General features: G+C 44.0%; 52 protein-coding genes (2 of these 52 only partly in view). 18 read left to right on the plus strand and 34 right to left on the minus strand.

The genetic code is table 11. The features are described 5' to 3' along the window. Together QH73_RS02530 and QH73_RS02535 are read right to left on the minus strand one after the other, a co-directional pair. A protein-coding gene (locus QH73_RS02530; protein ID WP_039715100.1) for a CHAT domain-containing protein crosses the window boundary here: on the minus strand, nt 1-78 show its beginning. Its footprint begins 2,706 nt before the window's first position; the window shows 78 of its 2,784 coding nt (coding positions 1-78); it begins with the start codon at nt 76-78; its stop codon lies beyond the left edge, outside the window. A 238-nt stretch (nt 79-316) separates the two neighbouring features. Continuing rightward, nucleotides 317-3,832 carry a two-partner secretion domain-containing protein gene (locus tag QH73_RS02535; protein WP_132866509.1) on the minus strand — a complete coding sequence of 1,172 codons (3,516 nt, stop codon included), beginning with the start codon at nt 3,830-3,832 and terminating at the stop codon, nt 317-319. 262 nt (nt 3,833-4,094) lie between these two features. Here QH73_RS02535 and QH73_RS02540 point away from each other — a divergent pair, with 262 nt between their 5' ends. Further along, nucleotides 4,095-4,316, plus strand: a complete 222-nt coding sequence (locus tag QH73_RS02540) for a hypothetical protein (RefSeq protein WP_039715101.1) — start codon at nt 4,095-4,097, stop codon at nt 4,314-4,316. Between the two features lie 41 nt (nt 4,317-4,357). Here QH73_RS02540 and QH73_RS02545 read toward each other — a convergent pair whose 3' ends face one another. Further along, nucleotides 4,358-8,170: a two-partner secretion domain-containing protein gene (locus QH73_RS02545; RefSeq protein ID WP_165587607.1), complete on the minus strand. Its 3,813-nt coding sequence runs from the start codon at nt 8,168-8,170 to the stop codon at nt 4,358-4,360. A 396-nt stretch (nt 8,171-8,566) separates the two neighbouring features. Between QH73_RS02545 and QH73_RS02550 the strand changes: the two genes are divergently transcribed. Both QH73_RS02550 and QH73_RS02555 read left to right on the plus strand, forming a co-directional pair. Continuing rightward, a complete protein-coding gene (locus QH73_RS02550) occupies nt 8,567-9,469 on the plus strand; it encodes a DUF928 domain-containing protein (RefSeq protein WP_039715103.1) in 903 nt (300 codons plus the stop codon). Nucleotides 9,470-9,746: 277 nt separating this feature from the next. Next, entirely contained in the window at nt 9,747-11,879 is a 2,133-nt protein-coding gene (locus QH73_RS02555; protein ID WP_039715104.1) for a CHASE2 domain-containing protein, read from the plus strand. 231 nt (nt 11,880-12,110) lie between these two features. Here QH73_RS02555 and QH73_RS02560 read toward each other — a convergent pair whose 3' ends face one another. The 6 genes from QH73_RS02560 to pds form a co-directional block, all read right to left on the minus strand. Continuing rightward, nucleotides 12,111-12,320: a hypothetical protein gene (locus tag QH73_RS02560; protein WP_039715105.1), complete on the minus strand. Its 210-nt coding sequence runs from the start codon at nt 12,318-12,320 to the stop codon at nt 12,111-12,113. Between the two features lie 207 nt (nt 12,321-12,527). Next, nucleotides 12,528-15,521, minus strand: a complete 2,994-nt coding sequence (polA, locus tag QH73_RS02565) for a DNA polymerase I (protein WP_039715106.1) — start codon at nt 15,519-15,521, stop codon at nt 12,528-12,530. Between the two features lie 230 nt (nt 15,522-15,751). Continuing rightward, complete coding sequence (locus tag QH73_RS02570; protein ID WP_039715107.1) at nt 15,752-16,630, minus strand: alpha/beta fold hydrolase; 879 nt, start codon at nt 16,628-16,630, stop codon at nt 15,752-15,754. A gap of 292 nt (nt 16,631-16,922) precedes the next feature. Continuing rightward, complete coding sequence (malQ, locus tag QH73_RS02575; RefSeq protein WP_039715108.1) at nt 16,923-18,443, minus strand: 4-alpha-glucanotransferase; 1,521 nt, start codon at nt 18,441-18,443, stop codon at nt 16,923-16,925. 182 nt (nt 18,444-18,625) lie between these two features. Then, nucleotides 18,626-19,561 (minus strand): 15-cis-phytoene synthase CrtB, encoded by a 936-nt coding sequence (gene crtB / locus QH73_RS02580; protein ID WP_039715109.1) that lies wholly within the window; start codon nt 19,559-19,561, stop codon nt 18,626-18,628. Continuing rightward, entirely contained in the window at nt 19,545-20,987 is a 1,443-nt protein-coding gene (gene pds / locus QH73_RS02585; RefSeq protein ID WP_039715110.1) for a 15-cis-phytoene desaturase, read from the minus strand. Before pds ends, crtB begins: the two co-directional genes overlap by 17 nt. A 458-nt stretch (nt 20,988-21,445) precedes the next feature. Here pds and QH73_RS02590 point away from each other — a divergent pair, with 458 nt between their 5' ends. Both QH73_RS02590 and QH73_RS02595 read left to right on the plus strand, forming a co-directional pair. Beyond that, nucleotides 21,446-21,871, plus strand: a complete 426-nt coding sequence (locus QH73_RS02590; RefSeq protein ID WP_039715111.1) for a CAAD domain-containing protein — start codon at nt 21,446-21,448, stop codon at nt 21,869-21,871. Nucleotides 21,872-22,350: 479 nt separating this feature from the next. Next, nucleotides 22,351-23,076: a vWA domain-containing protein gene (locus QH73_RS02595; RefSeq protein WP_132866514.1), complete on the plus strand. Its 726-nt coding sequence runs from the start codon at nt 22,351-22,353 to the stop codon at nt 23,074-23,076. A gap of 51 nt (nt 23,077-23,127) precedes the next feature. Here QH73_RS02595 and QH73_RS02600 read toward each other — a convergent pair whose 3' ends face one another. Then, entirely contained in the window at nt 23,128-23,457 is a 330-nt protein-coding gene (locus QH73_RS02600) for a thioredoxin family protein (RefSeq protein ID WP_039715112.1), read from the minus strand. 193 nt (nt 23,458-23,650) lie between these two features. Continuing rightward, nucleotides 23,651-24,280 carry a MarC family protein gene (locus tag QH73_RS02605; RefSeq protein ID WP_039715113.1) on the minus strand — a complete coding sequence of 210 codons (630 nt, stop codon included), beginning with the start codon at nt 24,278-24,280 and terminating at the stop codon, nt 23,651-23,653. Between the two features lie 252 nt (nt 24,281-24,532). On the opposite strand from QH73_RS02605, the gene rnhA reads away from it, so the two are divergent. Then, nucleotides 24,533-25,453, plus strand: a complete 921-nt coding sequence (gene rnhA, locus QH73_RS02610) for a ribonuclease HI (protein WP_039715114.1) — start codon at nt 24,533-24,535, stop codon at nt 25,451-25,453. On the opposite strand, the gene cruG is transcribed toward rnhA, so the two are convergent. Together cruG and cruF are read right to left on the minus strand one after the other, a co-directional pair. Continuing rightward, on the minus strand, nt 25,416-26,669 hold the full coding sequence (gene cruG / locus QH73_RS02615) for a 2'-O-glycosyltransferase CruG (protein ID WP_039715115.1): 1,254 nt from the start codon (nt 26,667-26,669) through the stop codon (nt 25,416-25,418). The genes rnhA and cruG overlap by 38 nt on opposite strands. A gap of 73 nt (nt 26,670-26,742) precedes the next feature. After that, nucleotides 26,743-27,660, minus strand: coding sequence for a gamma-carotene 1'-hydroxylase CruF (gene cruF / locus QH73_RS02620; RefSeq protein WP_039715116.1), 918 nt, complete (start codon nt 27,658-27,660; stop codon nt 26,743-26,745). Between the two features lie 383 nt (nt 27,661-28,043). On the opposite strand from cruF, the gene QH73_RS02625 reads away from it, so the two are divergent. Beyond that, on the plus strand, nt 28,044-28,526 hold the full coding sequence (locus QH73_RS02625) for a hypothetical protein (RefSeq protein WP_039715117.1): 483 nt from the start codon (nt 28,044-28,046) through the stop codon (nt 28,524-28,526). A gap of 79 nt (nt 28,527-28,605) precedes the next feature. Here QH73_RS02625 and QH73_RS02630 read toward each other — a convergent pair whose 3' ends face one another. The 5 genes from QH73_RS02630 to QH73_RS02650 all read right to left on the minus strand — a co-directional run bounded on the left by QH73_RS02630 (nt 28,606) and on the right by QH73_RS02650 (nt 32,613). Beyond that, on the minus strand, nt 28,606-28,845 hold the full coding sequence (locus QH73_RS02630) for a type II toxin-antitoxin system HicA family toxin (RefSeq protein WP_132866516.1): 240 nt from the start codon (nt 28,843-28,845) through the stop codon (nt 28,606-28,608). Then, the gene (locus tag QH73_RS02635) at nt 28,845-29,069 is read right to left on the minus strand and encodes a type II toxin-antitoxin system HicB family antitoxin (RefSeq protein ID WP_015152601.1); all 225 of its coding nucleotides are present in this window, start codon (nt 29,067-29,069) and stop codon (nt 28,845-28,847) included. The genes QH73_RS02630 and QH73_RS02635 overlap by 1 nt, the downstream gene beginning before the upstream one ends. Nucleotides 29,070-29,090: 21 nt before the next feature. Next, complete coding sequence (locus QH73_RS02640) at nt 29,091-29,768, minus strand: class I SAM-dependent methyltransferase (RefSeq protein WP_039715118.1); 678 nt, start codon at nt 29,766-29,768, stop codon at nt 29,091-29,093. 48 nt (nt 29,769-29,816) lie between these two features. After that, nucleotides 29,817-30,509, minus strand: coding sequence for a dethiobiotin synthase (bioD, locus tag QH73_RS02645; RefSeq protein ID WP_039715119.1), 693 nt, complete (start codon nt 30,507-30,509; stop codon nt 29,817-29,819). 214 nt (nt 30,510-30,723) lie between these two features. Continuing rightward, on the minus strand, nt 30,724-32,613 hold the full coding sequence (locus QH73_RS02650) for a serine/threonine-protein kinase (RefSeq protein WP_039715120.1): 1,890 nt from the start codon (nt 32,611-32,613) through the stop codon (nt 30,724-30,726). A gap of 441 nt (nt 32,614-33,054) precedes the next feature. On the opposite strand from QH73_RS02650, the gene QH73_RS02655 reads away from it, so the two are divergent. From QH73_RS02655 to QH73_RS02665, 3 genes are all read left to right on the plus strand, one after another. Then, nucleotides 33,055-34,047 carry a ribose-phosphate pyrophosphokinase gene (locus tag QH73_RS02655; protein ID WP_309476435.1) on the plus strand — a complete coding sequence of 331 codons (993 nt, stop codon included), beginning with the start codon at nt 33,055-33,057 and terminating at the stop codon, nt 34,045-34,047. 410 nt (nt 34,048-34,457) lie between these two features. Next, nucleotides 34,458-34,601 carry a DUF6888 family protein gene (locus QH73_RS02660; protein WP_201277927.1) on the plus strand — a complete coding sequence of 48 codons (144 nt, stop codon included), beginning with the start codon at nt 34,458-34,460 and terminating at the stop codon, nt 34,599-34,601. Next, nucleotides 34,585-34,818, plus strand: a complete 234-nt coding sequence (locus tag QH73_RS02665; protein ID WP_039717345.1) for a DUF6887 family protein — start codon at nt 34,585-34,587, stop codon at nt 34,816-34,818. Before QH73_RS02660 ends, QH73_RS02665 begins: the two co-directional genes overlap by 17 nt. 10 nt (nt 34,819-34,828) lie before the next feature. Here QH73_RS02665 and QH73_RS02670 read toward each other — a convergent pair whose 3' ends face one another. The 3 genes from QH73_RS02670 to QH73_RS02680 all read right to left on the minus strand — a co-directional run bounded on the left by QH73_RS02670 (nt 34,829) and on the right by QH73_RS02680 (nt 36,864). Beyond that, nucleotides 34,829-35,260: an NUDIX hydrolase gene (locus QH73_RS02670; protein ID WP_039715122.1), complete on the minus strand. Its 432-nt coding sequence runs from the start codon at nt 35,258-35,260 to the stop codon at nt 34,829-34,831. 110 nt (nt 35,261-35,370) lie between these two features. Further along, on the minus strand, nt 35,371-35,829 hold the full coding sequence (locus tag QH73_RS02675) for a DUF3531 family protein (RefSeq protein ID WP_039715123.1): 459 nt from the start codon (nt 35,827-35,829) through the stop codon (nt 35,371-35,373). Between the two features lie 129 nt (nt 35,830-35,958). Then, nucleotides 35,959-36,864: a Sll0314/Alr1548 family TPR repeat-containing protein gene (locus QH73_RS02680; protein WP_039715124.1), complete on the minus strand. Its 906-nt coding sequence runs from the start codon at nt 36,862-36,864 to the stop codon at nt 35,959-35,961. Nucleotides 36,865-37,121: 257 nt separating this feature from the next. On the opposite strand from QH73_RS02680, the gene QH73_RS02685 reads away from it, so the two are divergent. Further along, on the plus strand, nt 37,122-37,781 hold the full coding sequence (locus QH73_RS02685; RefSeq protein ID WP_039715125.1) for an ABC transporter ATP-binding protein: 660 nt from the start codon (nt 37,122-37,124) through the stop codon (nt 37,779-37,781). 116 nt (nt 37,782-37,897) lie between these two features. Then, nucleotides 37,898-38,656, plus strand: coding sequence for a 16S rRNA (guanine(527)-N(7))-methyltransferase RsmG (rsmG, locus tag QH73_RS02690; RefSeq protein ID WP_039715126.1), 759 nt, complete (start codon nt 37,898-37,900; stop codon nt 38,654-38,656). A 121-nt stretch (nt 38,657-38,777) separates the two neighbouring features. On the opposite strand, the gene QH73_RS02695 is transcribed toward rsmG, so the two are convergent. The 7 genes from QH73_RS02695 to rpiA form a co-directional block, all read right to left on the minus strand. After that, nucleotides 38,778-41,183, minus strand: a complete 2,406-nt coding sequence (locus QH73_RS02695) for a hypothetical protein (protein WP_201277928.1) — start codon at nt 41,181-41,183, stop codon at nt 38,778-38,780. A 140-nt stretch (nt 41,184-41,323) separates the two neighbouring features. Continuing rightward, on the minus strand, nt 41,324-42,034 hold the full coding sequence (locus QH73_RS02700) for a class I SAM-dependent methyltransferase (protein WP_039715127.1): 711 nt from the start codon (nt 42,032-42,034) through the stop codon (nt 41,324-41,326). Nucleotides 42,035-42,038: 4 nt separating this feature from the next. Beyond that, the gene (locus QH73_RS02705) at nt 42,039-43,046 is read right to left on the minus strand and encodes a glycosyltransferase (RefSeq protein WP_052289974.1); all 1,008 of its coding nucleotides are present in this window, start codon (nt 43,044-43,046) and stop codon (nt 42,039-42,041) included. 93 nt (nt 43,047-43,139) lie between these two features. Further along, on the minus strand, nt 43,140-43,340 hold the full coding sequence (locus QH73_RS02710; protein ID WP_132866522.1) for a hypothetical protein: 201 nt from the start codon (nt 43,338-43,340) through the stop codon (nt 43,140-43,142). A 173-nt stretch (nt 43,341-43,513) separates the two neighbouring features. Then, nucleotides 43,514-44,242, minus strand: a complete 729-nt coding sequence (locus QH73_RS02715) for a superoxide dismutase (protein ID WP_039715128.1) — start codon at nt 44,240-44,242, stop codon at nt 43,514-43,516. 270 nt (nt 44,243-44,512) lie between these two features. Next, a complete protein-coding gene (locus QH73_RS02720) occupies nt 44,513-45,694 on the minus strand; it encodes an aldo/keto reductase (RefSeq protein WP_039715129.1) in 1,182 nt (393 codons plus the stop codon). A gap of 192 nt (nt 45,695-45,886) precedes the next feature. Further along, complete coding sequence (gene rpiA, locus QH73_RS02725; RefSeq protein ID WP_039715130.1) at nt 45,887-46,597, minus strand: ribose-5-phosphate isomerase RpiA; 711 nt, start codon at nt 46,595-46,597, stop codon at nt 45,887-45,889. A gap of 206 nt (nt 46,598-46,803) precedes the next feature. Here rpiA and QH73_RS02730 point away from each other — a divergent pair, with 206 nt between their 5' ends. Next, nucleotides 46,804-48,012 (plus strand): esterase-like activity of phytase family protein, encoded by a 1,209-nt coding sequence (locus QH73_RS02730; protein WP_052289975.1) that lies wholly within the window; start codon nt 46,804-46,806, stop codon nt 48,010-48,012. Nucleotides 48,013-48,061: 49 nt separating this feature from the next. Here QH73_RS02730 and QH73_RS02735 read toward each other — a convergent pair whose 3' ends face one another. The 6 genes from QH73_RS02735 to QH73_RS02760 form a co-directional block, all read right to left on the minus strand. Then, on the minus strand, nt 48,062-48,526 hold the full coding sequence (locus QH73_RS02735; RefSeq protein WP_039715131.1) for a type II toxin-antitoxin system VapC family toxin: 465 nt from the start codon (nt 48,524-48,526) through the stop codon (nt 48,062-48,064). Beyond that, nucleotides 48,527-48,787 carry a hypothetical protein gene (locus QH73_RS02740; RefSeq protein WP_039715132.1) on the minus strand — a complete coding sequence of 87 codons (261 nt, stop codon included), beginning with the start codon at nt 48,785-48,787 and terminating at the stop codon, nt 48,527-48,529. A 198-nt stretch (nt 48,788-48,985) separates the two neighbouring features. Continuing rightward, nucleotides 48,986-49,804: a formyl transferase gene (locus tag QH73_RS02745; protein ID WP_052289976.1), complete on the minus strand. Its 819-nt coding sequence runs from the start codon at nt 49,802-49,804 to the stop codon at nt 48,986-48,988. 439 nt (nt 49,805-50,243) lie between these two features. Next, nucleotides 50,244-50,825 carry a DUF6879 family protein gene (locus tag QH73_RS02750; RefSeq protein ID WP_052289977.1) on the minus strand — a complete coding sequence of 194 codons (582 nt, stop codon included), beginning with the start codon at nt 50,823-50,825 and terminating at the stop codon, nt 50,244-50,246. Then, nucleotides 50,818-51,057 (minus strand): hypothetical protein, encoded by a 240-nt coding sequence (locus tag QH73_RS02755; RefSeq protein WP_039715133.1) that lies wholly within the window; start codon nt 51,055-51,057, stop codon nt 50,818-50,820. The genes QH73_RS02750 and QH73_RS02755 overlap by 8 nt, the downstream gene beginning before the upstream one ends. A 543-nt stretch (nt 51,058-51,600) precedes the next feature. Then, nucleotides 51,601-51,993, minus strand: a complete 393-nt coding sequence (locus tag QH73_RS02760; RefSeq protein WP_039715134.1) for a hypothetical protein — start codon at nt 51,991-51,993, stop codon at nt 51,601-51,603. A 284-nt stretch (nt 51,994-52,277) separates the two neighbouring features. Between QH73_RS02760 and rppA the strand changes: the two genes are divergently transcribed. The 5 genes from rppA to QH73_RS02785 form a co-directional block, all read left to right on the plus strand. Beyond that, complete coding sequence (rppA, locus tag QH73_RS02765; protein ID WP_039715135.1) at nt 52,278-52,952, plus strand: two-component system response regulator RppA; 675 nt, start codon at nt 52,278-52,280, stop codon at nt 52,950-52,952. A gap of 182 nt (nt 52,953-53,134) precedes the next feature. After that, on the plus strand, nt 53,135-54,427 hold the full coding sequence (locus QH73_RS02770; protein ID WP_039715136.1) for a sensor histidine kinase: 1,293 nt from the start codon (nt 53,135-53,137) through the stop codon (nt 54,425-54,427). Between the two features lie 370 nt (nt 54,428-54,797). Beyond that, entirely contained in the window at nt 54,798-56,147 is a 1,350-nt protein-coding gene (locus tag QH73_RS02775) for an APC family permease (protein WP_052289978.1), read from the plus strand. Between the two features lie 99 nt (nt 56,148-56,246). Then, complete coding sequence (locus QH73_RS02780; RefSeq protein ID WP_039715138.1) at nt 56,247-56,903, plus strand: SAM-dependent methyltransferase; 657 nt, start codon at nt 56,247-56,249, stop codon at nt 56,901-56,903. 144 nt (nt 56,904-57,047) lie between these two features. Beyond that, nucleotides 57,048-57,671, plus strand: partial view of a M28 family metallopeptidase gene (locus tag QH73_RS02785; RefSeq protein WP_201277929.1) — the 5' portion only. The gene runs 537 nt beyond the window's last position; only the first 624 of its 1,161 coding nucleotides appear in the window; its start codon is at nt 57,048-57,050; its stop codon lies beyond the right edge, outside the window.

Consider the following 57,671-nt stretch of genomic DNA (forward strand, 5'->3'; position numbering starts at 1 on the left):
TTTTCTGTTGAAATAGATAGGCTCTAGTTGCGATCGAAAATGGGAAGAAACAGATTTTTTTCTATGCGAGTTTTTCATACCATTGATTTTTAAACGCGATAACGACGATCTGTAGGGGCGCACAGCTGTACGCCCCTAAAAATTGTGCGCCCCTACAGATATGTTTTGCATCCTTTTCCTACCGATCCTCACGGACGATTTCTATGTACAACTGGAGGACTAGGGGGAATCGTACCATTTACGGCTCAAAACCAGCATTAACTAGTCATGAATATTTAGCCGTAAATTTTCAATGACAAATTTTAGATTGTGAATTTCACGAACCTTGGCATGAGGTAGGTGAACTGTATCCGCGAGTGGTAGCTGAGGGTGCAGTCGTCAGGATCACCTTGCCATCGAGATCGAATTGCCAAGATGTGGCTTCCTGAATGGGTTCTACAGGAGTTGTTGCAGTCTGCGTTACCTCTGGGATACTTGACTCTACTGCGGCACGGTTTTGAGTTTCCGGCGTTTGCAGAGTTGCCCAATCGGTGAGGAGAGCATCAGGACTGAGTTTATCCCCTGGTGCGGGGGGTAACCCGCCACGTCCGGCGACGGTGAAGCGATTCTCTACTCCCGAAGGACACCCGGCTGCGACTAACGTGGAGGCATCGACCAATCCCGTAGGTAGTTCCACAATGTCTCGACTGGGATCGATATCAGCAGCGTTAAAGGTGACAGTACCGCTCAGAGAAGGATTAGTTTGAGAGATTGCGGTAATGTCGTTACTGGGTAGGCGGCTAGGATCTAACTGTGTCGGATCGTCAGTTCCCAACAAAGCCTGGAGTTCTTGACGCGAGAGTGGCGTGAAGCCAACGATACTATCGGCTGTAATATCGACCCTACCACCATTGCCACTGAATGCATTTGCAGTGATATCGTTATTGCCATCAGAGTTGGCAATGATGAGGGGAGTATTAATTGTGATATTACCCCCATTACCAGGTTGTCGGTTCGTCCCTGCTGTGGTTGATATTTGACTGTTATTACGCAGTCGTATTCCTTTGTTAGCTCGTAGTTGAATGTTACCGCCATCGCCTGAAGTGGTGATGGCAAAGATGTTACCTCGATCGAGGTTGAGCGATCGCACATCTACATCGATATTGCCTGCACTACCCTGTCCGACGAGGCTGCTGCTATTCAATTGAGCGCCATTAGTTAAAGAGAGCGATCGCCCCCGAAGGCGAATATCTCCACCTTGGCGATCGCCTCTTAACTCTGAAGTTCCTGAAATACTACTGAAAACGCTACTGGGAAGGTTATTGGTTCCTACACCATCCAAAACAATAGCATCGCGGGCATCAATCGTGACGTTGCCAGCGTTGCCTTGACCGAGGGAGCTAGCAGAGATTATCCCACCATTAGTCAAAGATATGGAGCCAGCTGCTACATTGACGTTACCACCATTGCCTACAGCTTGCGGTTGAACGGCGCTGAAAACCCCGCTACTAAATCCTCTATTACTCGTTCCATCAATGGAGAGGAGATCGCGGACATCGAGCGTGACGCTGCCAGCATCTCCTTGGCTAAAGGTGCTAGCAGAGATATTGGCTCCGTCTTTTAACGATAAAGAGCCTGTCGTGAGGCTGACATTGCCACCTTTGCCTACGCCTCCTTCCAAATTGCTGAAGATCCCGCCGCCAACCAGTGGACCTGTACCATCGAGATTAGTGTTATTTGCTACATTGACTGTAATGTTACCAGCGTCTCCTTCACCCCCAGAATTAGCATTGACTTGAGCGCCATCATTTATGGATAGCGATCCAGCACTCAAGTTAATGTCACCCCCCTTGCCTTTGCCAGTCGCTTCTACGGTGCTAAAAATGCCACTTCTGAAGTTGCGATCGATCTCACTAATGCCAACCAAATCGACAGCATCGCTCACATCGATCTCTACATTACCTGCATTGCCCTGCCCCGAGGTACTAGTCGTGAATTGAGCGCCATTAGTCAAAGAGAGCGATCGCGCTTTGAGCTTAATATCGCCACCTCTACGTCCGCTTTCCGGTTCGGATGTTCGATCCAACACGCTTAAGACTGAGCTAGGCAAACCATTAGAGCCTACTCCGTCAAATGAAACGCGATCGCCAGCCGTAATTGTAATATCACCTGCACTACCCCCACTAGTAGAAATGGCTTGCAATATCGAACCGCCGCTGGCAGAAATTCCCTCGGTGGTATTGACTTCTATATTGCCAGCATTACCTTTTTCCCTGGTTGAAGTCGCTATTTGCGTTCCATTTGTTAACGACAGCGATCGCCCATTGAGGCGAATATTTCCACCCAAGCGATCGCTTTGTATCTGTGGAATCTCGCCTAAAAAAGTAGAATTGCTCGGTATGTCTGATGGTAGAGCTAAAATGCTCGCTACTGCACCTCCATCAAAAGAAATGCGATCGCCAGCCGTAATTGTGACGTTACCAGCATTTCCCTGACTGTAGGAAGCAGCCTGCAACACTGAGCCGCCACTCACAGAAATACTTCCTGTGGTGTCAATTTGAATATTACCTGCATTACCTCTACCAAGAGTGGAAGTGGCGATTAGCGAACCGTTAGAGAGGGACAGCGAGCCTGCACGGAGGCGAATGTCTGCACCGTTGCCAATCCCCGATGGTGCTACAACACTCAATAATCCACCACTAACTCCGGTAATGGATACTCGATCTCGGGCTTGGATATCAACCCTACCAGCGTTACCTTGTCCGTTAGTGAGCGAACCAACTTGGGCATTACCGATAATATTTAAAGAACCTGTGGCGATCGAAATATTACCAGCATTTCCCGAACCGAATGTTGAGTTTTGGATACCGCTACTAGAAGTTGAGGAACTCGTGCCGTCCACGGTGACTGTATCTCTAGCATTAATTTCTATATTTCCTGCTTGAGAGTCAACTGTCCCTTGAAATATTCCAACCACCAAGCTACTTCTATCTGAAATACTGAAGTTTCGAGCATTGACGCTAATGCTACCACCATTGCTGGCAACCGTTCTCACATTGGCTGCGTTTGTGAGCGATATGTCTGATAGGGTTAAATCTGTAGGAAAGCTGAAGCGGAAACCACTGGGATCGGGATTAATTCCTACCACACCTGGAGCGGCGACTGCACCTAATTCTACACGTCCACCCGCAGCAGTTATGTCTCCGCCTTCTAAGCTGATATTCCCACCAATTAGCCCTATCGTTCTCCCAGGCTGTACCTGTAAACCGAAAGTACTAGCACGATTGACGATATTCCCTGGATTCGTGCCAAATTGCAAACCCAAGGGAACGCTGACGGTGAGTAGCGGCGCACCTGTATCTGGGGTAGCGCTAAACTGCGTTCCATCAGCAAAGTCGATACTGTTAGCTGTCGTGGCAATGAAGGAACCACCGACTATGAGTCTGGCGTTTTGACCGAAAATAATCCCGTTGGGATTGAGTAGGAATAAATTCGCCGTACCTCTTGCTGCTAAAATGCCGTCAATCTCAGATCTGGAGCTACCCGTAACTCTGGTGAGGATATTTTGAATATTTGCTCCGTTGTCAAATAAAGCTGCCCGTCCATTGGGGATGGAAAATTGCTCGAAGCTATGAAATAAATTACTTCCCCGCGTGGCTCCACCAGAAATTGTATCTATACCATCTGGGCTGGAGTTGACTATAGAATTATCTACGCCTAGAGTATTATCAGGTCTAATTGGGCTATCCGGTGGAACTTGAGCTAGCGTAAGACTCCCACTAGCGATCGCGCTTCCTACCACTACACCAACTAATCCTAGCCTGAGTGCCTCACACCAAAATATTCGCGTCATTTCTCCTCTTCCTGCTCGTTCCGCTTGTATCTTTTTAGACAACTAACTTAGTGTCCAAGGCTACACTGCCTAAAGAGATATTGCCAGAAAAGTCATCTATCTGTGATTAAGAATGCTTGCAAGGGTGTAGCGAAGTTGAACGAAGCGATCGCATTATTTCTATCTAAAGCAATTCGCGATCGCATATATGACACTGGTAGGGGCGCACAGCTGTGCGCCCCTACAGTCTGTAGGATAGAAAAGTATTCATTAGCGATCCCAAGTGGCTACAGAAAAAATTTCCGTCTCTCTCTCCTCATCTTTGGTGAGATTTATTGAGACTTACAAGAATACACATCAGCATAAATCCCACTCTCAGGTAATTGAAACAGCCTTGCAGTTGTTGCAGCAGGAGTTAGAAGCAGCTTACCGCAAAGCAAACCAAGAGATTGATTTTGATTGGGAAGTGACTGTTGCTGATGGTCTTGCCGATGAAACGTGGTGAGATTTACTCTTAACCCATCAATCTACATCTTCAGCTTTGAGCTATGAACTAGGGCAGGAAGTCGGTGTTGTCTTTAAATGACTTGATGATGTGGTATCGCCGCTAGTAAGAATTATCGCGCCGTTGCGATCGTATTGCCAGGATGTGGCTTCAGTTATGGTTTCTACGGGTGGAGTAGGTGTAGTATTAGTTGCTACTGGGGTAGTTGTTTCTACTGCGGCACGGTTTTGAGTTTCTGGTGTTTGCAGAGTTGCCCAATCGGTGAGGAGGGCATCAGGACTGAGTTTATCTGCTGGTGCAGGGGGTAAGCCGCCGCGTCCGGCGACGGTGAAGCGGTTTTCGGCTCCAGATGGGCATCCTGCTGCGACTAAAGAGGAGGCATCGACCAATCCTGTTGGTAGTTCCACAATATCGCGGCTGGGGTCGATATCGGCAGTATTAAAGCTGACAGTACCACTGAAGGAAGGATTTGTGAGGGAAATTGCTGCTACATCATTACTAGATGAGTTATTTAAGAAGTTGAGAAAGTCCTCTGCTGTGGGTGTATCAGTGCCTAACCGAGATTGAAGTGTTTCACCGTCAATTCGGTTTAGTCCAAAAATGCTTTGAGCATTAATTTCGATCGTACCGCCTTTGCCATTAAAAGCATTAGCAAAAATATCGTTATTACCCTCTTGCTCTCCTTGACCAGCAATAACCAAGGGAGAGTCAATTGTAATGTTGCCACCATTTCCACCTTGTCCCTCGCTTCCTGCTTCGGTTGTGATATAACTACCTTTGCGTAACCTCACACTTTTACTTGCTTGCAATCGGATATCCCCACCGTCACCTGATTCAGAGCTGGCGAGGATACCACCGTTATCGAGATTAAGGGTGCGAACGTTTACAATGATGTTCCCTGCATCTCCTGTTCCAAAGTTACTGGCATTCAATCGACTATTATTGCTAAGAGAGAAAGATCGGGCTTTAATGTCAATTGTACCGCCGTTACCCACTGCCCCAGTTTGAACTGTAGTGAAAACTCCGCTGCTACCACTAGCACTGAAAGCATCGCGCACGTCAATAATTACCTTGCCACCATTGCCACGTCCACCTGACAGTTTATTCTCATGTCCCTCGATAGCAGCAATAATTTGAGCACCATCAGTGAGAGAGAGCGATCCTGCTTTGATGTCAATCGTACCGCCATTGCCTTCTGCTTCAGGCGACACAGAGCTAAAAATATAACTACTTGAGAGCAAAATAAAATTATCTGCTTGCAAGAAGACGTTTCCAGCATCTCCTTCTCCAAAAGTGCCAGCAGTCAATGAAGTATTATTCTCTAATGAGATCGAGCGCGCTTTGAGCGTGATGTCTCCACCTCGACCTGTGCCTCCTACTTCCAAGCTACTAAATACACTACTTCCGTCAAAAGTAATACGATCGCTAGCAGTAATAGTTACGTTACCTGCATTTCCCCGTCCGGCATTACTAGTCTCCAGTAGCGAGCCATTGGTGAAAGAAACTGTTGGTGCTGAGATTTGGATGTCGCTACTATTACCTACTGCATTAAAATCTGTATTCGTCAAAATCGCACTTGCCGAAAAAGAAATCGAGTCATCCGCTTCGATAGAAACAACTCCTGAGTTGCCTTGTCCATTGGCAAAAAAACCAGCTTCTATCTGCGTTCCCTCGTTTAAGGACACGGTTTTAGCTTTGATGCGGATATTGCCAACATCTCCCTTTGCTGGTTGTCTCTCCAGACTTCCTATATTGCTCACAAGCTCGCTGTCTGATAAAGAAAGTGATTGTGCTGTAATAGTTATGTTGCCCGCATTTCCCTGTCCGGCATTACTGGTTTTTAGCAGAGAGCCATTGGTGAAAGAAACTGTTGGTGCGGAGATTTGGATGTCGCTACTATTACCTACTGCATTAAAATCTGTATTCGTCAAAATCGCACTTGCCGAAAAAGAAATCGAGTCATCTGCTTCGATAGAGACAATTCCTGAGTTTCCTTGTCCGTTGGCAAAAAAACCAGCTTCTATCTGCGTTCCCTCGTTTAAGGACACGGTTTTAGCTTTGATGCGGATATTGCCAACATCTCCCTTCGCTGGTTGTCTCTCCAGACTTCCTATATTGCTCACAAGCTCGCTGTCTGATAAAGAAAGTGATTGTGCTGTAATAGTTATGTTACCTGCGTTTCCCTGTCCGGCATTACTAGTTTTTAGCAGAGAGCCATTGGTGAAAGAAACTGTTGGTGCTGAAATGAGGATGTCGCTACTATTACCTACCGCATTAAAATCTGTATTCGTCAAAATTTCACTTGCCGAAAAAGAAATCGAGTCATCCGCTTCGATAGAGACAATTCCTGAGTTTCCTTGTCCGTTGGCAAAAAAACCAGCTGCTATCTGCGTTCCCTCGTTTAAGAGCACAGTTTTAGCTTTGATGCGGATAGTGCCAACATTTCCCTTCGCTGGATTTCCCTGGGAGCTGCCTACATTACTGAGGAGAAAGCTGTTATTTAAGGAGACAGTATCTTGCGCCCGCACGTCTATGCTACCTGCATTACCTTGTCCAAGGGTGGAAGTTGTAAGTCTCGCTCCATTAGTTAATTCTACCGATCGCGCCTTAATAGCGACATTACCACCGTTACCAGTAGCGTTTTCCCTAACACGGCTGAAAATTGTACTGCTATCTAAGGAGACGCTATCCGCAGCAGTTATATTAACATTGCCTGCATTACCAGTGCCAAAGACGCTGGCAGAAATCACACCACTATCAGTTAAGGATAAAGAACCAGTATTAATGTCAATATTGCCACCTTTGCCTGTGCCACCCTCGTCTACATTGTTGAAGACCCCACTAGAAAACCCTCGCTGGCTTCGTCCGCCAATTGCGATTGTGCCTTGAGCATTAACGTCTATATCTCCTGCTACAGCCCCAACCACTTCTTGATTTTCGCCAATGCCAGCAACTAGTTCGCTACCTCCAAATAAATTTAAGTTACGGGTATTAACTGAAATATGACCACCACCTCCAGCACTGACATTAACTATTGAGTCATTGGTCAGCGATATGTCTCCTAAAGTGAGGTCTGTAGGAAAGCTGAAGCGAAAACCACTGGGATCGGGGTTAATTCCTACCACTCCTGGGGCGGCTACTGCGCCTAATTCGATTCGTCCGCCTCTAGCAGTTAACCAACCGCCTTCCAGATTTATGCTTCCGCCAATCAACCCCAGGGTTTTTCCTGGTTGTACCTGCAAACCTACAACAAAATCGTTGCTGTCAGCAGATCGAGAACGATTGACAATCTCCCCTGCACCAGCACCAAACTGTAAACCCAAGGGAACGCTGACGGTGAGTAACGGCGCACCTGTACCTGGTGTAGCACTAAACTGCGTTCCATCAGCAAAGTTGATACTGCTTGCTGTCGTCGCAATAAACGAACCACCAACATCCAATCTGGCATTCGGACCGAAAATAATCCCGTTGGGATTGAGCAAAAATAAATTAGCTGCTCCGTTGGCTCTAATCAAACCATCAATATCAGATACAGAGCCACCTGTAACCCTACTAAGAATATTTTGAATATCTAAATCATTGCTAAAAATAGCTGCTCCGTTGGTCGGAACCGAAAACCGATCGAAACTGTGGAATAAATTACCACCCTGCCTAGTTCCACCAGTAATTGTCTGCTCACCGCCACTGATACCACTGACAGCAGAACCAACAGTATTGTCTGGAACAACTTGAGCCAGCGCAGGACTCCCAAATACAACAGCACTTCCAAATACGTTAGCGAAGCTTAACGAAGTTATCGCACCAAACAACCCTAGCCGCGCGCACCAGCGCCCAGCAACTGAAGATATTTGCAAATACATCTCTGCTATATAAATATTTAAGTTAATACCGATGACAGATGCCAAACCACCAATAACTATAAAATATTCACCGTAATAAAATAAAGCCCTAAAATCTGGAGAAATTGCGATCGCGCTACTTCCCCATACAACCAGGACAAAAATGTGCGATTCATCACATTTGCCCTTTATTTACACCATCTTCAGGAAAAAATCCAGACTAATTTGTAGTATTTACAATAAATGAACGAACCGAACTTTCGATAGAGGGAAAGCCGTATTATAAAAATACTTAACTTAATTTTTCCCTAATTGAAGTGCGATCGCGTCGTTTGCTACTCTCTGGCTTAGTTGAATTTCTATCCAGAAAAGCTAATCGGTATAAAAAATATCTGTCTACGGAGAACTGCAATGAAGATTAAACCGTGGCTGAAGTACGTAATCCCGATCTTGGCAATTGGTTGTTTTGCCCCTGTAGTCCCTACAACGACGCAGGCTGCACCCGCTAAAGCAGTCCAAAATGCCCAGTCCGATTACGATAACTTCATGCGACAAGGCTATCTTGCCACTGCTCAACGAGACTATGAAACAGCTCTAGTCAATTTTCGCAAGGCTCTCAACCTCCGGCAAGGAAACCCCTACGCTACCAGAGCAATTAACAACATCAGTAGCTATCTTTCGCAGCGCGGCGAAGCTACAATTTCCTTCGTACCCCCGGAGTGGGGCGCACCAGGAAACCGAGTTGGTGGTGCAACGCGGGGCTGTTTTAGTGGCAAACAAGCACTCACAGCTTTAGTTCCAAATACTAATACGGGAACGACGATCGCCGCCCAACCTACCTTATCGTTCTACGTGCCTGCAAATAAAGCCGAACAACTAGAATTAGTCGTACTCAACGATAAACAAAAGATCCTGCACAAATCTATTGTTGCTTCGCCAAAAACACCAGGGATTGTCAGCATCAACATGGCGAAAATGTCAGGTGCGCCATCTCTAGAGACGGGGAAAAACTATCAATGGTATTTCTCCATGATTTGCGATCCAAAAGACCGTTCGGCAGACGTAGTTGTAGACGGCTGGATTCAACGAGTTGAAGCCGATCCGATTCTGCAAAGCGAAATTCAAAAAGCCAAACCGAGCGATCGCGTCTCTTTATATGCGGCAAATGGCATTTGGTACGATACAGTAGCGGCAATGGTGGCAAGCCGTCAATCGACACCCAATAATTCAACCGTATCGCGAGAATGGTCGGATTTACTCAAATCTGTGGGATTGGGTGCAGTGGCTCAGGCTCCAATTGTATTGCTGAATTAAGATTCGTTCAACTCACTCGATCGAACAAAGCAATTATGCCCCTTGTCCCTAAAGCACCCCATGATTACGATAATTATGGACGTGCTTAGGGAATTCTTGCTAATGGTCAGTTATCAGGGAGCAGGGAGCAGGGAGCAGGGAGCAGGGAACGGGGAACAGGGGGAAGAGAGTTGAGGGAGTAGTGACTAATGACCAACTACCAACTACCAACTACCAACTACCAATGACCAATGACCAACAACAGTCATAATGCAAGATATGATAAATCAATATAAATATGCGCTTATTATCCAAAGCTTCTCAATTGAGTCGTCTACGTAAAATTACAGAGGCGATCCCACCCATATTAGTTGCTAGCGCAGCCGTCTGTGGCTTAGTTATTGGCGTGCGTCACTTAGGACGACTAGAAGGACTGGAGCTAAACTATTTCGATCGCTTCGTTCAACTGCAACCTGATGAAGGTGCCGATCCGCGCTTGCTGGTGGTTGCCGTCACGCAAGACGATATTCAAGCACTGGATCGCTGGCCCGCGTCCGATCGCACTATAGACCAGCTTTTACAAAAACTCAAACAATATCGCCCTCGGATCGTCGGCTTAGATATTTATCGCGATTTACCCGTAGAACCAGGGAATGTCGAACTGACCACGCGCTTGCAGGTAAACGATAACATTATTGCGGTGTGTAAAGTAGGAGACGATAAGGGTTTGGGAGTCGCACCACCGACAGTAGTTCCTAAAACTCGTTTGGGATTTAGCGATTTAGTCTTAGACCGAGATGGGGTAGTACGGCGGGGTTTGCTGTTCATGACCCCAGAAAAAACCTCTAAGTGTCCTGCTACGACCTCCTTTAGCTTGCAACTAGCGCTGAAATACCTCAGCCGACAGGGTGTTCGAGCGCAACTAACTCCAGATAAGAATTTAAAGATCGGTACAGCAACTTTTCCCGCGATCGCCAATAACAGCAGTGGTTATCAAAATGTTGATGCGAGAGGATATCAAGTTTTAATCAATTATCGCTCTCCTACTGCCGTTGCTCGACAGGTCTCGCTCAGTGACGTTCTTTCCGATTCCATTAACTCCTCCTGGGTGGAAGATAAAATCGTTCTAGTTGGCGTGACTGCCACGGAGATCAAAGATTATTTTTATACACCTTACGACCTCAGCCAGCAGCCGGAAACGAAAGGAAAAATGGCGGGCGTACTCGTCCACGCGCAGATTTTAAGCCAACTGCTGAGTACGGTATTAGATGGGCGATCGCTATTTTGGTATTGGTCGGAAACGACAGAAATTCTCTGGATCTGGGTGTGGTCTTTATTAGGTGGGGCGATCGCTTGGTACGTGCGTCCCTCCTGGCTGCTGGGAGTCATTGGGGCAAGTGCTTTATTAGGATTGGGTAGTATTTGTTTCGTCTTGTTTCTCCAAAAAGGCTGGATTCCCCTCGTTCCTCCAGCACTTGGTTTAGTGGGAACAAGTGGGGCGATCGTGGCTTATCAAGCCTACTTCAAAGCGCGTCCAAGTGGAGCAAAAAATAATAATTCTGCGCCAGAAGGCTCTTTCTCATCACTCACCACAGCCGCAGGCACTCAAGCAACTCGAACCATATTAAAGGAACGATATCAAATCGTGCGCAATATTGGTGCGGGTGGGTTCGGTCATACTTTTCTTGCCGAAGATACTCAACGTCCAGGTAAACCCTATTGCGTCGTTAAGCAGTTGATTCCATCCACGGATGAGAGATATATGCAATTGGCGCGGCGCTTGTTTCAATCTGAAGCAGAAGCTTTAGAAACATTGGGAAGCTTCGATCGCATTCCTCAATTGCTAGCTTACTTCGAGCAAGATCGACAATTCTATTTAGTAGAAGAATTCATCCAAGGACATCCTTTGAGTGAAGAATTGGTTCCAGGTAAACGCTTATCTGAAACTGAAGTTGTAGCCCTCTTAAAAGATATTCTACTCGTCCTCGATTTTATTCATCACCGCAGCGTCATTCATCGAGATATTAAACCCAGTAACATTATTAGAAGACGATCGGATAACAGCTTAGTTTTAGTTGATTTCGGCTCAGTCAAACAATTGCAAACTCAAATCACGATGGCGCAGGAAAAATACACTGTGGCGATCGGTACGATGGGATATGCTGCACCAGAACAGTTTTTTGGTAAACCTGTCTTTAGCAGTGACATTTACGCCCTCGGTACAATTGGCATTCAGGCTGTCACAGGAATTCCTCCAACAGAATTAGAAGAAGATCCCACAACCCATGAAGTGATCTGGCGAAACCACGTCCCCGCAATTAATGACACGCTAGCGGCTATTTTAAATAAAATGGTGCGTTATTATCCCAGCAATAGATTTCAATCAGCAACCGCAGTTTTGAGAGCTTTGGAAAGCGTTTGTATATATTAAAGTCAAAAGTTAAAAGTTAAAAGTCAAAACTTTTGCGATCGTGCAGTATATATTTCATGCGATTCAGATCGTACGATCCCCCAACCCCCTTAAAAAGGGGGCATTGTTCTCTCAGGTAATCCGATCCTTCACTCCTTAAAAAGGGGCATTGTTCCCGCCTTCTGGGGGGCTAGGGGAGATCTTCGTTAAGCAATTTATCTATCCGAAAAACGCGATGTATCGACAATAGTTTTACTGCAATAGTAGCGTTTTGATATCTACATCTAACGCTGCTGCTAGCCGTGTCAATTCATCTGCATAAGCAGGCGATACGTATGTTAACTCTGGTGTAGCACTTCCTACACCACCAACGATCGCATTTAGATCTGTCTCTTCTAGTTCGCTCAAATAGTCGAACTTGTCTAATCGATTTAAAAACTCATTCTTTTCCGAAAGATTCATAACTCCTCCGGTTATTGCATATATTTGAGTTTATGACAATCTAGTGTTAGTAGTCAATGATTTTTTTTTGAACACAGATGAACACATCTTTCTAGCACGTTTGGTGGTAAGTCAATAAAGCTGCGGCATGGTGCGTAGAAGAGATTGTACTTATATTCTTCTAACTCCTGACTTGCTGATAACTGATAACTGACAACTGACAACTGATTATTTCGTTTCCATCCAATTTTGTCCGGCGCGGACATCAACAACTAAAGGAACGCTAAAATCAACATCTGTACGTTCTAAGGCTGTTTCCATTGTGGTTTTAATTTGCGGTTGCAGTTCTTCCCATTCATTAGGAGGAATTTCAAATACTAATTCGTCGTGTACTTGTAGTAATAAACGTGCCTGATAGTTGTGTAATAATTCATGCAACCTTACCATCGCAATTTTAATGATATCTGCACTAGAACCCTGAATTGGGGCATTAGCAGCCGCCCGTAACAATCCAGCATCGTAAGCGGATAGTCCTTTAATACTATCTAAATCGATTTCTTCTGGTTTTGCATTTAATAATTTTCGCAGGCGATCGCTGGTAAAATTAAAGTAGCGCCTGCGTCCTAAAATTGTCTCTACATACTCTTTGGAAATTGCATCTTTTTGAATCCCTTGTAAGTAGGCGAATACTTTCGGATATGTTTGGTTAAATTTCTCAATAAATATCTTACCCTCTGTGGCTTTCATGCCTGTTTCTCGCGCAAATCTCTGCGCACCCATACCGTAAATCACACCGAAATTAATAATTTTACCTAAACGGCGCTGTTCTGAGGTGACAGTCTCTTGTTCAAACAACAATTTCGCCGTGACTGTATGAATGTCTTCGTTATTTTGGTAAGCCGAAACTAACACAGGTTCCTGTGTCAAATGCGCTAAAATTCTCAATTCAATTTGAGAATAATCTGCTGCTACCATTAACCAACCTGATTCAGGTAGAAAAGCTTTGCGAATTTGCCGACTGAACGCCGTCCGAATTGGGATATTTTGTAAGTTGGGATTAGAAGAAGACAATCGCCCTGTCGATGTAGCAGTTTGATTGAAATCTGTATGGACTCGGTGAGTATCTGGACGTACCAAAGCTGGCAAAGCATCGACATAAGTAGATTTTAGCTTTGCCAAAGTGCGATATTCTAAAATTGCGTCTACAACTGGATGATCTCCTTGTAATTTTTCTAGCGTTGCTGCGTCAGTTGAATAACCAGTTTGAATTTTACGTGACTTTCTCCGATCTAATTGCAACTTGTCGAATAAGAGTTCGCTGAGTTTTTTAGGAGAACCTAAATTAAATTTCTCACCAGCTACAGCATAGACTTTTTCTTCTAATCGAGCTAAATCTACTTCGAGTTGTTTAGAAAATTCATGCAGATAATTACTATCAATTCTAATTCCCGTGTATTCCATTTCTGCCAACACTGGTTCTAAAGGTTGTTCTACCTCCAGTAACAGCTTGTGCATCATCGGAATTTTATTGAGTTCTGCTCGTAATTTCGCCACTAATTGATACGTGACATAAACGTCCATGCCACAGTAATCGGCGACACTAGAAATATCAATATCAGCAATAGTCTGACCTTTAGGAACTAATTCTGAATAACTGACAGTATCTAATTTTAAATAGCGATCGGCAAGTACGCCTAAATTGCGTGTCACATCTGAATCTGGATTCAAGACATAACTTGCTAACAACGGATCGAAAACAACTCCAGCTAGTTGAATTCCTTGACAACGCAGAACTAAGCGATCGAATTTAGCATTTTGTAAAGCTTTCGGATAGCGATCGCTCTCTAAAATTGGACGTAGTTGTTCTAAAACTGTTGCCTTATCTAAATTCTTACCATCTCGATGACTGACTGGGATATATGCCATGTCATCTAATGCATTTCCCCAACAGCAGCCAATTCCAACTAATTCTGCATCCCGTGGTTCTAGATCTGTCGTTTCTGTATCCCAAGCCACAGGATTAGTTGCATCAGTATATTTTTGCAACCTCTTAACTAATTCTGTCAATTTAGCAGGAGTATCGATAATTTGTGGTTGAATTGGCGACTGCGATTGTTGCTGCGCCACCTCCGTATCTTCTGCACTGAAAAACCAAAGTTCTTCGCTTTCGTATTCTGGTTCTTGGATGCGGGAGTCGGGAGAATCGTCTGTTTCGACTTTTGACTTTTGACTTTTAACTTTTGACTTTTCTTCCACTTCGCCGCCAAATTGCTGCTGAAGTTGGTTGACTTTTCCCAAGAAAGTTCTAAATTCTAACTTTTCTAAAATGGGTTCGAGGATGGTGCGATCGAATCCTTTGAGTTTGCAGTTTTCCAACTCAACTTCTAGCGGGACATCTAAGACAATTTGCGCTAAGTGACGGGAGTGATAAGCTGCTTCTTTACCTTCTTCTAACTTCTTTTTAGTAGCACCTTTAATTTGATCGATCGAAGCGTAAATATTATCTAAATTGTTATAAGTACTGAGGAGTTGTACCGCAGTTTTTTCCCCGATTCCCCTCACACCGGGAATGTTATCAGATGTATCCCCGCACAAAGCTTTAAAATCAACAACTTGTGATGGTAAAACACCCATTTTCTCTCGTACTTGTTCTACACTAAATTCAGCCGTACCAGTGTTATTGCGCTGAATAAAAGCCGTACTGAGATACAAGACGCTAATTGCTTTTTCGGGATCGACAAGTTGAAATAAATCGCGATCGCCTGTCAAAATCTTTACCTGATACCCGGCTTCACTCGCCCGTAAAGCCAGAGTCCCTAATATATCATCCGCTTCAAACCCAGGCGCGGTCAAGACCTCGACCGCAAGTCCTGCGAGTAATTCATGCAAATTCTTCAGATCGGGGACGAAATCTTCTGGTGTCCCTGGACGATCTGCTTTGTAGGTGTCATCGGCTTCGTGGCGAAATGTCGGTAAACCCAGATCGAAGGCGATCGCCATTGCTTCTGGCTTCTGAGTAGCCATCACTTCTAGCAATGATTTCAAGAAGCCAAAACAAACACTCGTTGGAATACCCGTTTTCGTCCGCAGTCCACCATCTCGTCCCTTAGCAAAGGCAAAATAAGAACGGAAAGCTAAAGAATGCCCATCTACTAGGATAAATGTAGGGTGCTGTGGTGCGGTACTGTTAGGAGGGGTAGAATCGGATGCAGCTGGAGTCATAAACCTATTTTAGCGATGTTAGATTGTAGGGGCGGGTTTATCGAGATGATTTATCCTAAATGCAGAGATTTTTGAAAAACCCGCCCTGACGGTTGTTATCGGTGTCAGATTGTAGGGGCGGGTTTATCGAGATTATCCATGCCAAGTATTGTAGGGGCGGGTTTATCCAGATTATCTGTGCTAAGTGTAGAGATATTTGGAAAACCCGCCCTTACAAATGTTACGAGCCATCAAATACATCCAATATAATTAGCAATAATTTCCGGTTGTTCTACTTGAGGAACGTGACCGCAATTTTTCAACCAAATTAATTGCGAATGCGCGATCGCCTGTTGAAATTTCATCGCATCAGCCACTCCTAACGTTTCGTCTCTATCTCCCCACAAAATTGTAGTTGGCTTATCGACTTTGGCAATTTTATTTGCAATTTCTCCATAACCGCCGCTTTTCGTAAAACTTACCATTGCTTCCGACCAACTAGGCATTTCCGTATGTAATAAAGCACAGCGAATTGCATCGATTTCAAATGGAGTCAAATTTCCCAAACTAACACCCAAATTCAATGCTTGTAATTTCCGCTGTCGCCAAAATTCTACAGCAAAATAATCGAGCGGAAAAAATAAAAACTGACCCAAGGGAAAATCGCCGCTAAAACCTACACTATTAATTAATACCAAGTGTTTTACAGCTTGAGGATAAGTCAGGGCAAAATCGATCGCCGTCGCCCCACCCATCGAAGCACCTACTAAGATAACTGGTTTGTCAATCAGTGTTTTCCAAAAGTAATAAAGATGAGTTTTAATCGTTTCTGGATTGTAGTTGATTTCACGTGAACGATCGCTAAAACCAAAACCTAACAGATCGACAGCCCAAGTTTCGTTTTGTACTGCTAAAAGTGGGATGAGACGGCGAAACTCCAACACCGAACTATCAAAACCATGCAGCAATAGGAGGGGTGTATTCCCCTCACCTTGACGGACAAAACTCGTCGCGATCGCTCCAGAATGTAATGGAGTTGCGATCGCGCTTCGTTCGATTCTCTTAGCTAAAGCAATTGATTCAGGCTGCTGCAACAACTGCACTTGAGATGGCAGAAACAAAGGAAACATTTCAGTTATCAGTTAACAGTTAACAGTTGTCAGTGAAGAGTGGTAATTGGTAATTGGTAATCGGTAATTGGTAATCCGCGATGTGCAACTTTCTATAATGTTCCCCCTTTTTAAGGGGGGCTAGGGGGGATCTTTCGGTCAGTGGCGTAGTCTTCCGATCCCCCAACTCCCGCCAAATCGGGGGCTATTTAATGAAACCGCACACAGGGTTAATCGGTAATCGGAAGTAAGAATTAACTGGTCACTGAGAACTGGTCACTGATAACTGATAACTGATAACTGATAACTGTCTCTATCCCCCATGCGTCACCTGCGGGGCGCGTCCGTACAGTTCGGTATAAAGCTTCAGGCGATCGCTTAATTCTTGCGTTAACACCTCGGGTTGATAGCGCCAAGCCCAGTTACCTTCAGCTTGACTGGGGACGTTCATTCTCGCTTCGCTCCCCAAGCCTAAAATATCCTGTAAGGGAATGATGGCTTGATTTGCCGTAGTACTAAACGCTAAGCGAATCAAATCCCAATGAATGCCGTCAGGACTAATACATCCCATGTAAAGTAAAAGTCTCTGTTTTTCGTAGTCGGATGCGGTGTTAAACCATCCTACACTCGTATCGTTATCGTGAGTTCCGGTGTAGACTACGCAGTTGCGGGGGTAATTGAAAGGCAAGTAAGGATTTGCAGCATCGGAACCATAGGCAAATTGTAAAATTTTCATGCCTGGAAATTCAAACCGATCGCGTAATGCTTCCACCTCTGGAGTAATAATTCCTAAATCTTCAGCTAAGACGGGTAACTTACCTAACTGCTGGGCGATCGCTTCAAATAATTCTACCCCTGGCGCTTCAATCCACTCACCGTTAATTGCGGTAGTTTCGCCTTCTTTAACTGCCCAGTACGACTCAAAACCTCTAAAGTGGTCGATGCGGATGATATCGACGTAATCCAACATTGCCTCAAATCGTTGCACCCACCATTTGAAGTGTTGTTGCTGCAATGCCTCCCAGTTGTATACGGGATTGCCCCATAACTGCCCCGTGACACTGAAATAATCGGGGGGAACTCCCGCCATCAGCGCCGCCGCGCCTGTCTCCTCATCCAGACAGAAGATTTCGGGATTTGCCCAGACATCAGCACTGTCATGCGCTACGTAGATGGGAATATCGCCAATGATTTGAATGCCATGCATGTTGGCATAGCGTTTCAGTTTTGACCACTGTTGGAAGAATTCAAACTGAATGAATTTTTGATAAAAAATTTCGCCATCTAACTGCTGTCGCCATTTTTCCATTGCTTCCGGTTGACGACGGGCGATTTCTGGTTCCCAATCGTACCAACTCTTACCCTCTAAGGCATCTTTGAGCGCCATAAACAGGGCGTAGTCATCTAGCCAGTAGGCTTTGGCTCTACAAAAACCAGCAAATTCTTGCTGCTGTAACTCTGAGGCGTTATTGCGAAAATTCTCGCAGGCTTTACGTAATAAAGGAATTTTAATTTCAATCGCGCGATCGTATTCTACGCGATCGCCCTCGAACTCAGGTAAATTGGCAAAATCTGCTTCGCTGAGCAATCCATTTTCTTGCAATTGTTCTGGGCTAATTAACAACGGATTTCCCGCCATTGCCGAATAGCACATATAAGGAGAATTACCGTAGCCCGTAGGTCCCAAAGGTAAGACCTGCCAGAGTTGCTGGTAACTATTGCTTAAAAAATCGATCAAACGGTAAGCAGCTAAACCGAGATCGCCAATACCAAAGCGACCAGGCAGGGAAGTCGGATGCAGCAAAATTCCAGCGGCTCTGGGAAAAGTCGGCATAGATTATCGAGTGGTAACAGCAGGCAACAGCCAAAAATCTACCACGCCATAGCGAGGTTTTATCCCTATCTCTGGTTAAGATTTACAGTTATCAGTGACTAGTGGTTGGTGGCTAGTGACTAGTGACTAGAAGAATTGCTTCTTTGTCCTCTACTCCCTACTCCCTACTCCCTACTCCCTAGTTAAAGTACTTGCGCCCGTAGCAACGCTGTTGGTAGGGAACAGAGCTTTTGCAAATTAGGAACATACGCCCTTTGCCGAAACACATCGTATTGGTTGCGTTCGATTCGATCCAAAATTTGACTGTAAAGGATCGAGGCTGACCATACAGGCAAACGGGCGCTAGGAGCTAGATAGCTGATTCCCTTTTCTGCTCTAGCATAAATCTCGCGTGTCCTACGGATTTGAAAGCGCACGAGTTCTCGCCAGCGATCGTCAACCACTCCATTGAAGAGATCTTGCTCGGTGTAGTTAAATTTGGCTAAATCTTCTAAGGGGATGTAAATTCTGCCACGTCGTGCATCTTCCCCGACATCTCTGAGAATATTAGTCAGTTGACTCGCAATTCCTAAGGCGATCGCTTCATCTGTAGGAATATACGGTTCTTTGTCCTGATTCCAAGCTGCCGTGTCTCTTGTCGTATCTACACCCATGACTGCTGTAGACATCAAACCCACCGTTCCAGCAACGCGATAACAGTACAGATGCAACTCTTCAAAAGTTTTATAGCGGCTCCAGCACAGATCCATGCGCTGTCCGGCAATCATATCTCGAAACGGCTGAATCTCTAGTGGGAAGTTCCGCAAAGCATCAACCAACGCTACGTCGTAGTCTTCCAGTGGATGACCCGCAAACACCGATTCTAGATGCTGCTCCCACCGATCTAAAGTTTCTAGAGTGGTAATGGCAGCAGCCGGACCATCAACTAATTCATCAGTGCGGCGACACCAGGCATAAATTGCCCACATAGCTCGTCGGCGCTTTGCCTCTTTCATCAGTAGCGTGCCAGGATAGAATGTCTTGGCATACTTTGCCGTGATTTGGCGACACAGTTCGTAGGAATCCTCCACAGAGGCGAGCTTTTTCATGCACGAGGGGGAATCAGGCAGTTGCAGCATTTGTTGCAGGCTGAGTATTGAGCGTGGGCGTACTGGTTTGGGAATTCACTTCGCTAGCAGCTCTAGCAATTGCCTGCGCTGTCAGCTTACCAGAAAGTACAGCACCTTCCATACTACCTAGATAAGGTTGCATGGTGTAACTACCAGATAAGTAAAAATTGCTAATTGGCGATGCCTGACTGGGACGATATTGTTGTCGTCCTGGTGTTGCTGTGTACACGGAGCGAGGTGTTTTTACGACATGATATTTTCGCAACCCAGCGGGATTATCGCCGCCAAAGTGTTGCGGAAACAGTTTTTCTAGCTCTGTTAGAGTTACCTGTAAAATCTCTTCGTCGGATTTGTTAATCCAATCTTGAGCCGGAGCCAAGACTAATTCCAGCATCGAGCGGTCGGGATCGGCATATTCGCGACAAGTATTGCTCATGTCGGCATATACGCTTAACAGTGGCGATCGCGAAAATAATAGCTGGTCTATGTCTGTCAATTTGCGATCGAACCACAACTGAATGTTAATCACGGGTACGCCTTCTAACCCATTTAACTGCTGGAAATACTCTGTTTGTTTCCAAGGAGTTGGAAGTAATTTTTTCAGCACGTCTACAGATGTGGCACTGACGTATAAATCTGCTGTTTCTACGTAGTCTGCTGCACCGTTCAAGCCTCTGATGGCAAATCCCTTTACCGTACCATCAGGGTTCAGTAATATTTCCTTGAGAGGCGCATTCAACCGCACTTCACCGCCGCGTTTAGTAATGTAATCTACCATCGGCTGACACAGGCGCTCTGGCGGAGAACCGTCTAAAAATGCCATTTTCGAGCCATCTTTTTGCTGTAAAAAGCGGCTGAGCGCCGTCAGAAGCACGGTAGCTGAGATTTCATCAGGATTGATGAAATTGAGTGACTTAGAAGCGGCAATAAAGATGTCTTGCTGCACGTCTTCGCTCACACCTTGAAGCTTCAACCATTCAGAAAAGGTATACTTGTCGGTTTGCTCGACATACTTTTGTCCCCGCAGCATCGCTGGGACTAGTCCCTTCGCCAGTTGAATTTTTTCCCCCCAGGTTAGCATGTCGTTATTCCGCAGAATTGCGGCGATTCCATTGAAGGGAGCTGGCAAGTTAGGAAAATCAAAGCGACTGTAAGTCCCTGGCTTTTCCGGTTGATTGAAGATCATCGTGTGTTTTTTCCACTGCAAGCGATCTTCAATCCCTAATTCTTTTAACAGCTGCAACATGTTGGGATATGCCCCAAAAAAGACGTGCAGCCCCGTTTCATACCAGTCGCCATCTGCGTCTTGCCATGCTGCGACTAATCCACCTAGTACATCTCTGCTTTCTAGGACGATGGGGGTATAACCCACATCAGTCAGATATTTAGCGCAGGAAAGCCCTGCGAGTCCTGCCCCAGCGATCGCTACTCGCATCAACTGTTATTGCCCTTAAGTTTCAGCATTTACTCGGTCTCATTATACTTTGCATTCCGTTACATTTGGTAGTTATTTTTTTAGTGGTGCGTGGTGCGTGGGGTGAAGCAGCGAGCGGCGAAGCGAAGCGGGCGGAAGCGCGGGTTCCCCGCGCATTGGAGCCGCGTTCTTCGCGCCTTTTAGCTGCGTCGTGGTGCGTGGTGCGTGACAAGATTCTTAATCTCTAGCCACCAGCCACTAGTCACTAGCCACTGACAACTGAAAATGGAATCTTAAATTTTGATGAGATGTAACGCTTAAATTCAAAATGATTTTGTAGTCGACCTAGTATTGCTTTGGAGTTAGTATTTGGTCGTAACTCAATCGATAGATGACTGCTAGACTGAATGGGATAATATTGAAGGTGTCTGACGACTGAAAGCCGCAATTTTTTCAAGCTACATTCACAAAATTTAACTATGGAAGCCCAAATGCAGCAAATCGAAAATTCAAATCCCACTTCCCCAGAGGAATCAACTGCATTAAGCACTGTGTCATCAGAATCTCAGTTTTCACCTACTACCCAATCTATTAAGAAAGGCGAGTGGATTGTATCCCAAGTCTTGACATTTTTATCCAACATGTTTGGGATCTTAAAAGATTTCTTTAATAGATACAGACAGGCAATTATCAGCATTCTGATCATTGTGGGTGCAATTGTCTCTCTGCGCGTTGTACTGGCAGTCATGGATGCGTTGAATGACGTTCCTCTGTTGGAGCCGACTTTTCAGCTGATTGGGATTGGCTACTCAGCTTGGTTTGTCAGCCGCTACTTGCTCAAACCTTCCACGCGGCAAGAATTAGCGCAAAAATGGCAAGGGTTTTTGGGTGAACTAGAGAAATAGCGCGATAACTTCGATCGGCTTTGCTAACGCATTTAGATCTAAGGCAATTGAGTTATCTTTAACTACATTAGCCTTAAAAATCCCCGAATTCACTCGGTTCAAGCCTGCAAGCACAGTATTTTGTTTGCAGGCTTTAGACTTTTGTAGCAGTTAAGACAGACTCTGCTGAAACTATGGTGAAAACATACCTCTTACTTCTTACCCATAATTCAGCAACAAAATCAATTTAGCTTTGTTTCCGAAATCGCTACTCCTTGGCTTGAAGTCTTCAATAGCAATTTATTAAGCTTAATTGAGTCATAAAATATACTCAATATTGGGCGGTCGTTGTTTCAGGATGCATTAGCAAATACTTTTGTTGTATGAATTGTATGAAGCGATCGCTTTTCAGTTCGTGTCACCGTAGCACGAAATAATACACAAAATACACAGTTTATCTTCCGAACGTAGTTTTGCAGGCAAAAAGTTGGAGGTGCTTCATGAAAGTTTGGAATCCGCGATCGCTATTGTCCAAATCCGCTGGTAATGGTACGACACCATCGATTTTAGAAGATGCAGTTGAGTTTGCTGAAAATCCCGAACCCCGTTGTCCTTGCATTTTGCTGCTCGATACTTCTGGTTCTATGAAAGGGGAACCACTGGATGCTTTGAATGAAGGCTTACGAACTTTTCAACAAGAACTCGATCGCGATAGCTTAGCAAAAAAGCGAGTCGAAGTAGCGATCGTCACGTTTAATAGCGATGTTGAAATTGTCCAAGATTTTGTCACGGCTGACGATTTTCAACCACCAGTGCTAAAAGCGAAAGGCTTAACGCACATGGGCGAAGCAATTTTGCGGGGATTGGATATGCTTCAGATTCGTAAAGCGTTGTACCGCGAACATGGAGTTTCCTACTACCGTCCGTGGCTATTTTTGATCACCGATGGTGAACCTCAAGGAGAAGCCGAGGAATTGATCGAGCAAGCTACCCAAAGGATTCGAGATGATGAAGCAAACAAGCACGTAGCCTTCTTTGCTGTTGGTGTAGAAGCGGCTGATATGAGTCGCCTCAGTCAAATTTCCGTGCGCGATCCCCTCAAACTCAAAGGGCTAAACTTTAAAGAGTTGTTTGTTTGGCTCTCGGCAAGTATGCAACAAGTTTCTCAGTCAGCTCAGATGGATGAACAATTGCCTTTACCTCCAGTGACTTGGACTGGAGCATAGTGTTTCTAAGAGTTTGCCGTAATGAGTAGAGGCATGTTTTCGTGCCTCTACTCATAATATTGCCTGTAAACGTTGCAGTAGGTGCGCTGCTGGCAGTAAATCTTCTATCCTCTCTTCTTCAATTCTGCCTATTAACTGCCCGTTTTTAAAAATTAATAACGTAGGCAATGCATGAACTTGATATCGATCGGACAAAGCTGAATTTTGTTCGCTGTCAATTCTAACAATTTGCGGCTTTTGCGGTAAATGAGAGATTGCATCTGCTAAAACAGCATCTAGCAATCGAGAGGGACCGCAGCCAGGAGCAGAAAATACAGCTAAAACTGGTAATTCTGAGCTAGAAATCAGCTCTTCTAATTTTATTTCTTGTTCGAGTATCATAAATAGCTTCTGCTCCGCATTTCTAACTTGAAATTGGTGGCGTAAAACACAAACTCGCGATCGCCGATCGCAAAACGTAACATTATTTTGCTCCGTCTACATGATAGCGATCGTCTCTAATAAATCATCGCCCATAAGATAGATTCGGCTTACTAATTCCATAGTTGGGAAAAAACTTCTTTCACCCCACACCCTAAACCTTCAAAGCACTTTTAAGTAAAACAGTAATCCCGTTAGCAATATACTGTACGGCTAAAGCAGCTAGTAAGACTCCCAAAACCCGCGTGACGACATTCACTCCCGTTTGTCCCAAAATTCTTGCTAAACGGGGCGACAGACAGAGAAAAATGTAGGCAGTTAACAGTACAACTGCGGCGATCGCTAATACAACAATTAAACCGAGAGTATAGGTGCTAGCCTCATTCACCAAAATCAGTACGCTAGCCAATGTACCAGGACCAGCAATCAACGGAATCGCTAGGGGAAAAACGCTAATATCTTGTCTGAGCTGTGCCTCTTTTTCTTCTGCTTCTGTCTCGCGTTCCCGTTGAGCAAACACCATGTCTACCGCAATTTTAAATAGTAATACCCCAGCTGCAACCTGAAAAGCTTCAATACTGATGTGTAAGTAACTCAGTAATAGAGAACCTACTAAAGCAAAAGCTAATACAATTCCGCCAGCGACTAAAACTGCTTTTTGGGCGATCTTGATTTGCTCTTGAGAAGAACGATTTCCGGCTAAAGTGACGAAAATAGGCGCTAAGCCGATGGGGTCGATCACGACAAATAAAGTTAAAAATGTTCTAATAATGAGGGAAGACACGGTTGATTTAGGATAAAAATCGTTATTTTTTATTCTCTCTTATGAGAACTTTTCTCCCATTTAACAACTCCAAAAAATGCGATCGCTCTCACACAGAAATTAAGAAAATCTATTGCCTTACGCTCATAGAATAATCGTAACTACCCCACCCTTGCCTAGTTTGACTCGCCCAGCGTTACTACACAAGTAATTTTATTGTGCTAACGTAATAAGTCGCTTTCCTTTGCATTTTCATGGTTCGCTTTCTCATCCATGCCGATATCTGCTAACATCCAAAGCGTTTATACAGATGGAGCCTGTACGGGCAATCCTGGTCCCGGTGGCTGGGCTGCTGTTGTCTATTTTACTGATGGTTCGCTACACGAAATCGGTGGTAGTGCTGCTCAAACAACTAACAACCGGATGGAAATGCAAGCTGCGATCGCAGCCCTCCAACTTATTGCAGAATTCAGCCATCCATCTGCCGTTACCATCCATACAGACAGCGAATACTTAATCAATGGTGTCACCAAATGGGTCAAAGGATGGAAAAAGAAAGGCTGGAAAACTGCCCAAGGCAAACCCGTCCTCAACCAAGATCTGTGGGAAACGCTAGATCGACTCAATCATCCATCTATAGAGTGGCGACACGTTCGCGGTCATGCTGGTATTATTGGCAACGAGCGCTGTGACGCGATCGCCCGTGCTTTCGCTAGTGGTAAACCACCTCACTTGCAGCAGCAATCCGCCTCCAACTCTAAACCTACTGACGCTCCAAATTTTCTCACCCCTGTATCAGAAATAGCTGATTTTTCCAGTAACGATCTGATAATTGACAAGTCAAATACAAATAGCCACCTTGCCTCAAACACTTCTATGATCGATTCGTCTACTCCTTCCTCTATCAGCAACGAAGAATTACCCCGCGAAGTCAGGGTGGCTCAACTCCGCAACCTATTAGAAACGCTGCGGAGCGCCGATGAAATTGCCACTAAGGGCTATCTGATTACCAGTTCCGAACTAGCAGATTTGATGGATGTCCACGCTAGCGCTGTCACCAGCCGAGGTGAAGAATGGCGTTGGCGCAATTGGATTGTCTCTCGCGTAAGACGAGAAGGCAACCAAATTCTTTGGGAATTAGAACGCGCCGATGCAATTAATCCTGATGATAACTCCGACCACGCCACTGAGTAGGAGTGCGAAACGCCGAGAGGAAAATTCTCAACACCGCTAGCGGATCGGCTAAGGGAGACAGCCAAAATAACCAACCTCCCTTAGCTTGGCTGCGATCGTAGGAAGGGGCGATCGCAAATAAGAGGGCGAAGCGGATCGCCAGTAGGAAAGCATTTAATCCCAAATTTGCCAACACGGGAACCGAGATTTGTAGGGGCAGGTTTACCAGAGATCCCTCTGGACGAACAAACAATTCCGTTAAACCTGCCCGTACAGGATTTGGAAATAAGAGACAAGCAAAGAGAATTAATAAGGGCAGGGCTTGCACCGAAAACAGCAGCCACAGATCGCACCAGAGTTGAGCGGCGGGGGAAGCATCTTTAAGATCGAGCGATCGCCCCCACTCTTGCCAAGTCTCCCTGGCTCCCTCATACATGCGGACTTTGAATACCTTAGCTCCATCGAGAAACCCTACCTTGAAGCCGCTAGCAGCAATATTTCTGGCTAAGGTGACATCGTCGCAAAAAGAATTTCTCGCACTCGTATAGCCGCCTACAGCTGCCAATACCGAACGACGGCATAAAAAACATTGCCCGTTCGCCATCACTCGTTCTGCTACCTGAGCATCCACACCAGCAGAATCGAAGCGATATAACAGCGTCATTAACAATGCTGGTTGCAGCCAACTTTCTCCAGGATATTTAAGAATGAACTGAGGCGAGAGTGACACCAGATCGTAACCCTCAGTTTCAGCCGTTTGGACTAAACTCGCAACTAGACCAGGTTGGGGTTGAGTATCGGCATCTACGCCCAAAAACCACTTGCTTCGTTCTGAAGTCTGCAAAAAGCCGTTGTGCAAAGCCCAAGGTCTACCCACCCAGCTAGGCGGAAGGGGATCGTCCGTCAGGAGTTGAAACCGAGGGTCTTGCTGTTGGGCAGCTTTGACTAATTCCCGCGTCCCATCCTGAGAGTTACTATCGACGATCGCAATTTCTCGGACTTCGTAACTTTGCCGACTTAATCCTGCCAAACAGGGACTAATCCGTTCCGCTTCATTCAGCGTTGGCACGACTACACTGACGCTACCAAGCATATCTGGGGTAGGAGTGCGGGGTATCAAGGGAGGATGACGACTGGGACCTTTCAGCAGGCGTGATAGTAAAATTGCCGCTGCTGGTACTTGCAGCAGCAACAAACCTAGAAATATTCCGTTGATTAAGTTCGACCAGTCAGCCACAGGATAAATTGCTCTCCAGATTGTCCAGCCAATAGCGACTCACGATCGACGTTTAGCTATTAGCCAATTGTTTCTACTTCAGCGCCACTTCTACAGGAGCGACACTCATACCGTGGGTCTCTTCGATTGCAGGTTTTGTCACATTTGGTTGCGCCATCCACCACAGTAGTAGGGCGGGTATGACTCCAAAAACGACGCTTAAGGACACAGGTAGCCAGTATCCCGCCGCTAAGCTAATCCCTGCTGCGAAGGCAACATTACTAAGGTATACCACCAAAGGAATGTTCAGTTGCGATCGCTTGAGTTGCAGCGATACTTTACCCCACAAAAAAGCGGCGACTGCCATAAATAGGGCGCTCGTACCGAACCAACCAGCATAATTTTGATACGGCGTGCCAAAGAAAGCTCCTGGTTGATGCCAATACCAGAAAGGGAAGCTCGTCTGACTCATAGCTGGTTCGAGGGCAAAATCCCATGAGGTAAATAGCATCGCGCCTAACAGCACAGCTCCCACATGACGCAGCCACATCGGTTTTACTGTTTGTAGGGCTACCCGCGCGATCAGGTATGCCGAAAGCCCCATATAGAACCAGGATAAGGGAATGGTAAATGGCACTAACCCAGCAATTTTATAACCCAAGCCACTCAAGTAGCTGTAGTCTCCAAAGGGAAAGCCCGTACCCGTTCCCAGTAATTCACTGCTTAAAGAAATACACACTGCTGGCAGCATAAACGTTAACCAAAGTTTTATTCCTAGCGTTCGATAGGCATAAATGGAGACGGCAATTAATCCAAACAGGATATCAATCACTCCACCCCCTGCCATCGATCGCTCTACGCTCCACTGGAAAACGTTTTGTCCTGAAGCGGCGATCGCGCTTAAAATTGCCTCAGCATGAGGAACGACTAGCAATAGTCCTGCTAGTCCAAAGGCTTTTGATGCAATATGACCAATTAAGCAGATGCGTTCAGCTCTAACAAGTTGGTTCATGAGAATTCCTTAATTCAACGGGACGCTGGGAGAGGTGTTACTGACATAGTTCGGCAAGTCACAATTTGGCAAGTCACAATTTGGTCAGTCATAATCGGGAGCAATCTAGGTACTGTTGCCCATAGCTCTAACTGTACTTTTGGGCTAAACTTCTGGACTAGGCTTCTCTATAGGCGCGAGTGGTTTTGCCACTGCCAGGTGATGATGTAGAAACAACGGATTTTGTTCTTGCACTGTAATCTTTGCTATTTGTCAATCAAATTTTATTAATTTTTGTAAATCATACCAAAAATTTGCTCGCTTGCATCACAATACCAGTAAAAATCGATCGCCCATAGCAGGAAACTAGGTGAGAGAATATATCTGAGTAGATTTTCCCTAAAATGAGACGTAATGCGATCGCAATTAAAAAGTTTCCCTGGATTTCTCTAGCTTTGCTGCTAGCCACTTATGGTATTATCGGTTGGCAGCTATCTGCGCTCGAAAGTCACTGGATATTATGGATACTCGCTGCTGTAGCAACTGTGCTACTAGCTGTTGCCGTGTCTTCTCCGTGGTCGAAAGTCAGAGACGGCTTTGCGAGTTGTTTTAGGTCTGACGGTAAGGCTTTTTTAGTTGCTGTCGTTATTGCTTTTTTTAGCGTCGTCATTATTACCTGGCTGCATATTTTCGTGCATATCCTTGTCGTCTTGTCTGCGAGTACACTAGTTAGATTAGACGTTCAAGCCACTCGCTGGAGCAGTCGTCAGAGTTTTTGGTTAATTGCGATCGCTTCTTTGGTTAGCTTGGGACTAGGCGCGTTCGTGCATATAGGGGTTGAGCCACATTTGACAGTTATCAGTTATCAGTTGACAGTTGACAGTTGACAGTTATCAGTTTCTGTTGCAGCATTTTGAACGCGATCGCTTTGTTAATTACCTTGAGCAAAATAGAACAAATACTATCCTAGCTTTGATTGTATGTCCTCAAAAAATCTTCGCGGGAAATACCTATTTGAGTACAGATAGCTCTCAAAGTACCGCTTTTAATTTGTGGTTGGTTTGGCATCACAAGCGGCGTTTGAGTTCCATCTGAATTATTTCTTGTCATGACAATATGTTCTCGTTCGCGAACTATACGAAAACCCAGTAATTCAAAAGCTCTAATTACTCGTCTTTTAGGAGCATCTACTGGGAATTTTGCCATTAAACAGCAACCTCTGCCTCAGTAACAAAAATTTCTACAGGAGCATCGTCTAGCATTGTCTCGCCAAAAATTTCAATATAACAAGTAATAGCTGACTTCACATCTGCTAAAGCTTCTTCATAAGTCTCTCCTTGTCCAACAATTGCACCTACAATCCCGATAGGATAGGCAACATACCCGTCAGAATGTTTTTCAATGACGATTTTAAACTGTTTTGCTGTCATCTGTTTAGTGTTTCCCTACTGCTATAATTTTTTCCAAACTATTGAATAACGCCAGAATAAGTGGATTTTAACATTTGCTCCCGTTAGCAAATTTTTATAAATATATTGTACTTGCGATTGCGTCAAATATTTATCTGTACGAAGATGCTCTCTCCAAGCTTCTACAGTTTCTCTTGTCGGTCTAAAGCCTCTGTTTCTGCATATCTGAAATAGCCAGTTAAGGGGAATGGCGATCGCATTATTTACAATACCTTGTATACCTTCATTCTCTAACAAATCTAAAACAATTAACTTTCCACCAGGTTTTAAAGCTATCTCCAGATTTGGCAGTAATCTTTCTAGTGGTAGATGGTGAAAAGTTGCTATGGAAACAATTGCATCAAACTGACTGACTGGAAATCTCCATTTCAAAATATCGGCTACCTGAAAATTTATATTTGCATAATCTTGAGATTGTTGTTTTGCAATTTCTATCATTTTAGGAGATAGATCGATAGCAGTAACTCTATCAGCACGTTGAGCTAAAAGACGAGATAATTTACCGGTACCGCAGCCAATTTCAAGAATATTGTCACAATGCAATGTTAATTGTTTTAACAAAAATCGGTGATAGTGGCTATTGTGATTCCACATCGGCTGCTCAAGCAACGCAATTCGGTCAAAGTCTTTCTGAATCTTTTGATTCATTGTTTCACTCATATTTTTTACCTAGATTTGAGCAATAAAACTCAAATTGCCAACTACCAATTACCTATTACTAATTACTAAAGACATCAACCTTTCCAAATCCAAATCCGAGGCTATTTGAGCTAATTTATTTAAATCTTTCGGATCTTCTAAATAAGGTAAACAACCCAATATAGGAATATTTGTCAGAGATTGAATTAAATCAGTTGGTGCCAATTCAGCAATTTCTATCTCAGAACGAGGCTGGGTACAATTAAGCACAATGCCGCGCAAATCGATCCGAGATAATTTTGCTAGGGCAACATTTGCCACAGATTGAGCGATCGCCCCCAATTTTACCGGAACCACTAATACCGTTGGCAAGCGCCAGGAAGCAGCTAAATCAGCAACGGTTAACTCCTGGGTTACAGGCGTACCTAAACCGCCTAAAGCTTCGACAATCACCCAATCCTTTCTTGCTTGCAGGCTTTGTAAGGCTTGCCAAACAATCCCCAAGTCGATTTGTCTTCCCTCTTTCGCGGCGGCTACAGGCGGGGCGAGGGGTGCGTCAAAATAGAGCGGGGCAATTTCTTGGGGTGATTGGTCGAGGGAGAATAGATTAGTATACAACTCGCGATCGCCCACTCCTGCTTGCATCAACTTCATCACACCCACAGCACGCTGAGGTTGATATTTCTGCCCATAAGCAGTCAAAGCCGTAGTCAGAACTGTTTTGCCAACTTCCGTATCAGTTCCCGCGATCAGAATTATCATCGTAAATTTTAGATTTTAGATTTTAGATTTTAGAGACATTCTGTGTAACATCTCTACATTCCTACGTTACCAGGCTCAGCACTTTGGATAATTGACAGGTAACAAGTCGCTTTATCTAAGCGCAATATCTTGCTTCTCTACACTGACAACTGACAACTTTGTACAGACATTACATGTAACGTCTCTACACTGATAACTGACAACTGATAACTGACTACTTATACACCCCCACATTCACCCCAAACTCAACCTCATTATTAGCCAGTGGCACGACATCTATCTGATATTGTCCGCTACGCTTGACTCGTCCTTGCCAGTGAAATTCATTTTTTCCCTTCAATACATTGCCATTGGGATCGCGCACATCTAAAGTTACCGCTCCTCGCGTCACAATCACCGATAACTGCTGTCCTTCTTCCAGATCGACCAGATAGCGCTGAATTTGCCGCCTGCTGGTACGACCTGACACCTGCGTTCTACTCTGTCCCTCGGCAAAGTTAATTGTTTCTGTTTCAGCCGTAGGAACTTCTACCGCAGGACTAGCCGGAGATGAGGTAGGTAGTGATGGTGTGGGTGCAGGTTTGTTTAAGCTTTCCAGACTTAAATTCAGTTGGTATTGACTTTCATCAACACCAGGCGCGGGAGTCAGTTGAACCGTGTAGATCCCGGTTGATGGTAGCGTACCTTGATAGCTTGTCACCTGGCTGGCATCGGCGATCGCTTGTTTATCTGGACCTAATACTGTAAGTAACGCCCCTTCCTGTGCCAATGTAGCACTCAGTTGTTGCCCTCGTTCGGCAACAAACGTGTAGTTAACCGTAACGTTAGCTCTCAGGCTACCTGTAACGTCGCTGCTGCTACCAGGAACTAAATTGAGTGCCTGACTGTATACAACTGGCGATTGGTCGAGTGTGGGTGTTGGCGTAGCAAAGGGAGTAGGAGAATCGGGTGTGGGTGTCGGTTGGGCGCTGGGAACGACTGGCGAAGGAAAATTCTGCGGTGTGGGGGGTTGCGATCGCTCAGTATTGCGACCGAGCATAGCAGACATAATCGCCCAACCGCCAATTCCTGCTAAGACAGCGACGAGCATTAAGACTGGAACGATTAACCAAGTTTGACTCCAGCGGTTTTTAGAGGTGGTAATCACTGGATCGGGTTTGGTGAAGGATGCAACCAGGTCGGGATTGCTAGCAACAGCCAAAGTTTGTACTGTTGAAATCGGTGCGGCAGGTGACTGAGCAATTTGGGGTTCGATCGCTTGCAGTGCTTTGGCGACTTCGGCTACATTTTGGTAGCGATCGTTTGGTTTGTAACTTAACATTCGGTTTAAGATCTGAGCAAATCCAGGCGTGACTGTTGCCCATCGCTGCCAGTGCCAGACTAACGTGAGATCGTCAAACAATTCCTGTGGCTCTCGACCTGTCAGCAATACGACTACGGTTACGGCTAAGGCATAAAGATCGCTGCTGGGATAAGCTCTGCCAGTTTGAATTTGTTCGCTGGGAGCATAACCTAGTTTTCCTACTGTGGTTGCTTGAGCTGGAGTACTACTGGAGGACTGAAAGCGGGTCGCTAGCTCTTTAACGACACCAAAATCAATTAAAACGGGTTTAGCATCACTTTCCCGCAAAATAATATTATCTGGAGAAATATCGCGATGGATAATACCACGCGCGTGAATGTGGGCGAGAACGGGTAGTAGTTGTTTGAGTAGATGGAAAACCTCTGCTTCGGAAAAAGTTTGCCCCTTTGCCTGATATTCATCCAATAGCGTTCTGTAGGTTTTCCCAGCCACATAATCCTGCACCAAAAATAAACGCCGATCTTCTTCAAAAGTGGCGCGAAACTGTGGGACTTGCGGATGTTGAATTTGATAGAGAATTGCTGCTTCACGCTGAAAGAGTTGCTGGGACTTTTCTAAGGCATAATTGTCCGCCTGCGCTGGAATTAATTCTTTTAAAGCGCACAACTCGTTAAATCGCCCGAGATCTTCTGCCAAATAGGTTCGTCCAAACCCCCCCTGACCTAGAACCCGATCGACACGATAGCGATTTTGCAGAACAGTACCAAGCTGAAGCGGAGGTTGTAGGGGAGGTTGATTCATAGTCTCAAGCAGGATGTCTAAAGGCAGGAATTTGATTTTGGGTTAGCAAGCGAAGGTTTTCTGCATCGATTTTGCCATTTGATTAACTATATCTGCTGCTTCTACATGGAAGGATTGCCGACTTCTCTCCTGTTATAGCTACTACCATCTCATTTTTGACACATAACATATTGACGCATAGCACATATAAATAGGTTTCTCGGCTGGGCAGAGCTATGTGCGGAGAATCTAAGTAGTTCTACTCAAGGTTTAGCGGTAAGTTTATCCGATCGCAATAACAGCGATCGCAGTCTTCTCAAGATTTCACTAAATTCGATCGAAAAATTGTTAAATTTTTAACTAATTTCATATATGCTTAATAATTAAATTTCCAGAAACTTTTCTAGGAAACACCCGATTCTCAAATGATAAGATGGAAGCGATCGCGCTTCGAGGATTACCGTGCTACGATCGGCAACTTTGAAATTGCAACCTGCTCCGATCGCAGTTGCAGATAACAACCGACTGAGATTATTTTCTGGCTCTGCCAACGTACCTTTAGCCCAGGAAGTTGCTCGTTACCTGGGCATGGATTTGGGTCCGATGATTCGCAAGCGATTTGCTGACGGCGAATTGTATATCCAAATTCAAGAATCGATTCGCGGTTGCGATGTTTATTTATTGCAACCAACTTGCAATCCCGTCAACGATCACTTCATGGAATTAGCAATCATGATTGATGCCTGTCGGCGAGCATCGGCAAGGCAAATTACAGCGGTACTGCCTTATTATGGCTATGCCAGGGCAGACCGCAAAACGGCAGGGCGGGAATCAATTACGGCGAAGTTAGTAGCTAACTTAATCACCGAAGCGGGAGCCAGCCGAGTTCTGGCAATGGATTTACATTCAGCACAGATCCAAGGATATTTTGATATTCCTTTCGATCACGTTTATGGCTCTCCCGTAATTATTGATTATTTAGCAAGCAAGCAACTAACTGATATCGTGGTTGTTTCCCCAGATGTTGGGGGTGTGGCAAGGGCGCGGGCATTTGCCAAAAAACTCGACGACGCACCGCTGGCGATTATTGACAAACGCCGTCAGGCTCATAATGTCGCTGAGGTATTGAATGTGATTGGTGATGTCGCTGGTAAAACAGCCGTGCTAGTCGATGACATGATCGATACTGGCGGGACGATCTCGGAAGGAGCGCGGTTACTGCGCCAAGAAGGGGCGCGTCAGGTGTATGCTTGTGCTACCCATGCAGTGTTTTCACCTCCGGCGGTTGAACGGTTGTCTAGCGGATTGTTTGAAGAGGTGATCGTCACGAATACGATTCCCATTCCTCAAGAAGCGCGTTTTCAACAATTAACTGTGCTTTGCGTAGCTAATTTGTTAGGAGAAACTATCTGGCGGATTCACGAAGATAGTTCTGTGAGTAGTATGTTTCGCTAATTGCTAATTAAGTCCTCATTTCGGCGTTATTTGCAAGCACATTTTTATAGATAAAACCTGCCAGTGCGGGTTTTATTTTTTTGTATTTGTATATCCGTTACGCCAGGATTAACGATGTGTAGGGGTGGGTTTACTAAAAAACCTAACTCCTCAACCAAGATCTTCATAAACCCGCCCTAATGAGATATTGGCAAAATACAAAAAATTATTTCCCAAGCAGTATCATTTCGTTAAAATTACGCCGCAGAAGATACCCTCAACCCCCCTTAAAAAGGAGGGCTATATAATCGGTAGCACTCGAAAAGATTTTCAGAGCAAAATTCTAGTATTTTATTATTTGTGTCACAATTGAGGATAAAGCAATTTCTCCAACTAACGAACAAGCCCAAGCCTGTCTGCGTGTCTGCCAGATGTTGTCTAACTTATACAAAGATATTCATCTACTCCGTTTTGATGATAAAACTGGAGATATTTATATTCTAGCTGGTGAAAATCTTCAAATTATCGTACTCCCTAACGAACCTTGGAGGTTTGTGGATGAAACCGAACTTTGAGCAGATGAGCGTGCCGGAACTAAGGGCGTATGTATTACAACATAAAGATGATATAGAGGCAATTCGTGCTTTATTTCATCATCCTAGTCTTAAATGGCAAAGTATGCCTCCTCTTGTAGACCAAGGCGGTTTACCAATAGAAGAAAATATTCGGACTGCTGAAGAAGCAATTAAACAAAGAATCGAACAAGCAAAACGAAAACAGGAAGAGAATTAAACTTGAAAGTTTATGACAGATACTTGAAAAATTGCTCTGGCACAAGTCTTAATTCTCCCGATTTAAACCGATCGCATTCTACCCAAAGCGCGCGTTTTTTGCGTTTTTTCTCCATAAAGGTTATTTCGTCTATTTGATAAAACTTTGGATCGACGAAATCGCATTCATAAACAAATAAAATTTCATGACCTGGTTGTCCGTTAAAAGTAAATAAGTTTTCTTGACAATCGAGGTATTTTATATTTTTAATTTCTGCTTGAAGTTCCTCTTGAAATTCTCGTTGTAAAGCTTCAAGACTTGTCTCTCCAAACTCTACGCCACCACCCAAGGCGCGATAAAAAGTTTGTTGTTTTACCGGATCGTAACCTTCAGAAATAAAAACGCGATCGCCCTGACGGACAATTCCCAAAGCTAAAACTCGGATTTCTCCTGGTTTATGCATATTAAGTAAGTCAAAAGTTAAAAGCTAAAAATCAAAATTGTAAGCTTCACGCTTACTAGGATGTTTTAATTTGGGGCATTATGTAAACTAAACGTGAAACAGATTAATTGCTAATTACCATCGTAAATAAATCTAGAACGATCTTCGTCATTGTCTTCTACAGTCCAATCGTCATTTTCGCCACCAATATACAGCCGTTCGATCCTGACATATTCCTGACTCAATTGCCGGAGAGAATTAATCAGAATATCGATCGCGATCGCGTCGCTCGTACCTAGATCGAACCAGCAGCGCGCCCAAGTTCCCTGATACTCAAATTCACCCATGTTGTGCATCAGCGCCATCATGCTATCATCAGCCTGGTGCGTGTCATACTCCATGTAGCTAAGATCTAATCCTTCTTCTTGAACTTGCAAATTTTCGGCATTGAACCCACCTAATTTTCCTAGATAAAACCAGGACTGAAATACCTCCTCAACATACTGCTTTTCCATTGGGGCAGGTACGTTGCTAAACTCGATCCAAAACCAGACATCAAAGGGATTAAATTCGCGAAATTGAACTTGCATTTTGATTGGGTAATGGGTAATGGTTAATGGGTAATGGGTAATGAGGCAAAGAGCTAGAAAAGCGGTTAGGAATAAGAACTGATTTCTAACACTAACAACCACCAACTACCAACTACCAATTACCATTATCTATTTTTGCTGCGCTACTACACTTAGCCGTTGAGCTGCCTTGCGTCTCTCTCGCTCGATTTGCTTAACTAAGTCGGGTGGGAGTTGGGCTTTTTTGGCGATCGCTAAATCGAAATTCTTCACCGATTCCTGTAACATGGCTGCGCTCTTTTGCTGATTGCCGTAGGTCGAGAGAATTTGTCCTTTAAGATAATACAACTCTGGGTTACCATTACTCGCTTTCATCGCTCTATCCACAGCTTCTATGGCTTGGGGAAATTTTTTCAAATCTCGATAGCCAACCGCTACACCCCTTTCCGATAAATACTTAGGTCCTGCAAACCTTTGCAAGCGCCCAATTGCTTGTTCTGGGTTGGAAAAGGGCAGATTGACCGATACCATTAAGTCCATGTATCCCCGCAGCAAGTTTAATTCGGGGTCTGTAGAGGAGATCGCTTCAGCTTTGTCCATGTACTCGTAGACTTGCCGTAACTCTGCTAAAGCTTGCGGCGTTCCCTTCACTGTTCCTTCTCGAAACAAAGCAGATGCACCCAATAAAAAATGACCGACTGCTGAGTATAAGTTACCGCGCAACGGGTCGGTTGATGTGAGTTGGCGAGCCGTGTCTAATGTCTTTTTGCCATAGTTGCCTAAAGAATTGTAGTCCTCGTTGAGGACGTAAGCAAGGGAAGCTCTCATGGCATAAGCTAAAGGCTCTTGCTGCTCGTTACCTGAAATTGCCTTGAGATAGCGATCTGCTGAAATGTAATCTCCCTGCTCGAACATGGCTTTAAAAGCGGCTTCAGTTTTTTCGCCAATCGGTCTTTGATTCGTAGCGCGAAAGGGATCTTGAGCCAGAGTCGGAGAAATGAGGTAAACAATCAGTGTAGTGGAAAGCGCGATCGCACCAAACATTTGCCTGATCATAGGAGTTAGGGGTTGAGACAAGGAGGACAAGGGAGAGGGGGGAGACAAGGGAGAGGGGGGAGAAGTCACAAGTCGCTCTCTACTGATAACTGATAACTGATAACTGAATTAGACGAATCTTCGGTTGGGAAGTTGCAGCTTCCGAGCGGTATCGACATCTGTTTGTCAGAATACAGACAGAATTATACTTGGTATATTTAGCACTGTATATTTAGCGCTGCCGAATGTCCGTTAACGTTTGTTGGTATGTTTAGCTGATGCTTTATCTGAAAAATCTGACTTATCACCCCCCAGCAAGTTCAACAGCTATTTTAAAATCGATTGACCTAGAGTTAGCACCCCAGCAGTTGGGATTGATTATTGGTCCTAGTGGTTCTGGCAAGAGTACGTTATTAGAAATCTTATCGGGGTTGGTATCGCCAACTGCGGGTAACGTAAGTTGGGGGACGCAAGAATTACTACCAGAAAATTTACAAGAGTTGGCAGGATTGGTATTTCAGTTTCCAGAGCGTCATTTCTGCGGTGGTACAATTTTAGAAGAATTACGCTTGGGACATCCCGAATTAGGTTCGGAACGAGTCAAACAAGCTTTATCAGATGTCGGTTTGGAGAATTTGCCTCTACACACACCACCGCAAGTTCTCAGCGGTGGACAGCAACGCCGCTTGGCTATGTCGGTTCAGTTGATTCGCAAACCCGCACTGCTTTTATTAGACGAGCCTACGGCTGGTTTAGATTGGTCAATGCGCAGGCAGCTAGTTCATTTATTATCCCAACTTAAGCAACAACGGACGCTGTTAGTTGTAACTCACGATGCAGGAGACTTATTAGCGATCGCCGATCGCTGTTGGTCAATTCAACATGGCAAGATTTATCCTACAGCACCGTTGGCGATCGAACCGCATCAAGTAGTATAAGCGTAAGTCTAGGTAGGGGCGGGTTTTGACCGAAGATTTACAGATAAGGTAGTCAATTCATTTGCTAAACCCGCCCGTACAGAAGTCGGAATCAGCAGAAATAATTTAGATCTTTTATGGAAGAGTCTCATTCTATACTGCCGGAAATGTGTGAGATTTGGCAGCAAACTTTAAATTGGCAGCCTAGTATCGCACAACAAGCGCAATTTCAGCGGCTTTATGAGGCGATCGTTGCAGGTAATCAAAAATTAAATTTGACTCGCATTACTGCACCAGAAGAGTTTTGGGAAAAGCATCTGTGGGACTCTTTACGGGGAATCGCGCCTTTTCTAGGGGGGGTAAGTGAAGGAGACAAGGAAGATCGAGAAGACAAAGAAGAATTATTACTTTCGACCTCTGAATTCCGAATTCCGAATTCCGAATTCCGAATTCTTGACATTGGTACGGGGGCGGGTTTTCCTGGAATTCCTGTCGCGATCGCTTTACCTGATGCTGAGGTAACTTTACTCGATTCTACGCAGAAAAAAGTTGCTTTTCTCAATTCCTTAATTACTGAAATGAGCCTGCAAAATGCTCGAACTTTAGTTGGTAGGGCTGAAAGTATCAACAAGCAATTCCAACAGTCTAACAATTATGATATAGCTTTAGTTAGAGCTGTAGCGGCGGCTGATATTTGTGCAAATTACGCTTTACCTTTTCTTAGATCGGAGGGTTTAGCTATTTTATATCGAGGTAATTGGTCACAAGACGAAGAAAAAACTTTAGAAGCCACAGTAAAAAAGTTGGGTGGAAAAATTGAAAATATTGAAAAGTTTACCACTCCTTTAAGTCACGGTATGCGCCATTGCATTTATTTGCGCAAAATTAATTCATAATCGTTAGAAACTATAGAAACACGCAAATATAGTGTTTCCCATCTAGATGCAATACATCTGTAGGGGCGCACAGCTGTGCGCCCCTACAAATACATATACCTCATTCAAATTTTTATGGTTTCTAACTTCTATCTTCTTTTACTGTTTGAATTGAAAGCTGCCGAAATCGGATCGATCGCCGCGATTTCCAGTTACCATATTGTGCTTCAAGTGGCAGCGGTTTAATTTCTAAATTCTCATGCTTCATGGCATATTGCAAGACATCAAAAAAGGAACTACGATTTTGATACTTGAATGTAATAGTATTCTGTCCGGCAATTCCTTGAAACTTGAGTTGACGTTGAATGCGATCGCCAACTTTAATTGGAGCAATTCTTTCTATCTGGATGCCATCAATCTCTACAATTACATCTTGAGGGCTAATCGGATTGTCAAAACTATATGTCAACACTAAATCTTGGGGCACAGATAAATAGAAAGTTAGTTCTGTTTTTTCTCCTAATCCCCAGCGAAACTTATTCTGTTGTTCATCTTTAGTAATTCCCTCCAATCCAGTTAAATTTAAACTATAAGGCGCACTATTTTGGAGTAAATTTGTTTCAGAACTATCTAATAAAGGTTGAAATTTTAAGTTAGCACCTAAGTCTGAATTAACTTGAAGCCGCCAATTAGCAGATTTAGGAATAAATTCTATTCTTCCCCCCGTAGGTGCTTCTGTCACCATTGTTGGCACGCCAAAACGACCGTAAAATTCTTGAGTACAGTCTTTTGTGAGTAAATCTGTATATAAATTAATTCCAGCAAAATCGTTCAGTTTATAAAAATCTGTAAAAAATGACCATTCATCAGAACGGAAACATTTGACTTGTGGAATTGACGTTTTCTTTTGCGTGTCTGGTGCGAGTAGTTTATCCCAGCCTGCTGCAATGTAAGGTTCTGCTTGAGAGGGATGTAAGCGTCCGAAATACTGTCCCATGACTTTTTTCTCATGGAATCGTCTTAAGGTAAAAATGCCGCTGTTATAGACATAATAAGGGCAAGGACCAATTCCGTTACCACCATGAACGCAGAAGGGAAAATCTAACACTGCTTCCCCTGGCTGCTCTTTAATATAGTTCATGTAGGCGTAAAAATTCTCGTTTAGTGCAGCGGGTTGGTAGTAGGCTTTATATGAATAGGCAGTGTAAAGTTCGGTACAAGCTAGTAGAACTAATGCAACAGCTAAAAACTTTTTGCCGAAGGAACGCCAATGTTCTAAATTAATTCCTAGTGCAAAAATACAAAAAATTACGGCATAAACTAGCGTGCTACGTCCGCTAACGCGATTGAAGCTAAACCAAGGAAAGATTTTTAAAGTTGGTAGAAAAGTGGGATGGTAGAGCAGGCAAAGTAAGAGAATAATTAGTAGGGGGACAAATATGCCAATGTGTTTCCTAGCTTGCCACAATCCTACAGTTCCTATTATTAATAAAAACCAACCAGGACTACCATCAAAAAAAGCTTCTGTTGAGTCTAAAAAGAAGTTCGCATAATTCTGTCCTGGGTTGAGAAAAGGAAAAAATGGTATGATTAGGCGCGCTGGATTCGTCCACCAAGCACCATAAAAATCTCCCGTATCGCTTAAACTTTTAGCCGCTTTGCCAATTTGGAGAACCAAAGGTAGATATATATAACTGGCGATCGCAGTTATAGCTAATAAGATTAAACTAGTTTTGGGATGAGTAAAGAAGTCTCTTTTGTAACTTAAAAGTTGCAGCCGCAGGATTTTTTTGATTTTGACTTCTTTTTTAATTAAATATCTATGAATATTTAGGGCAATAATATAAAGAATAGAAACTGTAAAAGATGTTAATGCATAACCAGCAACATATCCCAAATCTTGACCGAGAGATAAGACGAGCAAACACACTCTAAGTAGAATCAGTCTTAGAGATACGTGTTGCCTCATTACCACTCGTTTGACGATGAGAAAGTCAGCAAAAAAACTGAGAATTGTCCAGTGTAAGATTGCGTAACCAACGTGTTGAGGATATTTGGCGATCGCGTAAAAGTTAAAAAAAGTAGCAATAAAACCAGCGCCAGCGGCGCGATATAAGCCGTAGTCTTTTCGGAGCAGAAAAAAAGTAAAAACTACCGTGACTGCGATTGACAGCAAGTAATAAAACTGCAACCACGGACCAGTTTGAAATAGAGAATAAAGTGCAGCATAAAACAGATCTTTCTCAATTCCCCACGGCTGAAACACGCTATTGGTTCCGTAGGGATAGAAAGCTTGATTGTTAGTTAAATTTAGGTGAGGTAGGGGAAAAAAATCAAAATTTTTGGCAAAATAAAAACCTGTATATTCCCACAGGTCTACATATTCTTTATTGACGGTTGAATCTGGATAACCTGGAAGTCCTGGTCCAGTAAATCCTGTTAAGGGATGGTAAAAATCTTTAATAACTAGAACGCTAAATGCCAGACAAAGGCAAATAAGAATTACAATTGGAATTGCGATAGTTCCGAAGCGAACTGCTTTCGGCATTGTTTTATTTTTTACTTTTAAGAAGCTATTCATTATTTCAGCAATTAGAAGTAGCAGCTACACAGACAAAGCCTGCCTTCGCAAGCTGGAACAGTTGGCTGAGACAGACTTAGTAGATGTATCATCAGACTTATAGTCTCTTAGATCTGTTTTTGCCATATTCCTAAAACAGATTTACCTAAAGAATATTGCAAAATTGGATCGATGCTTCTAGATAAAGGTACCATGACTTTATCCCAAAGTTGGATCTGCTGTTTTGTCGGCGTTTTACTTTTCAACACGAAACGATTTCCTAATGAGGCAAGTAATCCGATTGAGTCGAGGTAAATCAGCTGAATACAATTGAGGCTTCTGGGGATTGTGGATGCTAAACTTTGCTTGTTATAGCGTCGATAGTGTCCTATAGCTCGATCGAATGGTGTGAATAGCCACTGATGCGCGGGAGCTAGTACGATTAAATAACCGCCAGCTGATAGATGCTGCGTCACGGTCTTCACTTCTGTGAGATCGTCTTTTATATGCTCCAAAACATCCATGTAGATAATCGTATCAAACCGATCGCTTGAAACTAAATCTGCTGAGGTTCCAACTCTCGATTTACAACACGCTGGCACTCTACCAACAGAAATTTTTAGATCGATCTTTTCTGTGAGAATTGGGTCTGGTTCTAAGCAAAGCCACTCTTTTTGATGACCTTTACAGAGAAATTCAGTGGTTGCGCCTATCCCTGCACCTACTTCCAAGACTCTACCTTGTAAGTATTTTTGAATTAGATTTCCATAGTAGTTTTTCCAGTTATAAGCTTGAGAAAATAATTCTAATTCCGAGCCAATATAGGAGTAATCTTGCATCGACTTATTTAGACAAAACTTCTCTAGAAAATACTTCTTTCAACTTAGAAACAAAGTAATAATAGTCTTGACCGAGCATAAATCCATAACTATTCCTAGTATTTAAAATCATTAAGGCAAAAACAATCGATAACATGACTGCTTGCATGAGAATCGAGCAAAGAATTCCCACTGCGATCGATGTCCAACCAGGAATTGCTAAACTGGTGAAGAGTTTAATAGATACAATTCCACCTAGAGATATTAGAATTAATAAAACAACGATCGATACAGAAATAATTAGTCTCGTACCTACTATATCTGCATAGACAGAAATCGAACTAATTCCGTGAGTTACCAAGGAAACAAAGTTCATCTTAGAGCGTCCGAACAAACGGTTGCTGCGCTTGGTAGCAATTTCAGTGTATGGTATTCTCGCCCGCATAATTCCAGCGGCATAGTGATTCCAAATCTCGGAAATGACAACAATTCTAGATAAAAGTTGATAAGGAATTGCGCTGAAGTTTCCTACTTGAATGTGATGTCCGGTTAAGAGTTTGTAGACAAGTTTATAAACTAGATAAAAAGCTTTGAAAAGATATGTTTCCGATCGCTTAGTTCTTTTAGCGAAAATAACTTTGGCATTGCTTTCTGCTTGGCAGCAATTAATTAGTCTAGGAACATCTTGCGGATTGTCTTCACCATCTCCATCCATAACGACAACGACTTTACAGTTTAAGTTGGCTGCAATGTAAGCTAAACCAATAGCGATCGCTCGTTGATGCCCTAAGTTTCTTTTCAGTTCTAAAATCTTGACTCTCTCGATGGCTTTAAAACTAAAAAATTTCAGTTCCGTGGGGGCTGGAGCGATCGAAGCATCGTCTACAATCAAGATATCTGCGCGAATATCTCGGTCTAGAAAAGTTTCATCCAAACTCCAGAGCAACCTTTCCAGTGCCTCCCAATCATTAAACACTGGAATTAGCACGATCGCAGATGGAGAACGATGAAGATCGCTATCGAGCAATGTCATTTTAGTACGAATCCTAAGCTAGACATCTTAGATGAGTAGTTGGCGATCGCGAGTACGATAGATATCCACATCGCACCGAGTTACATATTTGCGTCAGCAGCAAATTTCTGCGTTCATCTTACCACCCCTCAATGACGCAAAACTATATTTAGGGTTCCGCATCAGAATCGGGAGTTGGGAGTCGGGAATTGTTGGGGCGGGTTTTAAGCCAAAATTTTGAGCTGTGGTTGTCAGTCTCTGCGCTAAACCCGCCCGTACGGGAGTCGGGGATTGTTGGGGCGGGTTTTGAGCCAAAATTTCGAGCTGTGGTTGTCAGTCTCTGCGCTAAACCCGCCCGTACGGGAGTCGGGAAAGAGTGTGGGTGTAGGGAAATTTTGAATGCGTGAATGCGTGAATGCGTGAATTTTGAGTTGCTCCCTCAGCTCCCTCAGCTTCCTCAGCTTCCTCTGCCCCTCACTCCTCGCTCCTCACCTCTCACTCCGCTTCAGGCGCTGGTTAATTTCTTGCCAGTTGACGACATTCCACCAAGCCTTGAGGTATTCAGCGCGGCGATTGCGATACTTGAGATAGTAAGCGTGTTCCCATACATCATTTCCCATAATTGGATAGTTACCTTCCATTAGGGGGCTATCTTGGTTAGCAGTACTGGTAACTTGAAATTTACCGTCAGGAGTCCGCACTAGCCAAGCCCAACCGCTACCAAACCGTTTTTCTCCCGCTTGATTAAATTGCTGTTGAAAGTTGGCAAAGCTACCAAAGTTTTTCTTGATAACAGAGGCAATTTCTCCAGTTGGTTCTCCGCCACCTTTGGGACTCATAATTTCCCAAAACATACTATGATTGACATGACCACCGCCATTGTTACGGATTGTCATGCGAATATCTTGTGGTAAGCTGTCGAGTTTTTGAATCAGCTGTTCGGCAGTTTGACCTTTGAGTTTTGGGTATTTGGCGATCGCTGCATTTAAATTTTTTACATATGTCGCGTGATGCCTATCATGGTGGATTCGCATCGTCTGCGCGTCAATATGCGGTTCTAATGCTTTGTAGTCGTAGGGCAAAGGTGGTAATTTAAAGTCTCCACTAGGACTTGGAGTTTGCGCCCAAGCTAAATTGGACGAAGTATAAGTTTCTATAGCATAAGCACCAGCAGTTCCTCCTAGTAAAAACAATAAATTACGACGCTTGATAGACATAAGTACTTACCTTTACTGAGTTCATCAAATTTGTTACAGGAATTTTCTGTGAATTGGTAGTTGGTAGTTGGTGGTTGGGATTACCTTGTTTTTCAGGTCTCAACAATTAATTTTTGCTGCAACAGTTTTCATATTCTCAGGTTTAAGGTCATTGTGCCTATCTTATTTCGCTAACCCTTGTACGGGCAGGTGTAGCTGAATTATCTGTCTGTCGGAAAGTCTGTTAGGTGAAACCGCCTCTACAATTCCCTCACCCCTCACCCCTCACTCCTAATCTTGCGATAGCCGCTTGACTTCTGCACCACTTAATAGTTTGTGTGCTTCGGCGAGGATAGCGGGAATTTTATCGGCGTGGGGGCTGTTGGCAAGGCACGATCGCAAATCTAATCGCTCGATCTGCTTGGCTTGATTACCAGGAAACCAATGACCACCATTGCCGAGGAGATTGTACCGCATTTTGGCATATTCTGTGAGGTCGTAGGCGATCGCCAAGTTTCTCAACCATAAAATCGTCGGAATATTGACGTTACCTGGGGTTTCGTCGTATTTGGGTAAACCAATCTGCCAAGTTTTTACCCAATCTTCCCCTAAGCTGTCGCAAGCTGCTTGCTCTAATCGCGCCAAAATCGGTGGTAACATCTCATCTGCCCGATCGAGATATTCTAAAGTTTTGAGGTGTTCGTCAAAATCCTGCGTTTTGGCAGCCCCTAAACTGAGAGTATGCACCTGAGAATGACTCAGACAAAATAAGTCGTTGAACACCATCGGACTGAGGGGAGAACAGAGTTCTACTAACTTTTGAGGTGGCTTGTAAAGCATTCCCCCCTTGTCGGAGGGGCTAATGATAAATACGCCCATATCGTGGCGATTGGCAGCTGCAACTGCCTCCCAGTTGACTTGGTTGATATAGTACCAGTGGAGATTAACGTAGTCGAATTCGTTTGTGGCGATCGCCCGTGTAATAATTTCAGTTGCACCGTGGGTAGAAAAGCCGATAAATCTCACCTTACCTTGAGCTTGCCACTGCCGTGCTAATTCCAAACATCCACCAGGACGAATAGTTTGATGTAGAGTTTCAGCATTGTTAATGCCGTGAATGCCTAGTAAATCGATGTAATCTAGGCGAAGATTGCGTAAAGACTGTTCAAATTTCTGGCGAAACTCTTGAGGGTTTTGGCTGGGATTAACTTTAGTTTGGACGATGAGGCGATCGCGATCGCATTTTGGTAGAATCCGTCCTAGTTGCACTTCCGAAGTGCCGTAACCCCTAGCTGTCTCAATGTGATTGATGCCTAGTTCAATTGCCCTCCGAATTGTAGCTTCTAAGTTACCCTGATTGTGCTGCGGAATCGTCCAAGCAGGGACATCTTGCCATTTAAACTGATAGCGCATACCACCACAGGAAAATACGGGCATGGGTATTTCTGTGCGTCCAAATCGTCGGTATTGCATAACTAGGAGTGAGGAGTGAGGAGTGAGGGGTAAGGGGAGGATAAGGGAGACAAGGGGGACAAGGAAGCAAGACTACTAATTCCACTGCAATCAAGCTTTTAGACGCGGAAGACAAGGAAGTAGTTGATTTTGACTTTTGACTTTTAGCTTTTGACTTTTCCCAACTCCTAACCTCTAACCCTTAACCCTGCACTACATTTGTCTTACCACGGGTTGACCGTCTTGAACTTCGCCAATCAGGACGAGATCGGTACAGTTGACAAAAATGCCGTTTTCCAGTACGCCAGGGATGTTGTTGAGGGTTCTTTCTAATTCAGCGGGGTTATCGATCGCGTCAAACCTCACATCAATCACCATGTTACCTTGGTCGGTGATTACGGGTCCGGCTTTTTTTACGCCCATGCGTAGTTCGGGTTTGCCACCTAGCTTTTCAATCGCCCGCATCACGGGTGAAATTGCCATTGGAATGACTTCTACTGGGACTGCAAATACAGAACCCAATCGGTCTACCAGCTTACCGCTATCGACAACAACGATAAATTGTTGTGCTAGGTAGTCTACAACCTTTTCGCGGGTATGGGCAGCACCACCACCTTTAATTAAATTTTTCTGGGGATCGACTTCATCCGCACCATCAATTGCCAAGTCAATATGGTCTATAGCGTCTAGAGTAGTGAGAGGAATGCCATATTGTTTAGATAGGACTTCGGCTTGAAACGAAGTAGGAATACCAACAATATCTTTGAGGTCGCCAGATTTGAGGCGATCGCCGATATATTGAATTGCATAGGCTGTAGTAGAACCCGTGCCGAGTCCGACAATTGTACCAGACTTTACCAGGGCAGCGGCGGCTTTGCCGACTTCCTGTTTCATCGCTTTTACTGGATCTGCTGCTGCGGTCATGCTCAAAACTCAATTTCAAAACTCAATCTTCTGCCGCGATTAGTATATAGCGCTACGGGACGTTGAGAAAGAGGGAGTCGTTGTAGGGGCGGGTTTAGCAACAGACCCACCGTCGAAGCGCGCCATCTGGACTCAAAACCCGCCCGTACCGGAGTCGTAAGTCGTAAGTTGGGGACAAGGGAGTGATAAGTAGGAAATCTGGAGACATGGAATTTATATTTACACAAGCTGAGTCTATTAGTGCTGGGTTGAAACTCATAAGATATTTGAAAACCTGTGTAGGCAAGATTTGTCTGTGTAATGGTGACTTTAACCGCCTGTTTAGGCAGGTAGTTTTAGTTGGCGCGATCGCATTTTTGAGTCTACTATCGTTCGCAACTCCAGCACTAGCGGCAAAAGATCGATTATTTCTCGACCTCTCGCTGGATTATCTAGGAGAATATCAACTGCCAACCACGAATATTTCTGACGCACCATTAGCAGGTTTTTCAGCAATTACTTATGACAAACGACGCGATCGCTTTTATGCTATTTCTGGCAATGAAATACTGACTCTCAAGGTAACTTTTAACCCCGATATTGAAGATATAAAAATTCAAAATATCGAGCTTGAATCTGTAGCTTCACTTCTCGATAAAGATGGCAAGCTGTATGATTCAAATACCTTTTTTGCTAAGGGAGTTGCTCTAACACCACAGCAGACTGTATATATTTCCGGTTCTCAGATAAGTGGAGAGCGATCGCTTCCTTTTATCCGAGAATTCGCTCTAAAAACTGGACAGATGCTGCAAAGCCTGACTCTTCCCAAGCGATATATTCCTGAGATCGTACAGGAAAAAGGGCAAAATCAGAATACTCAAACTATTCAAGACGATATAACATTTGCAGCTTTAGCTTTTAACGCGACTGGTACTGTTCCAACAAGTGGAGAACCAGTGAATTTATTTACTGCTACTGAGTCAACACTAGTACAAGACCGAGATGTGTCTAATTCTAGACCTAATTCTAAACAGGGTAAAGCTCGGCTACTACATTATTTAATTGGCTACGGGACACCAATGCTACTAGCAGAATATGCTTATCCTCTTGATGCCGCACTTGAAGAGTTATTATCAGTTGAAGGCGTTCATTTTCTCAGTTTAGAACTACAGCCGGAAACAAAAACTGGAAAGATTTATCAAATTGTTACTAGCGGCGCAACCGATACATCAAAAGTTGAAAGTCTAAAAGGTAAAATTAAAGGAGTACGAGAAATTAAGAAAAAGTTAGTTTTAGACTTGCAAGAGGTGGGAGTTGCATTAGGAAATCCACTAGGGATGACTTTTGGTTGTCGCTTAGCTGATGGCACGAAAAGTTTAATAGTTATGAGTAATGACCAACAAAAACCCGAGTTTCTGCTTTTTCGCTTGCGCTAAGATTGATAGCGTATTTCTCCGTTCGCATTCAAATACTTGTTAGGCTGCGCTAAGGACGATCGTTTGGATTCTCTACAACTAATCCCTCGCTTAAAGCTGCAACGTTTAACTCTTTATCTGCCGATACAAAAATTATAGAAGGCAAGTTATTGGCAATACAAAGCTCATTTACTGCACAACCTGCTGCTAACTGAATTGCATCGTAGCCTCGTAAACCATGTGTTTCAGCAAATTTCATGCCAGCATCAATTATGCTGTCTGCAATCTCAATGATTTGATACTCTGTCTGCAAATCGCTCTTCACTTGACTGCATACTGCTTTTGCATCGGTAGCACTGATACTTCCGCCACGCGCCCGTCGTGTAACCGCAGCAACAATTTCAACTCCTGAAATGGCTGCAACGAAAACTTCATTGTTGAAAACAGGATTAAATAACTCTAAAATCCATGCGGAACCGATTTCACTGATATATCGTTTCACCAAAGCACTGCTATCTAGAAAATGAACTGCCATCTAGCGGCGTTCCTCAACGATCGTATTAGAAATTGGTTCACCCTTAACTTGGATAAGTTTCCGCTCTTTCAATTGGTAAGAACTTTGCTTAATTTGTCGTACTAATCCAGAATTCACCAATGCTTGATGGAATGCAGCTTGTTTCGCTGCTGCTTCATTATCGATCAGACGATTTTGAACGGCGCGATGAAGCTGTTGCAGTTCTTCTAGATTGAGAAACTGGAGTTTATCAAGCATTTGGCTCAGAATTGTTTGAGACATTTAGTATTCATCAGGGACTTAGAATTACTCTGCTATCTATTTTACACGGCTGAGTATTGGAGTCTTAAACACACAACGCCCAAAAGTACCTTTACAAATAGCAAAAAGCTGCTCAACGGATTGGGTTTCAGCGGTGGTAGGAGTTTTCGAGTCATCACTAGAGTATTGAAACCATCCGCTACAAGCCCTGGTTAAGCTTTACTGCGCCAAAATAGTTTTAGCTTTTTGACAAAATTCAGAAATCGGCATATCCAAACCACCATTTTCTAATAACTCAGTTAGCTTTTCTTGTGACTGCATAGTATGAAATGTTCCTTTTCCGATCTGTCTAGTTCTAGTTGACATTCCCGATCGTATATTTGGCCATTCAGAGGCAAAAAGTTCCGTACATTCATTAACTATTTGGTCAAAGGATGACTGAAGAGTTATTGGTTCACGAAACTCAATCTCTTTCTGTACAATAATATCTCCAGTATCAATCCCTTTATCGATGTAATGGATTGACACTCCTTTTTTCGTACCATTAATCCATGACCAGAGATTAGGATTGGGACCACGATTTTGAGGCAAGTATCCACCATGTATATTTATGCAAGGAACGATTTTAATAATATCTTGTGAAAGAATTCTTCCATAACCGAAACAGATAATGTAATCGATCTTATATTTTTGAATGAATGAAGGAGTGATTTTGTCATCACGATCTGAAAAGCAAATAATATCGTCACCAAGAGCAATCACAGAATCTTTGATCTTTTCAGGAAAAGCACTTAAGATTAATACATGCCACATTTTTGCATAATTTACATCAGGAATACCTGTTATCTTATTTATCATTCTTTTAATTACCTTCTGCTTGTTTGCATTTTCTACAAACTTTAAAAATTTTGAATTTTGATACCTTCGATTTTCTTTCCACACAATTCTCGGAATTGGAGCAGACAAAACCTCGAAAAAATCAAGTTCTAATTTTTCAATCTCATCAAGGGTAGATTCCCCGTGGCTTGTCACGTTCATGAACACAGCGGGAGTGCGTCCCGAAGGGCAAATTCCGTAATGCCCCGTCCGCTTGCGGCGGGGATAGGAATTTGAGCGCCCCGCAACTTTTTACTAGGAAGCATATGACTATACTTTGCAAATGAGTATGCCGATGACATATGAAGAAATAATAGTCGCGTAAAAAGACGTTCTTTATCTGTTATCGGACTTTCTTTTAGATTAACTCTTAAATCAAAAATTCGTTTACATATACATAAATCATCCCGATCGCTTAAGCATAATTTCCACAGATCTCGATGAGACTTGATGATTTCTTGATAATTCGCAATTTTCTGACTTTTAATGCTTCGTATTGTCGAGTAAAAATTCAATGTTAGAGCAATTGAAGAAACAAATAATCCGCCAATAATACCAATAGTTTTTGCATCTTCAGATGTGATTTGCAACTGACATACCTCTACTCTAATGGATAGTTAAGATAACAAACTGCATCTGCTTTGATAATAGAAAATAGCATGAGCAGCGTGTCAATATCTGATTTTTCAGTTGTCATCCATCCACCTCTAATTTCTCCAGTTTCATCATAATCATGTACGAAAGCCATACAACGATCAAAAACCATGAAATCATGCAAAGCCAATTCATCAAATATACTCGATCTTTCTAAGAAATAAATACGCTCTCCATAGCTAGCATTAAACCTGTAGCATTCCAACTCCCATCGAAGATAATCAGTGATCGGTTTAACAATCGGTCTACATCTTATAAAGTCTACATTTCGTCTTGATAATGATTGGTATAGATCAACATCTTCACTCCGAGCTTCAGGAAGTATCTGAAGCGCCTTATAGAAATCTCCTGCTTCAAGTGCCTCAAAGCTGGGATTTCCTGGCTCTCGATAGTATTGACGAGTTTCTAGTTTCAGAACTTGTCCTTTTACTGCATTCCATGCATCACCGAACTTGCTGAAAAATCGGGACGCTCCTGAGTAATATTGCAAGTGGTTTATGATATTAGAAGTATTTTGAAGTCTATTCATTGGGAATATCTGATTTCGCACGAATTAGAGTTTTTCTTGGAATGACAACAATTTCTTCATCATGTCCTCTGCTTGCAGTTTTCGGCAGCAAAGGTTCCAATTCATGAGTTTTTCTAGCACCAATAATAGCAAATGAACCGTCTTCTAGTTCCCATATATCTGGACAGCCTGCGGCTCCACCTGTCATCTCTCCATTTTCATGGGGATCTGAACCTATTCTTTTTTTAAACATATACTACTCCTTCTCAAAAGTTTTGTTTATAGTCAATTCACCATACTTAACTATTTATTAAGTAAATTCCTCGCAGTCTAATATAGCAATTCAAGCGATCGGACTACGAATGTGCAGTCTAACTCAGAAATTTAGCTGATTAGACTACAGATTTGCTTACTTACTACCAGAATTTGGATGATAATACTGAACAACTTCAGCCTAATTATCCTTGTGTAGGTCTTATCCTATACATATACCCTTCAGTAAGACTAAGAGACTGAATTTTTTATCATCTCTTCACTATGTGTATATTTTCTCTATATATAATTTAAATAAAAGCAAAAGTCGAAAGCATTAGCCTGTTTTCTCTAAAAATCGAGCCTCGCGATCGCCTCTCCACATCTCTCTAAAAATATCATGCGATCGCCTTCATATATTCTTCGTAGATATTGTGCTTGCTTAATACTCAAAAACTGAGACACAATTAGCTATGAAAATCTCTACTGACGCTTGAGCGTGACTTTTGCTACCAGTGTATCGACTGAAGCTAAAACAACAGCTTTATCTAAAATCAACTTGATAGTGAACTGTTTTTTGAATTTGCTCTAAAGACAAGCCTAATTCGCGTGATAGGGCTATTTCTATTTGGCTAACTTCTGTAAAGGGAAATTCAAACTCTAGTTTTTTCAGGGCAGAATTAGCGGTTTTCACTTTGACTTTAGAAAAACCCCGATGATACTTAATCTCAACGCCAATTGAGAGGATAACCTTAGTTGGTTGTTCTTGTACTTGAGCGTTGGCTTGGATCGGAGTTGTGACGTAATAAGAGCGTTGTAAAATTTTATCGGCGATCGCTCCTCCACCGCTCCAAAAAGCGATCGCCAAAATTGGTAGCGGCAACCAAAATTCTAATCCCAGGGATTTGAGAGGGTAAAGCGATCGCAGTCTGCGCATCAGATAGTCAACACAGTTCGGCTACTATTATCCATATAAGTCTATCTCGTATAGAGATGTTAAATGTAACGCCGTTTAGACTCCTAACTTGAATTTTGGCATGACTTCTGTACGGGCGGGTTTAACCGCAAAATTATTGGCTTCTAGTACGGGTGACTGGAAAAAACCCGCCCCTACAACAACTGACTTTTCTGTACGGGCGGGTTTAACCGCAAAATCATTGGCTTCTAGTACGGGTGACTGGAAAAAACCCGCCCCTACAACTTCTGACTTCGTATTGACCTATGGTAATTTTACTTGTAGAAGACGATCCAGCACAGTTAGAACCCATACACGCTGCTCTTTCCCAAGCAGGACATACTGTAGATACTGCCAAAGATGGTGAGACGGCGCAATGGTTGATGACTCAGAAAGATTATGACTTGCTCATCGTAGACTGGATGTTGCCGAAAGTGAGTGGTGTGAGTTTGTGCCAGCAGTACCGTCAAACTGGTAAAACTGCCCCAGTACTGCTGCTGACGGCAAAAGATACCATAGCAGATAAAGTTGTAGGCTTAGATGCCGGAGCAGATGATTATCTCGTTAAACCAGTCGATCTGCTAGAGTTATTGGCAAGAGTCAGGGCATTAGGCAGACGATCGCCCCAATGGCAAGGTGACACGACAATCGTTGGCGATCTTCAACTCCATCGTCCCACGCTAACCTTAGAACGAGGAGAGGCGATCGCTCAACTTTCAGTGCGAGAATTTCAACTGATGGAATATTTCATGCGTCATCCCCGCCAAGTCCTTTCTCGCGAACAAATTGAAAGCACTTTATGGGAGTGGGGAACAGAACCAGAAAGTAATGCCGTGACTACACTAGTGAGAAGACTACGCCAGCGAATGCAAGCCGTCGGAGCCAAAGATTGGTTGGAAACTGTTTATGGTATGGGATATCGATTGAATGTACCGGAATAGATTGGTAGTTGGTAGTTGGTAGTTGGTAGTTGATGGTTAATAGTTAATGGTTAATGGTTGACAGTAGACGCTGCGCTACACTGCGTGAAGACAGTTGACTTGCTCCCTCAGCTCCCTTATCTCCCTTGTCCTCCGTCTCCCTTATCCCCTCACTCCTCGCTCCTCACTCCTCACCCCTCATCATGTTCAGTCGCAGTCGTCGTAACATAGCTTGTTGGTTTGCCCTATCGATGGGGAGCATCCTCGTGGTTTTTGCGGGGGTAGTTTACTACTTGGAAGTGGAAGAGCAATTGCGGAATTTCGATCGCAATTTGTATAAAAAGACGAAAGCGATCGCGACAGATGCAGAGTACCAATTTTATCAGGGTCGATGGCAGTTCGATCTGGAACAACTGCCGATGCTAGGCAATAATACATTACCAATAACAGGAGATATTGCTTATGCTCGCTGGTACAACTCTAAAGGGGAATTAGTCCAATTTGTTGGTTCTCCGCCTGCACCAAAGTATCTCAAGCTGGCTCCTGGTTTTGAGACAATTCAAACTCCCACACGCTCAAAACTGCTTAAACTTTCTAGCTCTAAAACATGGTTGCGGCAGATCACATTACCAGTTTTAAAAGCGGATTTGCTCATCGGTTATTTGCAAGTTGCAACTCCAATGACTTCTATGCGCCAGAGTCTAGAGCAAACGCGCTTGTATCTTTCGCTTGGCGTACCGCTAGCTCTGAGTACAATTGGGCTGACGGGGTGGTATTTGGCAGGGCTGGCGATGAAACCAATTCGCCGTGCTTACGAGCAATTACAGCGTTTTACTGCTGATGCTTCACACGAATTACGCGCCCCTCTCGCAGCAATTTTGAGTAATGCCCAAGTGGGCTTACTAGCACCAGCAGAGGATACAACGAGTCCGCGCCAGCGTTTAGAAAATATTGTCGATTTGTCAAAATCAATGAGTACGCTGATCGGTAATTTGCTATTTTTAGCACGTCATGAAGGAGCGTTAGCTGCTGAAGCTCTTAAAAGTATCGATCTAGTCAGCTTGCTGAAACGATTAGTGAGTGAATATCAAGCACAAGCAGCAACACAAGGGTTAGATTTTGTTGTTCAACTGCCAGAACAACCAATAAAACTCGTTGCCGAACCAGATTTATTGCAACAAGCGGTGAGAAATCTGCTGAATAATGCTTTCAAGTATACTCCACCTGAAGGTAGAATTTGTTTGCGAATATTTAGCCAATCTTATCGAGCGATCGTCCAAATTGAAGATAATGGTATTGGCATTCCGGCTGAAGATTTACCCCATATTTTTGAGCGGTTCTATCGCGTAGACACTGTGCGATCGCGTCAGACGGGTGGATTTGGTCTAGGCTTAGCGATCGCCCAACAAATTGTAGAGGCACATAAAGGCAAAATCACCGTTCAAAGTACCCTGGGACAAGGCGCAACTTTTAAAATCGAACTGCCTTTAAGGTAATTTATCAGTTAACAGGGAGCAGGGAGCAGGGAGCAGGGGGAAGAGAGCAGAGGAAGCTCCAGGTGCAGAGGAGATTAAACAATCGCCGACTTACGACTTACGACTTACAACTTATGACTTTCCAGTGACACATTCATGTCATATTTGTGCGGCAAACTCAATTTAAAGTAATATGCAGAAGTCGCTGACTTCTAGCAACTTTTACTTGTAAATCCCCGTTGAGAAATTTAGTTATACAGCAATGAGTTGTGGCTAAAAATTGACGAACTTACCATCAAGTACCTTTTTAATACAAGTACCATTAGCCAGAAGCAGTAGATATGACCGAGCTTTCTAATTGACATAAGTCTTCACCTAAAAAATTGACGATATGGCAAATAAAGTAGCATCACCAGCGCTGAAGCCAACCCTTTCAGTGGTGGACGCAAGCGCGATCGTCGTCGGTATGGTGATTGGCGCTGGAATTTTTGAGACTCCCACTCTAGTGGCTCAAAATGCTGGTAGTCAAAGCGTTATCTTATTCGCTTGGCTGCTAGGTGGGGTTGCCTCATTGATTGGCGCTCTCTGTTATGCCGAACTGACGACAGCATATCCTCACCCAGGCGGGGATTACCATTATTTCATGCGTGCCTTTGGTACGAACATTGCCTTTCTCTTCGCCTGGGCGCGGATGACGGTGATTCAAACTGGTTCGATTACGCTGTTTGCTTATGCGTTTGGTGACTACGCATCCCAAATCTTGCCACTAGGGAGTTATTCTTCTGCTATCTATGCAGCTCTCTGCATTGCTCTTCTGACCGGATTGCATATCATGGGCGTGCAACAGGGAAAGTGGACGCAAAACTTGCTGACACTAGCAACAGTCTTGGGTCTAGCATTGGTGATAATTGCTGGAATGATTACTGTAGCTGGTACTACTCCCGTACCTGACACGACACCAACCAGCAACGGCGGCGCTTTCGGACTGGCGATGGTCTTCGTACTATTAACCTACGGCGGCTGGAACGAAGCAGCCTACATTTCAGCAGAAGTGCGGGATGCCAGACACAACATGGTTAAGACATTGCTGTTGAGTATCGCTCTGATTGCCGGACTTTACATGTTAGTCAACTTTGCTTACATCCACGGGTTAGGCATTGCTGGCGTAGCAAATTCCAAAGCGGTAGCAGCCGATTTGATGCGACGGGTATTTGGCGAAAATGGGGCAAGATTAATTAGCTTTATCGTTGCTGTGACTGCATTGAGTTCGATCAACGCCACAATTTTTACAGGAGCGCGGACGAACTTTGCTTTAGGACAAGACTTTCGCTCTTTCTCTTTCTTAGGACGATGGAGCGATCGCCGCCACACACCCACCAATGCTTTACTCATACAAGGGGCGATCGCATTAGGACTCGTTCTTCTAGGAACGATCACTCACGAAGGTGAAAAAGGCTTTGAAACGATGACAGCCTACACCTCACCCGTATTCTGGTGCTTTTTTCTGCTGTCGGGAATAGCATTGTTCGTCCTCCGCCAACGAGAACCCAACACACCTCGAACTTTTCAAGTCCCTGGCTACCCGATTACCCCCTTGATTTTTTGTGCTATTTGTGCGTATCTACTTTACTCCAGCGTCACCTATGCTTCCAGTCAGGCATACAGTATCGGGGCGATCGTTGGCATTACCGTAATGGTTGTGGGCGTACCCGTACTGTTCTGGGTGCGCCGCAGGAACTAGAGATGGGACAACAGAGAAAAGTCGTAAGTTGTAAGTCGTAAGCCGTAAGTAACTGACAACTGGCAACTGATAACTGATAACTGACAAGAGGAAATACAGATGCAATTACCAAAAATACTAAAACCGATCGCGGTAGGTGCGATCGCCGTTAGTATGGGCATCGTCGGTTGCACGCAACAGACGGGATTAAATGCTCAAGCAGAGCCTAATATTGCTCAAACAACTCAAACAGCACCACCAGCAGGGCAAACCGAACAACGGGAACCGGACGTACCTTACGTGCCTACACCTCAAGAAGTGGTGGATGAAATGCTCAAACTGGCAAAAGTTCAAAAAGGAGATGTCCTCTACGATCTAGGTAGCGGTGACGGACGCATCCCTATTACTGCCGTGAGAGAATATGGCGTAAAAAGGGCTATCGGTATAGATATCAATCCCGAGCGCATTGAAGAAGCGAACGAAAATGCCAAAAAAGCAGGCGTGAGCGATCGCGTGCAATTTCTCAATCAAGATTTGTTTAAGTCCAATTTCAATGAAGCCTCTGTCGTGACGCTGTACCTACTACCAGACATCAACGTCAAACTGCGACCTCAGTTATTCAAACAATTGAAACCTGGTACTCGTATTGTTTCTCACGATTTTGACATGGGTGAATGGAAACCCGAGCGCACGGTACAAGTACAAGGACCAAACCGGACTCATACCCTTTATTACTGGGTCGTTCCTGAAAAACCACCAGCTAATTTAAAGGGGTGAGGAGCGAGGAGTGAGGAGCGAGGGGAAGTCGTAAGTCGTAAGTCGTAAGTCGGGAATGAGTGGTGCGTGGTTTTGCTCCCTCAGCGACCTGGCGCTCCCTCTGCTCTCTTTCCCCTGCTCCCTACTCCCTGCTCCCTGCTCCCTATGAAATACGCAATACTCATAACTACCTTAGTCGCCCTACCTACGGCGAGTTTGGCGCAGTCTGGACGGGCTGGGGCAGATGTGGAAGCCTTGGTAAAACTAGGTCCTAGAGTGGCTGGTACGCCAGTTATGGCAAAGGCAAGTGACTATCTAGAGGCGGAGTACCGCAAAGCTGGCTACACAACTCAAATTCAAACTTTTACCTACTCTCGATTTGAGGATTTAGGTTCGAGTTTGACGGTAGGTAAGACCAAAATTACAGGTTTACCTCTGAGTGGATCGGTAGCAGGTAAAGCTGATGCACCGTTGGTAGTCGTGCCTAACGTCGGGCGACAGGAGGATTTTGCTCGGGTTGATGTTAAAGGCGCGATCGCAGTTGTCCAAAGAGGAGAAATTCGGTTTTCCGAAAAGGTACAAAATGCCAGTACTGCGGGTGCGGTAGCCGTGGCAATTATTAATGACAGATCGGGAAAACTCGCGGCTTCTCTTGGTGGTGGAGTCAGTAAAATTCCTGTTTTGACTTTATCTAGAGAACAAGGCTCTGCTTTACTACAAAGTTCTCAAACCCAACAGCCAGCTAGCTTAAATGTTAATACTCGGCAACGTCAAGTTACTGGACGTAAT

This window comes from Scytonema millei VB511283 (genome assembly GCF_000817735.3).
Lineage (GTDB): Bacteria > Cyanobacteriota > Cyanobacteriia > Cyanobacteriales > Chroococcidiopsidaceae > Chroococcidiopsis > Chroococcidiopsis millei_B.

Bases quoted from the DNA above. Each gene is read 5' to 3' on its own strand.
- QH73_RS02535 (WP_132866509.1), bottom strand. From the start codon at position 3,832: ATGACGCGAATATTTTGGTGTGAGGCACTCAGGCTAGGATTAGTTGGT.
- QH73_RS02550 (WP_039715103.1), top strand. From the start codon at position 8,567: ATGAAGATTAAACCGTGGCTGAAGTACGTAATCCCGATCTTGGCAATT.
- QH73_RS02555 (WP_039715104.1), top strand. From the start codon at position 9,747: ATGCGCTTATTATCCAAAGCTTCTCAATTGAGTCGTCTACGTAAAATT.
- QH73_RS02560 (WP_039715105.1), bottom strand. From the start codon at position 12,320: ATGAATCTTTCGGAAAAGAATGAGTTTTTAAATCGATTAGACAAGTTC.
- polA (WP_039715106.1), bottom strand. From the start codon at position 15,521: ATGACTCCAGCTGCATCCGATTCTACCCCTCCTAACAGTACCGCACCA.
- QH73_RS02570 (WP_039715107.1), bottom strand. From the start codon at position 16,630: ATGTTTCCTTTGTTTCTGCCATCTCAAGTGCAGTTGTTGCAGCAGCCT.
- malQ (WP_039715108.1), bottom strand. From the start codon at position 18,443: ATGCCGACTTTTCCCAGAGCCGCTGGAATTTTGCTGCATCCGACTTCC.
- crtB (WP_039715109.1), bottom strand. From the start codon at position 19,561: ATGCTGCAACTGCCTGATTCCCCCTCGTGCATGAAAAAGCTCGCCTCT.
- pds (WP_039715110.1), bottom strand. From the start codon at position 20,987: ATGCGAGTAGCGATCGCTGGGGCAGGACTCGCAGGGCTTTCCTGCGCT.
- QH73_RS02590 (WP_039715111.1), top strand. From the start codon at position 21,446: ATGGAAGCCCAAATGCAGCAAATCGAAAATTCAAATCCCACTTCCCCA.
- QH73_RS02595 (WP_132866514.1), top strand. From the start codon at position 22,351: ATGAAAGTTTGGAATCCGCGATCGCTATTGTCCAAATCCGCTGGTAAT.
- QH73_RS02600 (WP_039715112.1), bottom strand. From the start codon at position 23,457: ATGATACTCGAACAAGAAATAAAATTAGAAGAGCTGATTTCTAGCTCA.
- rnhA (WP_039715114.1), top strand. From the start codon at position 24,533: ATGCCGATATCTGCTAACATCCAAAGCGTTTATACAGATGGAGCCTGT.
- cruF (WP_039715116.1), bottom strand. From the start codon at position 27,660: ATGAACCAACTTGTTAGAGCTGAACGCATCTGCTTAATTGGTCATATT.
- QH73_RS02625 (WP_039715117.1), top strand. From the start codon at position 28,044: ATGAGACGTAATGCGATCGCAATTAAAAAGTTTCCCTGGATTTCTCTA.
- QH73_RS02630 (WP_132866516.1), bottom strand. From the start codon at position 28,845: ATGGCAAAATTCCCAGTAGATGCTCCTAAAAGACGAGTAATTAGAGCT.
- QH73_RS02635 (WP_015152601.1), bottom strand. From the start codon at position 29,069: ATGACAGCAAAACAGTTTAAAATCGTCATTGAAAAACATTCTGACGGG.
- QH73_RS02640 (WP_039715118.1), bottom strand. From the start codon at position 29,768: ATGAGTGAAACAATGAATCAAAAGATTCAGAAAGACTTTGACCGAATT.
- bioD (WP_039715119.1), bottom strand. From the start codon at position 30,509: ATGATAATTCTGATCGCGGGAACTGATACGGAAGTTGGCAAAACAGTT.
- QH73_RS02650 (WP_039715120.1), bottom strand. From the start codon at position 32,613: ATGAATCAACCTCCCCTACAACCTCCGCTTCAGCTTGGTACTGTTCTG.
- QH73_RS02660 (WP_201277927.1), top strand. From the start codon at position 34,458: ATGTTGTCTAACTTATACAAAGATATTCATCTACTCCGTTTTGATGAT.
- QH73_RS02665 (WP_039717345.1), top strand. From the start codon at position 34,585: ATGAAACCGAACTTTGAGCAGATGAGCGTGCCGGAACTAAGGGCGTAT.
- QH73_RS02670 (WP_039715122.1), bottom strand. From the start codon at position 35,260: ATGCATAAACCAGGAGAAATCCGAGTTTTAGCTTTGGGAATTGTCCGT.
- QH73_RS02675 (WP_039715123.1), bottom strand. From the start codon at position 35,829: ATGCAAGTTCAATTTCGCGAATTTAATCCCTTTGATGTCTGGTTTTGG.
- QH73_RS02680 (WP_039715124.1), bottom strand. From the start codon at position 36,864: ATGATCAGGCAAATGTTTGGTGCGATCGCGCTTTCCACTACACTGATT.
- QH73_RS02685 (WP_039715125.1), top strand. From the start codon at position 37,122: ATGCTTTATCTGAAAAATCTGACTTATCACCCCCCAGCAAGTTCAACA.
- rsmG (WP_039715126.1), top strand. From the start codon at position 37,898: ATGGAAGAGTCTCATTCTATACTGCCGGAAATGTGTGAGATTTGGCAG.
- QH73_RS02695 (WP_201277928.1), bottom strand. From the start codon at position 41,183: ATGCCGAAAGCAGTTCGCTTCGGAACTATCGCAATTCCAATTGTAATT.
- QH73_RS02700 (WP_039715127.1), bottom strand. From the start codon at position 42,034: ATGCAAGATTACTCCTATATTGGCTCGGAATTAGAATTATTTTCTCAA.
- QH73_RS02705 (WP_052289974.1), bottom strand. From the start codon at position 43,046: ATGACATTGCTCGATAGCGATCTTCATCGTTCTCCATCTGCGATCGTG.
- QH73_RS02715 (WP_039715128.1), bottom strand. From the start codon at position 44,242: ATGTCTATCAAGCGTCGTAATTTATTGTTTTTACTAGGAGGAACTGCT.
- QH73_RS02720 (WP_039715129.1), bottom strand. From the start codon at position 45,694: ATGCAATACCGACGATTTGGACGCACAGAAATACCCATGCCCGTATTT.
- rpiA (WP_039715130.1), bottom strand. From the start codon at position 46,597: ATGACCGCAGCAGCAGATCCAGTAAAAGCGATGAAACAGGAAGTCGGC.
- QH73_RS02730 (WP_052289975.1), top strand. From the start codon at position 46,804: ATGGAATTTATATTTACACAAGCTGAGTCTATTAGTGCTGGGTTGAAA.
- QH73_RS02735 (WP_039715131.1), bottom strand. From the start codon at position 48,526: ATGGCAGTTCATTTTCTAGATAGCAGTGCTTTGGTGAAACGATATATC.
- QH73_RS02740 (WP_039715132.1), bottom strand. From the start codon at position 48,787: ATGTCTCAAACAATTCTGAGCCAAATGCTTGATAAACTCCAGTTTCTC.
- QH73_RS02745 (WP_052289976.1), bottom strand. From the start codon at position 49,804: ATGAACGTGACAAGCCACGGGGAATCTACCCTTGATGAGATTGAAAAA.
- QH73_RS02750 (WP_052289977.1), bottom strand. From the start codon at position 50,825: ATGAATAGACTTCAAAATACTTCTAATATCATAAACCACTTGCAATAT.
- QH73_RS02755 (WP_039715133.1), bottom strand. From the start codon at position 51,057: ATGTTTAAAAAAAGAATAGGTTCAGATCCCCATGAAAATGGAGAGATG.
- QH73_RS02760 (WP_039715134.1), bottom strand. From the start codon at position 51,993: ATGCGCAGACTGCGATCGCTTTACCCTCTCAAATCCCTGGGATTAGAA.
- rppA (WP_039715135.1), top strand. From the start codon at position 52,278: ATGGTAATTTTACTTGTAGAAGACGATCCAGCACAGTTAGAACCCATA.
- QH73_RS02770 (WP_039715136.1), top strand. From the start codon at position 53,135: ATGTTCAGTCGCAGTCGTCGTAACATAGCTTGTTGGTTTGCCCTATCG.
- QH73_RS02775 (WP_052289978.1), top strand. From the start codon at position 54,798: ATGGCAAATAAAGTAGCATCACCAGCGCTGAAGCCAACCCTTTCAGTG.
- QH73_RS02780 (WP_039715138.1), top strand. From the start codon at position 56,247: ATGCAATTACCAAAAATACTAAAACCGATCGCGGTAGGTGCGATCGCC.